Source organism: Cellulosimicrobium composti (genome assembly GCF_010287905.1).
Taxonomy (GTDB): Bacteria; Actinomycetota; Actinomycetes; order Actinomycetales; family Cellulomonadaceae; genus Cellulosimicrobium; species Cellulosimicrobium composti.
Map to the genome: position 1 here is coordinate 1 of NZ_JAAFAN010000012.1, position 56,099 is coordinate 56,099.

Annotated in this window: 53 protein-coding genes and 2 pseudogenes (1 of these 55 running past the window's edge); 29 read left to right on the plus strand and 26 right to left on the minus strand. The window is 75.9% G+C overall.

The window, feature by feature from the left end:
• The 5 genes and pseudogenes from GYH36_RS19570 to GYH36_RS05295 form a co-directional block, all read left to right on the plus strand.
• Positions 1-625, plus strand: a pseudogene (locus tag GYH36_RS19570) (hypothetical protein); the annotation flags it as partial.
• 116 nt (positions 626-741) lie between these two features.
• Entirely contained in the window at positions 742-1,383 is a 642-nt protein-coding gene (gene narJ, locus GYH36_RS05280) for a nitrate reductase molybdenum cofactor assembly chaperone (RefSeq protein ID WP_246209213.1), read from the plus strand.
• On the plus strand, positions 1,380-2,135 hold the full coding sequence (narI, locus tag GYH36_RS05285) for a respiratory nitrate reductase subunit gamma (RefSeq protein WP_197022585.1): 756 nt from the start codon (positions 1,380-1,382) through the stop codon (positions 2,133-2,135). Before narJ ends, narI begins: the two co-directional genes overlap by 4 nt.
• A 122-nt stretch (positions 2,136-2,257) precedes the next feature.
• Complete coding sequence (locus GYH36_RS05290; RefSeq protein WP_024842303.1) at positions 2,258-2,812, plus strand: DoxX family protein; 555 nt, start codon at positions 2,258-2,260, stop codon at positions 2,810-2,812.
• A 175-nt stretch (positions 2,813-2,987) separates the two neighbouring features.
• On the plus strand, positions 2,988-3,770 hold the full coding sequence (locus GYH36_RS05295) for a DUF899 family protein (protein WP_115943338.1): 783 nt from the start codon (positions 2,988-2,990) through the stop codon (positions 3,768-3,770).
• 8 nt (positions 3,771-3,778) lie between these two features.
• Here the strand turns inward: GYH36_RS05295 and GYH36_RS05300 are convergent, their stop codons facing one another.
• Positions 3,779-4,264: a GNAT family N-acetyltransferase gene (locus GYH36_RS05300; protein ID WP_312028514.1), complete on the minus strand. Its 486-nt coding sequence runs from the start codon at positions 4,262-4,264 to the stop codon at positions 3,779-3,781.
• A gap of 59 nt (positions 4,265-4,323) precedes the next feature.
• On the opposite strand from GYH36_RS05300, the gene GYH36_RS05305 reads away from it, so the two are divergent.
• The 3 genes from GYH36_RS05305 to GYH36_RS05315 are packed head-to-tail and all read left to right on the plus strand — an operon-like array spanning position 4,324 to position 7,757.
• Positions 4,324-4,728 carry a TOBE domain-containing protein gene (locus GYH36_RS05305; RefSeq protein WP_115943339.1) on the plus strand — a complete coding sequence of 135 codons (405 nt, stop codon included), beginning with the start codon at positions 4,324-4,326 and terminating at the stop codon, positions 4,726-4,728.
• The gene (modA, locus tag GYH36_RS05310; protein WP_312028515.1) at positions 4,725-5,537 is read left to right on the plus strand and encodes a molybdate ABC transporter substrate-binding protein; all 813 of its coding nucleotides are present in this window, start codon (positions 4,725-4,727) and stop codon (positions 5,535-5,537) included. Before GYH36_RS05305 ends, modA begins: the two co-directional genes overlap by 4 nt.
• A 51-nt stretch (positions 5,538-5,588) precedes the next feature.
• Positions 5,589-7,757: an ABC transporter permease gene (locus GYH36_RS05315; protein WP_162289309.1), complete on the plus strand. Its 2,169-nt coding sequence runs from the start codon at positions 5,589-5,591 to the stop codon at positions 7,755-7,757.
• A 66-nt stretch (positions 7,758-7,823) separates the two neighbouring features.
• On the opposite strand, the gene GYH36_RS05320 is transcribed toward GYH36_RS05315, so the two are convergent.
• Positions 7,824-8,525, minus strand: coding sequence for a FadR/GntR family transcriptional regulator (locus GYH36_RS05320; protein WP_162289310.1), 702 nt, complete (start codon positions 8,523-8,525; stop codon positions 7,824-7,826).
• A 167-nt stretch (positions 8,526-8,692) separates the two neighbouring features.
• On the opposite strand from GYH36_RS05320, the gene GYH36_RS05325 reads away from it, so the two are divergent.
• Positions 8,693-9,265 (plus strand): gluconokinase, encoded by a 573-nt coding sequence (locus GYH36_RS05325; RefSeq protein ID WP_155098232.1) that lies wholly within the window; start codon positions 8,693-8,695, stop codon positions 9,263-9,265.
• 47 nt (positions 9,266-9,312) lie between these two features.
• The gene (locus GYH36_RS05330; RefSeq protein WP_024842295.1) at positions 9,313-10,695 is read left to right on the plus strand and encodes a GntP family permease; all 1,383 of its coding nucleotides are present in this window, start codon (positions 9,313-9,315) and stop codon (positions 10,693-10,695) included.
• Positions 10,696-10,834: 139 nt separating this feature from the next.
• Here the strand turns inward: GYH36_RS05330 and GYH36_RS19255 are convergent, their stop codons facing one another.
• From GYH36_RS19255 to GYH36_RS05345, 3 genes are all read right to left on the minus strand, one after another.
• Complete coding sequence (locus tag GYH36_RS19255; protein WP_203231621.1) at positions 10,835-12,244, minus strand: hypothetical protein; 1,410 nt, start codon at positions 12,242-12,244, stop codon at positions 10,835-10,837.
• Between the two features lie 85 nt (positions 12,245-12,329).
• Entirely contained in the window at positions 12,330-13,478 is a 1,149-nt protein-coding gene (locus GYH36_RS05340) for a hypothetical protein (RefSeq protein ID WP_162289311.1), read from the minus strand.
• 104 nt (positions 13,479-13,582) lie between these two features.
• Complete coding sequence (locus tag GYH36_RS05345; RefSeq protein ID WP_115943344.1) at positions 13,583-14,701, minus strand: VIT1/CCC1 transporter family protein; 1,119 nt, start codon at positions 14,699-14,701, stop codon at positions 13,583-13,585.
• A 145-nt stretch (positions 14,702-14,846) separates the two neighbouring features.
• Here GYH36_RS05345 and GYH36_RS05350 point away from each other — a divergent pair, with 145 nt between their 5' ends.
• Positions 14,847-15,227 carry an FKBP-type peptidyl-prolyl cis-trans isomerase gene (locus tag GYH36_RS05350; protein ID WP_034605645.1) on the plus strand — a complete coding sequence of 127 codons (381 nt, stop codon included), beginning with the start codon at positions 14,847-14,849 and terminating at the stop codon, positions 15,225-15,227.
• 34 nt (positions 15,228-15,261) lie between these two features.
• On the opposite strand, the gene GYH36_RS05355 is transcribed toward GYH36_RS05350, so the two are convergent.
• The 3 genes and pseudogenes from GYH36_RS05355 to GYH36_RS20455 form a co-directional block, all read right to left on the minus strand.
• Entirely contained in the window at positions 15,262-15,969 is a 708-nt protein-coding gene (locus GYH36_RS05355; protein WP_115943345.1) for a DedA family protein, read from the minus strand.
• Between the two features lie 143 nt (positions 15,970-16,112).
• Positions 16,113-17,033, minus strand: coding sequence for a LamG domain-containing protein (locus tag GYH36_RS20450; RefSeq protein WP_162289351.1), 921 nt, complete (start codon positions 17,031-17,033; stop codon positions 16,113-16,115).
• Between the two features lie 119 nt (positions 17,034-17,152).
• A pseudogene (locus tag GYH36_RS20455) lies at positions 17,153-19,882 on the minus strand (glycoside hydrolase family 95 protein); the annotation flags it as partial.
• Between the two features lie 341 nt (positions 19,883-20,223).
• Between GYH36_RS20455 and GYH36_RS05370 the strand changes: the two are divergent.
• Positions 20,224-20,820 carry a ribonuclease H family protein gene (locus GYH36_RS05370; RefSeq protein WP_162289312.1) on the plus strand — a complete coding sequence of 199 codons (597 nt, stop codon included), beginning with the start codon at positions 20,224-20,226 and terminating at the stop codon, positions 20,818-20,820.
• Between the two features lie 47 nt (positions 20,821-20,867).
• On the plus strand, positions 20,868-21,884 hold the full coding sequence (locus GYH36_RS05375) for a DNA-3-methyladenine glycosylase family protein (RefSeq protein ID WP_024842287.1): 1,017 nt from the start codon (positions 20,868-20,870) through the stop codon (positions 21,882-21,884).
• A 79-nt stretch (positions 21,885-21,963) separates the two neighbouring features.
• Here GYH36_RS05375 and GYH36_RS05380 read toward each other — a convergent pair whose 3' ends face one another.
• The 3 genes from GYH36_RS05380 to GYH36_RS05390 all read right to left on the minus strand — a co-directional run bounded on the left by GYH36_RS05380 (position 21,964) and on the right by GYH36_RS05390 (position 23,674).
• Positions 21,964-22,143 carry a hypothetical protein gene (locus GYH36_RS05380; protein ID WP_024842286.1) on the minus strand — a complete coding sequence of 60 codons (180 nt, stop codon included), beginning with the start codon at positions 22,141-22,143 and terminating at the stop codon, positions 21,964-21,966.
• Positions 22,144-22,298: 155 nt separating this feature from the next.
• On the minus strand, positions 22,299-22,997 hold the full coding sequence (locus tag GYH36_RS05385) for a DsbA family oxidoreductase (protein ID WP_024842285.1): 699 nt from the start codon (positions 22,995-22,997) through the stop codon (positions 22,299-22,301).
• Positions 22,998-23,047: 50 nt separating this feature from the next.
• The gene (locus GYH36_RS05390) at positions 23,048-23,674 is read right to left on the minus strand and encodes a DinB family protein (protein ID WP_024842284.1); all 627 of its coding nucleotides are present in this window, start codon (positions 23,672-23,674) and stop codon (positions 23,048-23,050) included.
• A gap of 320 nt (positions 23,675-23,994) precedes the next feature.
• Here GYH36_RS05390 and GYH36_RS05395 point away from each other — a divergent pair, with 320 nt between their 5' ends.
• Both GYH36_RS05395 and GYH36_RS05400 read left to right on the plus strand, forming a co-directional pair.
• The gene (locus tag GYH36_RS05395; RefSeq protein WP_024842283.1) at positions 23,995-24,642 is read left to right on the plus strand and encodes a histidine phosphatase family protein; all 648 of its coding nucleotides are present in this window, start codon (positions 23,995-23,997) and stop codon (positions 24,640-24,642) included.
• Positions 24,643-24,694: 52 nt separating this feature from the next.
• The gene (locus tag GYH36_RS05400) at positions 24,695-25,252 is read left to right on the plus strand and encodes a PH domain-containing protein (RefSeq protein WP_162289313.1); all 558 of its coding nucleotides are present in this window, start codon (positions 24,695-24,697) and stop codon (positions 25,250-25,252) included.
• Positions 25,253-25,255: 3 nt separating this feature from the next.
• Here GYH36_RS05400 and GYH36_RS05405 read toward each other — a convergent pair whose 3' ends face one another.
• Both GYH36_RS05405 and GYH36_RS05410 read right to left on the minus strand, forming a co-directional pair.
• Positions 25,256-26,008, minus strand: a complete 753-nt coding sequence (locus GYH36_RS05405; RefSeq protein ID WP_024842281.1) for an MOSC domain-containing protein — start codon at positions 26,006-26,008, stop codon at positions 25,256-25,258.
• 350 nt (positions 26,009-26,358) lie between these two features.
• Positions 26,359-27,879 (minus strand): xylulokinase, encoded by a 1,521-nt coding sequence (locus GYH36_RS05410; RefSeq protein WP_162289314.1) that lies wholly within the window; start codon positions 27,877-27,879, stop codon positions 26,359-26,361.
• 84 nt (positions 27,880-27,963) lie between these two features.
• On the opposite strand from GYH36_RS05410, the gene GYH36_RS05415 reads away from it, so the two are divergent.
• Positions 27,964-28,581, plus strand: coding sequence for a class I SAM-dependent methyltransferase (locus GYH36_RS05415; RefSeq protein WP_024841480.1), 618 nt, complete (start codon positions 27,964-27,966; stop codon positions 28,579-28,581).
• Here GYH36_RS05415 and GYH36_RS05420 read toward each other — a convergent pair.
• Together GYH36_RS05420 and GYH36_RS05425 are read right to left on the minus strand one after the other, a co-directional pair.
• On the minus strand, positions 28,568-28,843 hold the full coding sequence (locus GYH36_RS05420) for a hypothetical protein (protein ID WP_024841479.1): 276 nt from the start codon (positions 28,841-28,843) through the stop codon (positions 28,568-28,570). The two genes, GYH36_RS05415 and GYH36_RS05420, sit on opposite strands and share 14 nt — an antisense overlap.
• Positions 28,840-29,910, minus strand: a complete 1,071-nt coding sequence (locus GYH36_RS05425) for a C2 family cysteine protease (RefSeq protein ID WP_162289315.1) — start codon at positions 29,908-29,910, stop codon at positions 28,840-28,842. The genes GYH36_RS05420 and GYH36_RS05425 overlap by 4 nt, the downstream gene beginning before the upstream one ends.
• A 137-nt stretch (positions 29,911-30,047) precedes the next feature.
• On the opposite strand from GYH36_RS05425, the gene GYH36_RS05430 reads away from it, so the two are divergent.
• The 6 genes from GYH36_RS05430 (at position 30,048) to GYH36_RS05455 (ending at position 35,696) form a co-directional block, all read left to right on the plus strand.
• On the plus strand, positions 30,048-30,596 hold the full coding sequence (locus tag GYH36_RS05430; protein ID WP_024841477.1) for a hypothetical protein: 549 nt from the start codon (positions 30,048-30,050) through the stop codon (positions 30,594-30,596).
• A gap of 3 nt (positions 30,597-30,599) precedes the next feature.
• A complete protein-coding gene (locus GYH36_RS05435; protein ID WP_115943350.1) occupies positions 30,600-30,887 on the plus strand; it encodes a hypothetical protein in 288 nt (95 codons plus the stop codon).
• 63 nt (positions 30,888-30,950) lie between these two features.
• Entirely contained in the window at positions 30,951-32,747 is a 1,797-nt protein-coding gene (locus GYH36_RS05440; RefSeq protein ID WP_162289316.1) for an AMP-binding protein, read from the plus strand.
• A 203-nt stretch (positions 32,748-32,950) separates the two neighbouring features.
• Positions 32,951-34,264, plus strand: coding sequence for an NAD(P)/FAD-dependent oxidoreductase (locus tag GYH36_RS05445; protein ID WP_312028516.1), 1,314 nt, complete (start codon positions 32,951-32,953; stop codon positions 34,262-34,264).
• A 90-nt stretch (positions 34,265-34,354) separates the two neighbouring features.
• Complete coding sequence (locus tag GYH36_RS05450; protein ID WP_162289317.1) at positions 34,355-34,936, plus strand: PASTA domain-containing protein; 582 nt, start codon at positions 34,355-34,357, stop codon at positions 34,934-34,936.
• Positions 34,937-35,012: 76 nt separating this feature from the next.
• The gene (locus tag GYH36_RS05455) at positions 35,013-35,696 is read left to right on the plus strand and encodes an SDR family oxidoreductase (protein WP_024841472.1); all 684 of its coding nucleotides are present in this window, start codon (positions 35,013-35,015) and stop codon (positions 35,694-35,696) included.
• A gap of 3 nt (positions 35,697-35,699) precedes the next feature.
• Here GYH36_RS05455 and GYH36_RS05460 read toward each other — a convergent pair whose 3' ends face one another.
• Together GYH36_RS05460 and GYH36_RS05465 are read right to left on the minus strand one after the other, a co-directional pair.
• Positions 35,700-36,944, minus strand: coding sequence for a hypothetical protein (locus GYH36_RS05460; protein WP_162289318.1), 1,245 nt, complete (start codon positions 36,942-36,944; stop codon positions 35,700-35,702).
• A gap of 215 nt (positions 36,945-37,159) precedes the next feature.
• Complete coding sequence (locus tag GYH36_RS05465) at positions 37,160-38,926, minus strand: M20/M25/M40 family metallo-hydrolase (RefSeq protein WP_115943353.1); 1,767 nt, start codon at positions 38,924-38,926, stop codon at positions 37,160-37,162.
• A 183-nt stretch (positions 38,927-39,109) separates the two neighbouring features.
• Here GYH36_RS05465 and GYH36_RS05470 point away from each other — a divergent pair, with 183 nt between their 5' ends.
• The 5 genes from GYH36_RS05470 (at position 39,110) to GYH36_RS05490 (ending at position 43,980) form a co-directional block, all read left to right on the plus strand.
• Positions 39,110-40,438, plus strand: coding sequence for an exonuclease domain-containing protein (locus tag GYH36_RS05470; protein WP_162289319.1), 1,329 nt, complete (start codon positions 39,110-39,112; stop codon positions 40,436-40,438).
• Positions 40,435-41,418 (plus strand): hypothetical protein, encoded by a 984-nt coding sequence (locus tag GYH36_RS05475; protein WP_162289320.1) that lies wholly within the window; start codon positions 40,435-40,437, stop codon positions 41,416-41,418. The genes GYH36_RS05470 and GYH36_RS05475 overlap by 4 nt, the downstream gene beginning before the upstream one ends.
• A gap of 117 nt (positions 41,419-41,535) precedes the next feature.
• On the plus strand, positions 41,536-42,072 hold the full coding sequence (locus tag GYH36_RS05480) for an Hsp20/alpha crystallin family protein (protein WP_162289321.1): 537 nt from the start codon (positions 41,536-41,538) through the stop codon (positions 42,070-42,072).
• Positions 42,073-42,259: 187 nt separating this feature from the next.
• Positions 42,260-42,844 carry a hypothetical protein gene (locus GYH36_RS05485; RefSeq protein ID WP_162289322.1) on the plus strand — a complete coding sequence of 195 codons (585 nt, stop codon included), beginning with the start codon at positions 42,260-42,262 and terminating at the stop codon, positions 42,842-42,844.
• On the plus strand, positions 42,841-43,980 hold the full coding sequence (locus GYH36_RS05490) for an OmpA family protein (RefSeq protein WP_162289323.1): 1,140 nt from the start codon (positions 42,841-42,843) through the stop codon (positions 43,978-43,980). Before GYH36_RS05485 ends, GYH36_RS05490 begins: the two co-directional genes overlap by 4 nt.
• Before the next feature lie 43 nt (positions 43,981-44,023).
• On the opposite strand, the gene GYH36_RS05495 is transcribed toward GYH36_RS05490, so the two are convergent.
• Complete coding sequence (locus tag GYH36_RS05495) at positions 44,024-44,518, minus strand: heme-degrading domain-containing protein (protein WP_162289324.1); 495 nt, start codon at positions 44,516-44,518, stop codon at positions 44,024-44,026.
• Positions 44,519-44,543: 25 nt separating this feature from the next.
• On the opposite strand from GYH36_RS05495, the gene GYH36_RS05500 reads away from it, so the two are divergent.
• Positions 44,544-45,917, plus strand: a complete 1,374-nt coding sequence (locus GYH36_RS05500; protein WP_312028517.1) for an ADP-ribosylglycohydrolase family protein — start codon at positions 44,544-44,546, stop codon at positions 45,915-45,917.
• A 40-nt stretch (positions 45,918-45,957) separates the two neighbouring features.
• Here GYH36_RS05500 and GYH36_RS05505 read toward each other — a convergent pair whose 3' ends face one another.
• From GYH36_RS05505 to GYH36_RS05540, 8 genes are all read right to left on the minus strand, one after another.
• The gene (locus tag GYH36_RS05505; RefSeq protein WP_162289325.1) at positions 45,958-48,105 is read right to left on the minus strand and encodes a purple acid phosphatase family protein; all 2,148 of its coding nucleotides are present in this window, start codon (positions 48,103-48,105) and stop codon (positions 45,958-45,960) included.
• Between the two features lie 232 nt (positions 48,106-48,337).
• Complete coding sequence (locus GYH36_RS05510) at positions 48,338-50,032, minus strand: collagen-binding domain-containing protein (RefSeq protein ID WP_162289326.1); 1,695 nt, start codon at positions 50,030-50,032, stop codon at positions 48,338-48,340.
• Between the two features lie 184 nt (positions 50,033-50,216).
• A complete protein-coding gene (locus GYH36_RS05515) occupies positions 50,217-50,552 on the minus strand; it encodes a nuclear transport factor 2 family protein (RefSeq protein WP_162289327.1) in 336 nt (111 codons plus the stop codon).
• An 18-nt stretch (positions 50,553-50,570) separates the two neighbouring features.
• The gene (locus GYH36_RS05520) at positions 50,571-51,398 is read right to left on the minus strand and encodes a PaaX family transcriptional regulator (RefSeq protein ID WP_162289328.1); all 828 of its coding nucleotides are present in this window, start codon (positions 51,396-51,398) and stop codon (positions 50,571-50,573) included.
• A complete protein-coding gene (locus GYH36_RS05525; RefSeq protein ID WP_162289329.1) occupies positions 51,395-52,672 on the minus strand; it encodes a kynureninase in 1,278 nt (425 codons plus the stop codon). Before GYH36_RS05525 ends, GYH36_RS05520 begins: the two co-directional genes overlap by 4 nt.
• Positions 52,669-53,781: an amidohydrolase family protein gene (locus GYH36_RS05530; RefSeq protein WP_162289330.1), complete on the minus strand. Its 1,113-nt coding sequence runs from the start codon at positions 53,779-53,781 to the stop codon at positions 52,669-52,671. Before GYH36_RS05530 ends, GYH36_RS05525 begins: the two co-directional genes overlap by 4 nt.
• Complete coding sequence (locus GYH36_RS05535) at positions 53,778-54,647, minus strand: tryptophan 2,3-dioxygenase (RefSeq protein ID WP_162289331.1); 870 nt, start codon at positions 54,645-54,647, stop codon at positions 53,778-53,780. Before GYH36_RS05535 ends, GYH36_RS05530 begins: the two co-directional genes overlap by 4 nt.
• Positions 54,648-54,755: 108 nt before the next feature.
• Positions 54,756-55,445, minus strand: coding sequence for a histidine phosphatase family protein (locus GYH36_RS05540; RefSeq protein WP_162289332.1), 690 nt, complete (start codon positions 55,443-55,445; stop codon positions 54,756-54,758).
• A 93-nt stretch (positions 55,446-55,538) separates the two neighbouring features.
• Here GYH36_RS05540 and GYH36_RS05545 point away from each other — a divergent pair, with 93 nt between their 5' ends.
• Positions 55,539-56,099 carry the 5' portion of a ribonuclease Z gene (locus GYH36_RS05545; RefSeq protein WP_162289333.1) on the plus strand. The gene runs 378 nt beyond the window's last position, so only the first 561 of its 939 coding nucleotides appear in the window; it begins with the start codon at positions 55,539-55,541; the stop codon falls past the right edge of the window.

Here is a 56,099-nt window from a genome sequence, read left to right on the forward strand (position 1 = left end):
CAACCTCGGCCACGACCCCCACGAACAGACCGCAGCCGCCGTCGGCATGACCGGCACCCAGATCCAGGACATGTACCGCCTCCTCGCCATCGCCAAGTACGAAGACCGGTACGTCATCCCCACCGCCCACACCGAGATCGCCCGCGAGCTCGACGAGCTGTCCTGCTCCCTCGACTACGACGGCGGCCCCGGCATGGGCGGCATGGGGCTCACCGGCGCGGGGCCGTTCGGCGAGACGTCCGGCACCCCGGTGCCCGTCGCGGTCGAGAACTTTCACGTGCTCCAGGCCCGGCAGACGGCGGACTCGCCGTACGGGCCCTCGACGCCGGGGCGCGTCAACCTCCTCAACTGGGACGGCAACGGCCGCCCGCCCGGGCTGTTCCCGCCGGGCGGCGACGCGTCGTCGGGCGACGCCGCGGGGGCCTCGGGCGGGGTCGGGCCGGGCTCCCCGGGCTCGCTGCCCGGCGGCCGGCAGGACGCGCGCCACGACACCATCCCCGGTCCCTCCGGGTCCGGTGGTCGCCCGGGCGACGGGCCGACGCCCGGAGGCCCGGCGGGCGGGTCGGCACGCGGCCCCGCGCCCGGGACGGGACCCGGCGTCGAGCCCGACGGGGGCACGCGATGAGGACGCGATCGCTTCTCCCGACCCCGTCACTGCGCCCCGGGGCGCGGCCGCGCGGACCGCTGCCCGACCACCTGGCTCCCGTGGCGGCGTCGGGCACCCAGCGCCGCACGACCCACATGGCCGCGTCCGTGCTGCTCGCCTACCCGGACGACGACGTGCTCGCCGCGATGCCCGCCGTCCGCGCGGCGACTCCCGGGCTGCCCGCGGCCGTCCGCGAGCGCCTCGACGCGTTCTGCGACCTGCTCGGCGCCGCGGACCTGGGCGACCTCCGGGCTCGCTACGTCGCGACGTTCGACCTCAAGCGCAAGTGCTCGATGTACCTGTCGTACTACGCGGCGGGCGACACGCGTCGGCGCGGGACGGCGCTCGTCGCGTTCGTCGAGGCGTACCGGGCCGCGGGCTGGGAGGTCACCGGGTCGGAGCTGCCGGACTACCTGCCGACGGTCCTCGAGTTCTCGGCGCGCGCGACGGGCGACGACGCGGCGATCGCGGCGGGCCTGCTCGCGGCGCACCGCGACGGGATCGAGGTGCTGCGGACGGCGCTCGAGAGCGTGGCGAGCCCGTGGACCGGGCTGGTCGAGGCCGTGTGCCTCACGCTGCCCCCGCTCGACGAGCGCACGCAGCAGCGGTACGTCGAGCTCGTCACGGCGGGACCGCCTGCCGAGCTCGTCGGGATGGAGCCGGTCGCGCTGGAGCCGTACGGGCCGGCGCCGGGCCCGGCGCTGGGTCGCGGGACGCCGCGGGAGGTGGCGCGATGAACGGGGTGAGCACGGGCGAGGTCCTGCTGTGGGTCGTGTTCCCGTACGTGACGTTCGCGGTGTTCGTCGTGGGGTCGGTCTGGCGGTACCGCTACGACAAGTTCGGCTGGACCACGCGGTCGAGCGAGCTCTACGAGAAGCGGCTGCTGCGCCTCGGGTCGCCGCTGTTCCACTTCGGGCTGCTGTTCGTGATCCTCGGGCACCTCCTGGGCCTCGTCATCCCCAGGTCGTGGACCGAGGCGGTGGGCATCAAGGAGGTCGCGTACCACTTCGTCGCCACCTACATGGGGTCGATCGCGGCCGTCGCGCTCGTCGCCGGGCTGCTCATCCTGGTCTACCGGCGGCGGACCACTGGTCCGGTGTTCCGTGCGACGACGCGCATGGACAAGACGATGTACGTCTTCCTCGCCGCGTCGATCCTGCTCGGCACGTGGGCCACGGTGCAGACGCAGCTCGTCGCGGGCGGCCACGGGTACGACTACCGGGAGACGATCTCGCCCTGGTTCCGGTCGCTGTGGTACCTGCAGCCGCAGCCCGCGCTCATGGAGGGCGTGCCCGCCGCGTTCCAGCTCCACATCGTCGCGGCGAACCTGCTGTTCGTCCTGTGGCCGTTCACGCGGCTCGTGCACGCGTTCTCCGCGCCCGTCCCGTACGTGTTCCGCCCGTACGTCGTGTACCGCTCGCGGGACGCCTCCGTCGCGGCGCGCACCCCGCGGCCGGGCTGGGACCCCTCCGAGCAGCCGCGGCGCTGACCTGCGACGACGCTCTCCGAGCGGGTGAAAACCGGGACCGGGCGTCCTCGGTACGGCCGCGGACCCCCTCCTTCCAGGGGCGGTCACAGGGACCGCGACCGTCACCGGAAGAGGTTCGAGAGATGTCCACCACCGTCCCCACGACCCCGGGTCGTGCTCGTGTCGTCCCCCCGTCGGCGGCCTCGGCCCGGCGCCGCTCCGCCGTCGTGCCCGCACGGCTGGCCGACCGCGTCGACGCCGCCGTCGCCGCGACCGTGCGGTTCCTCACGCGCTGGTCCGTCCCCGCGCTGCGCGTCGCCCTCGGGCTCGTGTTCCTCGGGTTCGGCGTCCTGAAGTTCGTCCCCGGCGCGAGCCCCGCGGAGTCGATCGCCGCCCGCACGGTCGAGACGCTGACCTTCGGCGTCGTCGGCGGGACGGCGGCGGTGATCTTCACCGCGGTCCTCGAGACGTTCATCGGCCTGACGCTCGTCACCGGGCGCCTGCTGCGCACGGGCCTCGTCGCCCTCGCGGTCGCGATGGCCGGGATCCTCTCGCCGATCGTCCTGTTCGCGGGCGAGCTGTTCGGCGACGGCATGACCCTCATGGGCCAGTACGTCCTCAAGGACCTCGTGCTCGTCACCGGCGCGGCCGTCGTCGCCGCCGTCGCCCTCGGGGCTCGGCTGAAGCTCGACGCATGACACCTCGGCGCTCGCACGCCTCACCTGACCCGACGAACGACCCGCGGACCCCGTGACCGGCACCGGTCACGGGGTCCGTCGTCGTCACGGGCGAGCGATGAGTCCCGACCGGTCCGCCGGTCCTCCCTCTCGACGCAGGTGTCGAGCGACGCCCCGCACCCCGACGGAGGACTTCATGACGACCACGCCCAGCACCCCGGCCCCGTCCCGGCCCGGCCGCCCGCCCGTCGTCGACCTCGCCACCTGGCAGGCCGCGCGCGACGAGCTCCTCGTGCAGGAGAAGGCGCACACGCGGCAGGGCGACGCGCTCGCCGCGGCGCGCCGCCGGCTCCCGATGGTCGAGATCGACGGCACCGTCGCCGTCGTCGGCCCCGACGGCCCGACCCCGTTCCTCGACCTGTTCCAGGGCCGCGACGAGCTCGTGGTGTACCAGCACATGTGGCACGACGGCGCCCCGCACCAGGGGCAGTGCGAGGGGTGCACGTGGACCGCGTGGCACCTGCGCGACGCCGTGTACCTCAACGCGCGCGGCGTCTCCTTCGCGATCCTCACCGTGGGCGCGTGGGACGAGGTGGAGCCGTACGTGGAGTTCATGGGCTACACCCAGCCCTGGTACTCGGTGCGCGGGCTCGACGCGCCGGTCGGCGGCGACATGGGATACCTCAGCGTGTTCCTGCGCGACGGCGACCGCGTGTTCCTCACCTACCGCACGACGGGTCGCGGCACCGAGCCCACCAACCCCGCGTTCGCCCTGCTCGACCGCACCCCCTACGGCCGTCGCGAGACGTGGGAGGACCAGCCCGACGGCTGGCCCGAGGCCCACCACCCCGGCTGGTTCTGGCGCACGGACGCCGACGGCGTCGCCGGCTGGAGCGAGACCTCGCGCCCCGCGCCGCAGTGGACCCGCCCCGGCGCGACCCCGGTCGAGACCCTCGGCCGCCACGACCACCACCACTGAGTCCCGCGTCAGAGCGCGAGGGTCAGGTACACGCTCAGCGGGTCGTGGGTGTAGTCGGCGAAGGGCGCGCACGGCACGAACCCGTGGCGCGCGTAGAGCCGGCGCGCGGGCGCGAAGTACTCCTCGGCGCCCGTCTCCAGGCTGACGCGCGCGAGCCCGCGGTCGCGCGCGACGTCGAGCAGGTGCCCGAGGACCGCAGCGCCGACCCCGCGGCCCCGGGCTGCCGCCGTCGTGCGCATGGACTTGAGCTCGCCCAGGGTCGCGTCGTGCTGCTTGAGGGCCCCGCACCCGAGCAGCGTCCCGTCGTCCGCGCGCGCGGTGACGAACGTGATGTCCGGCGCGTGCAGGCGCTCGACGTCGAGCGCGTGCACGCTCTCGGGCGGCGACGTGGCGTACATGTCGTCCAGGTGCTCCTGCAGCAGCGCCAGCACGTCGGCGGCCGTCGGGTCCTCGGCGCCGACGCGCACGGCCGCCCCTGTGGTCGTCTCGCTCACGGCCCGAGCGTGCCACACCACCCGGACCGTTCCGCAGATGCGGGTATATCGTTGATGTCATGCCGCATTTTCGGATCCGTGAGGCCGCGAGCCTCCTCGGGGTCAGCGACGACACCGTGCGCCGCTGGGTCGACGCGGGCGACCTCGCCGCGAGCGCCGACGACGCCGGGCGCAAGGTCGTCGACGGCGCGGAGCTCGCGCGCTTCGCCGTCGCCCAGGCGCACCCGACCCCCGACCCGTCCGGCGTCGCGCGCTCGGCGCGCAACCGGTTCGTCGGGATCGTCACCGACGTCGTGAGCGACACCGTCATGTCCCAGGTCGAGATGCTGTGCGGCGGCCAGCGGGTCGTGTCGCTCATGAGCACCGAGGCCGTGCGCGAGCTGCGCCTCGAGCCGGGGAGCCTCGCCGTGGCCGTCGTCAAGGCGACGACCGTCGTCGTCGAGACGCCGGGCGGCGCCGCGTGAGCACGGCCCGCGGGCTGTCGGCGGCGCTCGCCGCCGGGGTCGCGCTCGGGCTCGCGGCGTGCGGCGCCGGCGGGGCGGCGTCACCGGACGGCACGGGCGCGGCCGACGAGCGCACGCTCACCGTGCTCGCCGCGGCGTCGCTGCGCGACGTGTTCACGGACCTCGCCGCGGGCTTCGAGGCCGAGCACGACGGCGTGACTGTGACGCTGTCGTTCGCCGGGTCCTCCGACCTGGGTGACCAGGTCCTCGCGGGCGCACCCGCCGACATCCTCGCCTCGGCCGACGAGCGCACGATGACGCGGGTCGTCGAGGCGGGCGACGCGTCCGACCCCGTCCCGTTCGCGACGAACACGCTGACGGTCGTCACCCCGCCCGACAACCCGGCCGGCGTCGAGACGTTCGCCGACCTCGCGCGCGACGACGTCAGGGTCGTCGTGTGCGCGCCGCAGGTCCCGTGCGGCACCGCGACCGACCGCGTCGCCGAGGCCGCGGGCGTCACCCTCCACCGCGTGAGCGAGGAGGCCAGCGTCACCGACGTGCTCGCCAAGGTCACGTCCGGTGAGGCCGACGCGGGCCTCGTGTACGTCACCGACGCGACGCTCGCGGGCGCCGACGTCGCGGTGGTCGACGTGCCCGAGACCGACGCGGCGCTCAACGTCTACCCGGTCGCCGTCGTCGCGGCCGCCCGGGAGGCGGGTCCGGAGCAGGTCGCGCTCGCGCGGGCGTGGGTCGACCTCGTGACCGGCGAGTCCGGGCAGGCGGCGCTCGCCGCGGCGGGCTTCGGCGCACCGGACGGGGCGTCGCCGTGAAGCCGGTGACGCCATGAGGCCGGTGCGGCCGCGACGCCGGGGCGGGTCGTGATGCGCGGCCTCCCCCGCTGGGTCCTCGTCCCGGCGCTGCTCGGCGCGCTGTTCGTCGTCGTGCCCGTCGCGGCAACGGTCGCGCGCGTCGAGCTCGCACCGGGGCCGGACGGGTCCGGCGGGCTGTGGGCGCTCCTGACGTCCCCCGCCGCGCTCGACGCCCTCGGCCTGTCCGTGCGCACGGCGCTCGCCGCGACGGTCGCGTGCGTCGTCCTCGGCACCCCGATGGCGCTCGTCCTCGCCCGGACGACGTTCCCCGGCCAGCGCGTCGCGCGCGCCCTCGTGCTGCTGCCGCTCGTGCTGCCGCCCGTCGTGGGGGGCATCGCGCTGCTGCACACGTTCGGGCGGCGCGGGCTGATCGGCCGGCACCTCGAAATGCTGGGGGTCGAGATCGCGTTCACGACGACGGCCGTCGTGCTGGCGCAGACGTTCGTCGCGCTGCCGTTCCTCGTGCTCAGCCTGGAGGGCGCGCTGCGCAGCCAGGACACGCGCCTCGAGGACGTCGCCGCGACGCTCGGCGCGCGGCCCACGACCGTGCTGCGCCGCGTCACGCTGCCGCGCGTGCTGCCCGGCCTGCTCTCGGGCGCGGTGCTCGCGTTCGCGCGCGCCCTCGGCGAGTTCGGCGCGACGATCACGTTCGCGGGCGCGCTCCAGGGCGTCACGCAGACGCTGCCGCTCGAGATCTACCTCCAGCGCAGCGCGGACCCGGACACTGCGGTCGCGCTGTCGTTCCTGCTCGTCGTGGTCGCGGTGCTCATCACCGCCGCCGTCCACGGCCCGCGCCTCCTCGGCGGTCCGGGTGCGCGCTCGGCCCGTCCGCGGCGAGGTGGCCCGGACGCACCCGCCTCGCGCCCCCTGGCCGACGCCGTCCCGGGCGTCGGCGCGGACGCCCCGCCCGGGAGCGGGAGCGGCCCGGCGGCGCCCCGTGCGGCCGACCCGGAGCCGGACGCGACGCCCGCCGCGCTCGCCGTGCGGGCTGTCGTCCCCGAGCGCGGGCTCGACGTCGACCTCGCCGTCGCGCCGGGCCAGGTCGTCGCGGTGCTCGGCGAGAACGGCGCGGGGAAGTCGACGCTCGTCCAGGTCGTCGCCGGGCTCCTGGCGCCCGGCACGACGCGCGGGGCCCGGGTCGTGGTCGGGGACGACGACGTCACGCGCGCCGCGCCGAGACGTCGCCGCGTCGCGTGGCTGAGCCAGCGCCCCCTGCTCTTCGAGAACCTCACGGTCGAGGGCAACGTCGCGTTCGGGCTGCGCGCGCGGGGCGTGCCCCGCGCCCGGGCGCGGCGCGCGGCCCGGGCCGCGCTCGCCCGCGTCGGAGCCGCGGACCTCGCGTCCCGCCGCGCGACCGACCTCTCGGGCGGGCAGGCGCAGCGCGTCGCGATCGCGCGGGCGCTCGCGACCGACCCGCGCGTGCTCCTCCTCGACGAGCCGCTCGCCTCCCTCGACGTCGGCGTGGCGCAGCACGTGCGGTCGGTGCTGCACCACGCGCAGCGCGAGCGGCCCCGCACGACGCTCCTCGTGACGCACGACCTGCTCGACGTGCTCCTGCTCGCCGACCGCGTCGTCGTGCTGGCCGACGGCCGCGTCGTCGAGGACGGCCCCGTCGACGAGGTGCTGACGCGCCCCCGGTCCCGGTTCGCTGCCCGCCTCGCGGGCGTCAACCTGCTCGCCGGGAGCGTCGCGCACGTCGCCGCTCCCGAGCCCGCGCTCGTCCCCGCAGCCCCGGGCGCCCCGGGCGCGCCCGGCGACGGCGAGGGCGACGACGGCGCGCCGGACGACGAGCGCGAGGTGACGGTCGCCGTCGAGGGCGCCGCGGTCCGGGTGCGGGGCACGGCGGACGAGCCGCTCGGCGTCGGGGACCGGGCCGTCGCGGTGTTCGAGCCGCGCGCGGTCGCCGTGCACCGGACGACGCCCGAGGGCAGCCCGCGCAACGCGTACCCGGTCGTCGTGACGAGCGTCGAGCCGCACGGGCCGCTCCTGCGGGTCTGGGCGCGCGTGGCGCCCCCGGGCTCGGGCGACGGCCCTGCGGACCCGCCGACCGGCGTCGGGCACGCCGCGCCGCACCTCGCCGCGGACCTCACGCCGCGGTCCGTCGCCGCGCTGCGCCTCGCGCCGGGCGAGCGCGTGTGGTTCGTCGTCAAGGCCGCTGAGGTTCGCGTCTACCCGCGCTGACCGCGAGCCGGCGCCGGTCCGCTCCGTCGACTCCGGTCGAGCAGGTGGGGTCTCGGCCCTACGCCGCTAGGACGAGCGCTCGACCCCGCCGAGCGCGCTGCGCACCTCGCCGACGATCGCGGCCATCGCCGCCTCGGCGGCCTCGGCGTCGGCGTCGGCGACCGCGCGCGCGACGGCCTCGTGCTGGTCGAGCGCCTCCGGGACGGGCGACGCGGGCATGAGGCCCAGGTGGGTGCGGCCGCTGAGCACGGCCGCGACGACCCCGGCGAGCGCGCCGAACATCTCGTTCCCGCTCGCGCGCAGCAGGATCTCGTGGAACCGGACGTCGAGCCTGAGGAACTCCTTGAGGTCGCCCGCCTCGCCGAGCAGGCGCATGCGCGCGGCGGCGGCGACGAGCTCGGCGCGCTCGGCGTCCGTCGCGTGGCGGGCGGCGCCGGCGGCGGCGAGCGGCTCGACGGCGTGACGCAGCTCGGTCAGCGTGCGCAGCTGGGCGTCGCGGCCGGGGCCCTCGAGGCGCCACCGGATGACGCGCGGGTCGAGTACGTTCCAGTCCTCGATGCCGAGCACGACGATGCCTACGCGCCGCTTGGAGCGCACGAGGCCGAGGCCCTCGAGGAGCCGCATCACCTCCCGCGCGACGGTGCGCGAGACGCCGAACTCGGTCCCGATCGACTCCAGGGTCAGCGGGGTTCCGGCGGGGGCGTCTCCGCTGGTGATGCGACGACCGAGGGTGTCGAGCACGGTGGTGTGCAGGACCGTCGTCGCCATGCCTCGCAGCCTAGTGGCGGCGAATGGTGCTATCAATCACTTGCCAAAGGTGTCACCAATACCCCACAGTGGAGGCCAGCGGCGACCACGACGGTCGTCGCCCGGGAGCACCGCGGCAGCGTCGCGGTGCGCGGCCCGGAGGCCCCGCCCGACACGGAAGTCGACACATGGACACGGACGTCAGCACCACCGACCAGCCCGACGGCCCTGATCAGCGCACGCCCCAGCACCTCGTCGTCATGGGCGTCGCGGGCTCGGGCAAGACCACCGTCGCGACGCTCCTCGCACGCCACCTCGGCACCGAGTACGCCGAGGCCGACCAGTTCCACCCCCAGGCGAACATCGACAAGATGAGCGCCGGGACGCCGCTCACCGACGAGGACCGGTGGCCGTGGCTCGAGGCGATCCGCGACTGGTTGAGCGCCGAGGCCGACGCCGGACGGTCCGGCGTCGTCACGTGCTCCGCGCTCAAGCGGTCCTACCGCGACCTGCTGCGGACCGCGGACGGCAGCGTGTGCTTCGTCCACCTCGACGGCAGCCGCGAGCTGCTCGGCGAGCGCATGGAGCACCGCAGCGGGCACTTCATGCCCACGTCGCTCCTGCCGTCGCAGCTCGCCACGCTCGAGCCCCTGGCCGACGACGAGCCCGGGTTCACGCTCGACGTCGCCTCCACGCCCGAGCAGATCGTCGAGCAGATCCTCGCCCGCACGCACCTGAGCGTCGCACCCGGCGCGCGCTGAGCCGCGCACCTCCCCAGCACCCGACCACGACCGTCGACGGAGACACCATGCCCCCCGAGGACTGGACACAGACCCTGACCGCCGGACCGCTGCTCGCGATCGCCGCGGGCGCGATCGCGCTCCTGCTGTTCCTCATCATCAAGCTCAAGCTGCACGCGTTCCTCGCACTCGTCCTCGTGAGCCTGCTGACCGCCGTCGTGGCCGGCATCCCCACCGGATCGATCATCGAGGTGCTCACCGCGGGCTTCGGCTCGACCCTCGCGACCGTCGCCCTGCTCGTCGGCCTCGGCGCGATGCTCGGCCGGCTCGTCGAGACGAGCGGCGGCGCGCAGGTCATGGCCGACTTCCTCATCGGGAAGTTCGGCGAGAAGCGCGCACCGTTCGCGCTCGGCCTCGCGTCCCTGATCTTCGGGTTCCCGATCTTCTTCGACGCGGGCCTCGTCGTCATGCTGCCCATCGTCTTCTCCGTCGGGCGCAAGCTCGGCGGCTCGCTCCTCCTCTACGGCCTCCCCGTCGCGGGCGCGTTCTCCGTCATGCACATCTACGTGCCGCCGCACCCCGGCCCCGTCGCGGCGAGCGAGTTCCTCGGCGCGAACATCGGCATCGTCATCCTCCTCGGGCTCGTCGTCGCGATCCCCACGTGGTACGCCACGAGCTACCTGTTCGCCCGCTACGTCGGCCGTCGCATCGACCTGCCCATCCCCTCGATCCTCGGCGAGGCCGACGAGAAGCAGCTCGAGAACCCGCCGAAGTTCGGCACCGTCGTCACGATCCTGCTGCTCCCGCTCGTGCTCATCTTCGCCAACACCGGCCTTGACGCGCTACGCGCGGCCGGGAGCGTCGACGCCGAGAACCCCGCCGTCCAGGTGCTGCGGGCCGTCGGCGCGACGCCCGTCGCGCTCCTCATCACGGTGCTCGTCGCCGCGTGGGTCCTCGGGCGGCGACGCGGCGTCTCCGGCACGGCGCTCGAGAAGACGCTCGACTCGGCGCTCGGCCCGGTCTGCTCCGTCATCCTCATCACCGGCGCGGGCGGCATGTTCGGCGGCGTGCTGCGCGCGACCGGCATCGGCGACGCGCTCGCCGACGTGCTCGGCGACCTCGGCCTGCCCGTGATCGTGGCCGGCTTCCTCATCGCCGCGATCCTGCGCGTGGCGCAGGGCTCGGCCACCGTCGCGCTGACGACGGCCGCCGGGCTCATCGCCCCCGCCGTCGAGGCGGGCGGCTTCAACGCGGTCGAGCTCGCCGCGGTCGTCGTCTCCGTCGCCGCCGGGTCGGTCGTGCTCAGCCACGTCAACGACTCCGGGTTCTGGCTCGTGGGCCGGTTCTTCGACATGGACGTGAAGACGACGCTGCGCACGTGGACGGTCATGGAGACCGCGATCGGCGTCATGGGCTTCGCGATCGCGGCGCTCGTCTTCGCCGTCGCCTAGCGGCCGACCGCAGGCGGCGCCGCGCGCGAGCGCACGGCGCCGCCCGGCGCGGTCGCCCCGGGTGCTCCCTGGCCAGGTCCGGCGCGACCGCGCTGAGGACCGCCCGGGCGCGCGGCCCGGGCGGTCCCGTCGAGGGACGTCAGGCCCGGTCGGTGAAGACCGGGGTGTAGGCGTCCGGGTCGGCGACCCACGAGCGGCGACGGAAGCGCTGGAGCGTCAGGCCGAGCAGCGTGAGCAGCCCCGCCATGACCAGCAGCCCCAGGTCACCGCCCGCGCCCGTCGTCGCGAGCGCCGCAGGTCCCGACGCCACGACCGAGCCGCCGACCGCGGCAGCCGCGCCGCCCGTCCCGACGCCCGCCGGGTAGGAGACACGGACCACGGTGCCGTCCGCGCCGTCGCCCGACCCCGGGCCGTCAGGTCCCGTCGGGCCGGTCGGGTCCGTCGGGTCCGTCGGGTCCGTCGGGTCCGTCGGGCCGGTCGGGTCCGTCGGGTCCGTGGGGTCCGTCGGGTCCGTGGGGTCCGTCGGGTCCGTCGGCAGGACGGCGGCCGTCGGGCACGCCGCGGACGCGTCGCCCAGGATCCCGACGCCCACGCCGCACACGGTCACGGGAACCGTCACCGGCGCGTCGAGCGCGACGTCGGGCAGCGCGCCGAGCACGCCGCCCTCCCCCACCACGCGGTCGACGAGACCGCCGTCGAGGAGACCGCTGTCGCCGCCCAGCAGGTCGTCGACCAGGCCGTCCTCGCCGAGCAGGTCGTCGAGAACGCCGGTACCACCGGCCGGGGCGGCGCCGTCCCCGGCGCCCTCGCCCGCGCCGGCACCGTCGCCGGCCGCCGTGCCGCCGACCGCCGCGTCGCCCAGCACGCCCACCGCCACACCGGACACGTCCACGGGAACGGTCACCGGCACGTCGACGTCCACGCCCGCCGGCTCCGCCGGAGCAGGCTCCGGAGCGGGAGCGGGAGCGGGCTCCGGGACCGGGGCGGGCGCCGGCGCCGGGCTCACCGTCGCGTCGCCCAGCACGCCCACCGCCACGCCGGACACGTCCACGGGCACCGTCACCGGCACGTCGACGTCCACGCCCGCCGGGTCCGCCGGAGCGGGCTCCGGAGCGGGAGCTGGCTCGGGGACCGGCGCCGCTGCGGGCGTCACCGCCGCGTCGCCCAGCACGCCCACCGCGACACCGGACACGTCCACGGGAATCGTCACAGGGGCGTCGAGGTCGACGTCGGACGGACCGGCGGGCGCCGGTTCCGGCTCGGGGGCGGGCGCGGGGGCGGGCTCCGGCGCCAGCGCCGGCTCCACGGTCGCGTCCCCGAGCACTCCGACCGCGACGTCGGACACGGTGACGGGGACGTCCACGGGGACGTCCACCGAGACGTCGGGAAGGACGTCGGTCACCTGGCTCAGCGGAGCCTCGACCGACACGTCCAGCCCGAGATCGCCGAGGACGTCGCCCTCGGCTGCGTGGGCCGCTCCGGCCCCGACGACCACGAGGCCGCCTGTGACGAGCGCTGTGCGCAGCGCTCGCCGAACGAAGGTGTGCATCATCGTTCTCTCTCCTGCTCAGAAGGTGGTGGCGCACGACGGCGCCGGGTCACGTCTGCCGCGCGGCGCGCGGCGGCGGACCACCTCAGGCAGGGGGAACGGGGACCTCGAAGAACGTCGAGGGGTGCGTCGAGCGCGCGTCGTCGACGACGGCGGTCCACGACGCGAGAGCGGGCGCGTCGGCGCCCAGCCCGACGGCGGCGACGTCGCCGCCCGAGCCGGCGCGGTGCACGCTCCCGGACGGCGCGGGGGTCGCTCCCGGGGCGCCGTCCGCGGGGACGCCGGCGGGCGACGCCGGCCCGCCCGCGGGGGCGGCAGCAGCGATCGGCGCGACGGCGGTTCCCACCGGGGCGGGGTCGTGCGCCGCCCACGCGGTGGAGAGCTCGTGGGGGCCGGCGGGCGAGGAGGGATCCGGTCCTGGTTGGGAAGGCACCGCGGCAGGCGCGTGCTCGGTCACGAGCGGCGGCGCGGCGGGCGAGGTGTGCCCGGACGCCCCGGGCCCCGAGGCGTCGGTCCCGGGCACGTCGGGCAGCACGGGCGCGAGCGGGTCGACGGGCGCGAGCGGGCCGGTGACCGGGCCGAGCACGGGGTCGGTGACCGGGGCGAGGAGGTCGAGCACGGGGGCCACGGCCTCCAGCACCGGCGTCACCGGGTCGAGCGCAGGCGACACGGCCCCGAGCACGGGGTCGACCACGGGCGCCACCGCCCCGACGACGGGCGCCGCCACCGGCACGACGGCGTCGAGCACCGGCGTGGTCACGGGCGCGACGGCGTCGACCGCGGGCCGGACGGCGGGCGCCACCGGGGCGACGACCTTCTCGACCACCGGCGCGACGGGAGCGACGACCTCCTCGACCACCGGCGCGACGGGAGCGGCGACCTCCTCGACCACGGGCGCGACGGGAGCGACGACGTCCTCGACCACCGGGGCGACCGGTACGGCTGCCCGTTCGACGACCGGGGCGACGGGCTCGACCACGGGAGCGACGACGTCGTGCACGACGGGGGCGACGACGTCGTCCACGGCCGGGTCGACGACGGTCCGCACCGTCGACGTCACGGGAGCCAGCGCCGTGCCGAGGCCGAGCGGGTCGTCCGCCGCGGACGCACCGCCCGCGGTCGCGACGGCGATCGTGAGCCCTGCGCCGAGCCCTCCGGCGGCCGCGAGGGCGCGCACGAGCCAGCGACGGGCGGCTGGTGCGCGCCTGCCCTGCGCGTCGTGCGTCTCGTCCATCGGGCGTCCCGGGGGGTCGTCGGTGCAGCGAGGCGACGGGCCGTCCGCCCGTCCGCGGCCACGGTAGGCACGGCGTGTGACGCTCACCACCCGAGCCGGGGGTTTCACCCGACCGTTGCCCCGAACACCAGCCCGAGGACGTAGGTGGCCGCGGCGGCGCCGAAGCCGATCGCGATCTGGCGCAGCGCGCGCGTGAGGGGCGACGTCCCGGAGAGCAGCCCGACCGTCGCGCCGGTCGCGAGGAGCGCGACGCCCACGAGGGCCGCGGCCACCGCGACGGCGACGAACCCCGTGAGGCCGAACAGGTACGGCAGCACCGGGACGAGCGCGCCCGACGCGAAGAACAGGAACGACGACACCGCCGCGCCGACCGCGGTCCCGTGCGTCTCGTGCTCGTCCGCGCTCGGCGGCGGCGCGATGACCGTGTGCTGCGTGTACGTCGCGAGGACGTCCGCGGCGTGCTCCTCCGCCTCGGCGGGGGCCATGCCCCGCGCGCGGTAGACGAGCGCGAGCTCGTTGGCGTCGACGTCGAGGTCGGGCAGGGCGGCGGACGCCTGCGGGCTCGGGGTCGACGCGTCGAGCAGCTCGCGCTGCGAGCGCACCGACACGTACTCGCCCGCGCCCATGGACAGCGCGCCCGCGAGGAGCCCCGCGAGGCCCGAGAGCAGCACCGTGCTGTTCGACGCCCCGGACGCGCCGATGCCGAGGATCAGCGCGAGGTTGGACACGAGGCCGTCGTTCGCGCCGAACACCGCGGCCCGGAACGTGCCGGAGAGGCGGTTGCGCCCGCGCGTCGCGAGACCGCGCACGACCTCCTCGTGGATGCGCTCGTCGGCCGCCATCGTGGGCGTCGCGTCCGCGTCGGTGTCGTACGTGGAGCGCGCCTCAGCGCGCTGGGCGAGCGCGAGCACGAACACGCCGCCGAAGCGCCGCGCGAGCCAGCCGAGGGTGCGGGTGCGCCAGTCGCCGCGCAGGGGCCGGCCGGCGTCGTCGCCGAGCAGGTCGAGCCAGTGCTGCTCGTGGCGGCCCTCCGCGTCGGCGAGCGCGAGGAGGATGTCGCGCTCCTCTCCGGTGCGGCGGCTCGCGAGGTCGCGGTAGACGGCGGCCTCCGCGCGCTCGTCCGCGAGGAAGCGGCGCCACCGGCGCACCTCCTGCGGGGTGGGCGTGCGCCCGGGGGACGGTGCCGAGGGCACGCCGGTGGGAGGCTCAGGCGGGGTGGGCATGGCTCCATCATGGCGATTTTCCGCGCCGCGCGGTTTCGCGGGACCGAAGTCGGGTCGTCGCCCGGCCGCGACCTCGGTTGCGCGCACCCGGCGTCCGAGGCCCGGGCGTGCGAGCGTGGGCGGGCGCTCGTGGTTGGATCGACGCATGACCACTGGAGAGAACGAGCTGTCCCGCCCCGAGGTCGACGCGCCCGAGGGCCCCGCCCCCACCGAGCTCGTCGTCGAGGACGTCACCGTCGGCGACGGCCCCGAGGCCACGCCCGGCGCGACCGTGAACGTGCACTACCTCGGCGTCGAGTACGAGACGGGCGAGGAGTTCGACGCCTCGTGGAACCGCGGGCAGTCGATCAACTTCCCGCTGCGCAGCCTCATCGCGGGCTGGCAGCAGGGCATCCCCGGCATGAAGGTCGGCGGGCGCCGCAAGCTCGTCGTGCCGCCGGACCTGGCGTACGGCCCGGCGGGCGCCGGCCACCGCCTCTCGGGCAAGACGCTGATCTTCGTCATCGACCTGCTCGGCGTCTCCTGACGCCACCCCGCGCGGTGGCGGTCCGCTCGGGCCGCTACCGCGCGGCGTCGGGGCACGCGGCGAGCGCGGCCTCGGTCCCACGGACCGCCGGAGCCGGGACCACGACGGCCGCCGCCGCGCGCTCGCGACGCGCGGCGCGCAGGCGGACGACGGCGTCGACGAGGACGCCCAGGAGGATGCCGCCGACGACCCCGACGACGACCGCGAGCAGCGGGCTGTCGCCCACCCACGCCGCGGCCAGGGTGCCGATGAGCACCGAGTAGGTCGCCCACGCGACGGACGCCACGGCCGACAGCGCCATGAACCGGCGCCTCGAGAAGCCCACCGCGCCCGCGGTGACGTTGACCGCCGTGCGCCCGACGGGCACGAACCGCGCCCCGAGCACCACGGACGCGCCGCGACGGTCGAGCGAGCGCGTCGCCCACGCGACGGCGCGGCGCCCGCGCGGGCCGCGCAGCGCCGGCAGGGCCCGGGTGCCGAGCGCCCGGCCCAGGGCGTAGGCGAGCTGGTCGCCGCACCACGCGCCGAGCGCCGCGACGAGCAGGACGAGCCCCCACGCGACGCCGCCGCCGGACTGCGCACCCACCGCGAGCATGACGATGACGGTCTCGCCCGGGATCGGCGGGAAGAACCCGTCCCCGGCGGTGGTCGCGAAGAGCACCGGGAGCGCCCACACCGAGTCGACGAGCGCGAGCAGCCACGCCTCGACCTGTCCCCACGCCTCCACGACCCACGCGACCATGCGCACCAGCCTCGACGGTCCGGGGCCCCCGCACTATGGGGTATCCCCCCGGTTCTTCCCTGAGGCGACCCCGAGCGGGCGCGCGGGCCCCGGACGTCGGACGGTCCGGGGCCCGCGGCGTCACCGCTGCGGCGGTCGGCGGGTCAGCACGTGCGTGCCTCGAAGGCGACGTCGTGCACGGAGGCCGGTCCGCCGTCGGGCACCGTGGCCGTGACGGTCGCCGAGCCGGCGTCCACGGACGCCGCCCGGACCGCGAACGACTGGTACGCCGCCGCCCCGGGAGCCACGCCCGCGGCCGTGCGGGAGCCGTACGGGGTCTCGAGCGTCACGTCGAGCGCCACGTCGTCCGCGTTGGTCGCACGGACCGCGACGTACGCACGACCGGCGAGGCAGCGCGCCTGCGCCGCGACCGTCACGTCGGGGCCCGGCTCGTCGGCGTCGAACGCGAGCGCCTGCCACGTCGCGACCTCGTCCGCGGTGAGGGCCCGGCCGAAGACCGCGACCCGGTCCACCGCGCCGCGCTGCACCTCGCCGCCGCCCTGGTTCGCGCCGACGTGGAACGGGCGCGTCCGGCACCCCGCGATCGCGTCGAACCCGGCGATCGTCCCGCCGGACCGCGCGTCACCGTCCACGAACACCGTGATGGCACCGTCCTCGCCGATCGTCACGACGAGGTCGAACCACCGGCCCGTCGGCACCTGGACCGGGGTCGTGGTGCCGACGCCCGCCGTGATGACGCGGACCGCGTTCGACGGCGTGAGGTCGATCAGGATGCCGTCGGCGTCCTGCCCCACGGGCTGGGCGTCGAACAGGCGCCGGTACGACGACACCCCGGCGTCGATGCGGAACTCGCCCGCGAACGACGCCTGGTAGAGGTGGCCCAGGGCGAACGGCTCGCTCGCGACGTACGTCGTCGGGCCGAGCGACTGCGCCGAGCCGGTGGGGCCCTCCGCCACGACCGGGGCCGGGCCCACGACGCGCGGCGTGCGGCCGTGGCCGGACGCGTCCGTGAGCGGGTCCTCGCCGAGGTCCCACGCGAGGAGCGTGCCGTCGGCCGGCGGCACCGCGCAGGGTGCGGGTGGCCTGACGGCGATCGCCGCGCGACCCTCGACCGTCCCCTCGCCCGCGGTGAGGCGCGCGACGACGGCGGACGTCCCCGAGTCGTTCCCCGCGCCGACGGTCACGCGGAACCAGACGTCGCGCGACGCGCCCGCCGGGACCGGGTCGAGGTCGACCGCGGCCGGCTCCGCGACCCACTCCGGCTGACCGTCCGGGACCTCCGGCAGGACGAGCTCGAGCTCACCGCCCTCGATCGCGGCGTCGCCCACGGCGGAGACCGTCGCGACGACGTCCACGACGTCACCCGTCGTGGCGCTCGCGGGCGCCGTGACGCCCACCGTCGCGAGCGCCGCCGCGGTGTACGCGTCGCCCGCCGTCGCGGCGAACGTGACCTCGGCGCCGTCGCGCACGTGCTCGACGGCGTTCCCGTCACCGTCCACGAGCGTGTACGCGCCCGACGCGAAGAGCGGGCTGCGCACCGTGAGGTCGCCGTCGCGCGACGGGCGCAGCGTGATCTCGCGGGCCGCTCCCCCGGTCCACGCGGCGTCGACCTCGGTGCCGCCGCGCGCCACGAGGCCGGTGGACGACCCTTCGGCCCACGCCGACGGCAGCGCGGGCAGCACGTCGACCACGCCGTCGTGGCTCTGCAGCAGCATCTCGGCGACGCCGGACGTGCCGCCGAAGTTGCCGTCGATCTGGAACGGCGGGTGGTTGTCCCACAGGTTGTCGAGCGTGCTGCCCGTGAGCTGCTCGCGCAGGAGCTTGTGCGCGCGGTCGCCGTCGAGCAGGCGCGCCCAGAAGTTCACCTTCCACGCCTTGCTCCAGCCCGTGCCGCCGTCGCCCCGGCCGTCGAGCGAGACGCGCGCCGCGGCCGCGAGCTCCGGCGTCGCGGTCGGTGAGACCGCGCCGCCCGGGAAGAGCGCCCACAGGTGGCTCACGTGCCGGTGGGTGTTGTTCGGCTGGTCGAGGTCCTCCTTCCACTCCTGGAGCTGGCCCCACGAGCCGACGCGCAGGCCCGGGTCGAGGTCGGCGCGCGTCGCGGCGAGCTCGTCGAGGAACGCGGCGTCCGTCTCCCCGAGCGCCGCGGCCGCCGCGGCGGTGTTCGCGAGGTGCTGCGTGACGATCTGCTGCGAGATCGACGCTCCGGCCGTGAAGTCGCCCTGCTCGGGCGAGTAGCTGGGCGTCACGACGAGCGAGCCGTCGCGCGGGTCCACGACGAGGAAGTCGAACCAGAACTCCGCGACCGAGCGCAGCATCGGGTAGGCGCGCTCGGCGAGGAACTGCTCGTCGCCCGTGAACAGGTAGTGCTCCCAGTAGTGCTGCGCGAGCCACGCCGCGGCGTCGGGCTGCCAGAAGGACTGCGGGTACTGGTGCAGGCCCGTGAAGCCGTACGGGTTGGTCTCGTTGCCGACGACCCACCCGTCCGCGCCGTACATCGTGCTCGCCGTGACCTCGCCGGGCGCGACCATCGAGTCCACGTAGTCGAACAGGGGGCCGTCGTCTCGGAGAGGTTCGTCGTCTCGGCCGGCCAGTAGTTCATCTGCAGGTTGATGTTCACGTGGTAGTCCGCGTCCCACGGCGGGTTGTTCACGCGGTTCCACACGCCCTGCAGGTTCGCGGGCAGCGATCCGTCGCGCGACGACGAGACGAGCAGGTAGCGCCCGAACTGGAAGTACAGCGCCTCCAGCGCGCGCTGGCTCTCCGGCGTGGTGCCCGCCCGGTAGGCCGCGAGGAGCTCGTCGGTCGGGACGTCGGGCAGCTCCGCGCCGAGGTCGAGGCGCACGCGCTCGTAGAGCTCGTGGTAGTCCGCGAGGTGCGCATCGCGCAGGGCGTCCACGCCCTTGCCCGCGGCGGCGTCGACGCGGGGCGTCACGACGTCGAGCGGCGCGACGCCGCTGCGGTACGTCGGGTACTCGCCCGCGTAGTCCGTCGCGGCGGAGAGGACGATCGTCGCGGAGTCGGCGCCCGTGACCGTGACGCGGCCGTTCGCGCCGTCGGTCCGCGTCCCGCCGTCGGTGAGCACCTGCGCCTGCGACGCGAACCGCAGGCCGTTGTCGCTCAGGGTCCCCGAGGTCGTGATGCGGCCGTCCGCCGCGGACTGCGCCACGTTCGACCGGCCCGACGGCAGGTCGAGCCGCGCCTCGAAGCCGACGGACCCGGGCTCGTCGGCGGTGAGGTGCACGACGACGACGTCGTCGGCCGCGCTCGCGAAGTACTCGCGCGTGTACGCGGTCCCGTCGAGCGTGTAGGTCGTCGTGACCACGGCGTCGCCGATGTCGAGCGCGCGGCGGTAGTCGGTCGCCGCGCCCTCCTGGCCGGTCATCTCCAGGACGAGGTCGCCGTACGTCTGGTACGAGCCGAAGCCCGTCTTCGGCTGGCCGAGCACCGCGGCGACCTCCTCGGGGCTGACGCTCCCCTCGGCGTCGATCCGGTCGCGGACCTGCTGGATCGCGCCGGGGCGCGGGCTCGTCCAGTTCCCGAAGTCGTAGCCCGGCGATCCGGGCCCGCCGGTCCACAGGGTCTTCTCGTTGAGCTGGACCTGCTCGCGCGCGACGCCGCCGAAGACGGTGGCGCCCATCGCGCCGTTGCCGATCGGCAGCGCGCGCTGCTCCCACTCCTGCTGGAGGTTCGCCGCCGCCGTGTTCAGCGGCTCGTCGAACCAGATGGTGTCGGGGTCGCCGGGGATCGTCGCGCCGGGCGCGGCGGCGGCGCCCAGCACGCCCGACGCCGGGGCGCTCGCCCCGGTCGCGGGTGCCGCGAGGAGCGCGAGCGGCACGGCGAGCGCGCCAGCGGTGATCTGGGCGACGACGCGGCGTGGGCCGGTTCGACGCGCGGTGGTGCGTTCTGGGGACATCAGTGGCCTCCTGGGCGGGACGTCGGTGTTCCGCGATCGGTGGGCGACGACGCTCGGCCTACGCCGCGTACCCGGGATTCATCCGATGTGTGCTCGACCACGGTGGCCGACTTCTGGGATAACGTCAACCCGGTGCGCCAAAACACGACACACTTCATCGGATCACTGGACGGAGGTCGTCCGCCCGTGTCCGCGGACCGGCGTGCCCTCGCCCCGCGCGACGGGCCAGGCGTCGGGACGCGTGCACCACGACGCCCACGCTCGGGGGACAATGTGCCCCGACGCATCCGCTTCCCCGCGCCGCAGCCCGCGGGCGGGGACGTCCGTGATCGAGGAGCGCTGTGATCACTGTCAGCACCGACGGCTCGTGCCTGAGCAACCCGGGCGGCGCCATCGGGTGGGCGTGGATCAACCACGACGGCACGTTCGACTCCGGCGGCGCCGCGAGCGGGACCAACCAGGTCGCCGAGCTCACCGCGCTGCTCCAGGCGGTCCGCGCGCACCCCGGCGCGGAACCGCTCCTCATCGAGTCCGACTCGCAGTACGCGATCAAGTGCGCGTCCGAGTGGGTCGTCGCGTGGAAGCGCAAGGGGTGGCGCACCGCCGGCGGGCAGCCCGTGAAGAACCTCGAGCTCGTCCAGGCGATCGACCGCGTCATCACCGAGCGCGCCGGGCCCGTGCGCTTCCGGTGGGTCCGCGGCCACGTCGGCGACCCGTTCAACGAGCGTGCCGACCAGCTCGCGGGGCTCGCCGCGCAGGACTGGGCCGCGGGCCGCGGCGACCTCGACGGCACGCTCGTGCCCGAGCTCGGGGACCCCACCCGGCGCGCGGGGCGCGTGCCCGCGGGGGCCTCGACGACCGCCGTCGGGACGCAGCCCGCGCACGCCAAGCAGGCCGCGCCCGAGCCCGCGTGGGACATGGACACCCTGTTCGACTGAGACCCGGGCGTGTCGGGGACGTGGGCGACGGGTGCGACGATGGACGGGTGACCGTCCTGCCGAGCACGGGCCCCGGGCCCGCCGAGCACGCGGTCGGCGACCCTCCGGGCCCCGCCCCGGCCGCCTGCCACGCGGCGGGCGCTCCGCTCACGCGGCGCGTGCGGTCGGCGCGGCCGCTCGACCTGCACCTCACGCTCGACCGGCTCGGCCGCGGTCCCTACGACCCGACGTTCCGCCGCACCGCCTCCGGCGACCTGTGGCGCACCACGCGCATGCCGAGCGGCCCCGCGGCGTGCCGCCTCGTCCAGGCCGGGCCGCGCGACGTCGTCGCGCACGCCTGGGGCCCCGGGGCCGACGAGGCGCTCGACGCCCTGCCCGACCTGCTCGGCGAGCGCGACGACGACGCCGGCTTCGTGCCGCCCCCGCAGCTGCGGGACGTCCACCGGCGCGCGACCGGCCTGCGCGTGCCACGCACGGGCCGCGTCCTGGAGGCCCTCGTGCCCGCGATCCTCGAGCAGCGCGTCCAGGCGGTCGCGGCGTGGCGCTCGTGGGCGTGGCTCCTGCGCCGCCACGGCGAGCGCGCGCCCGGGCCCGCGGGCGAGGCGGGGATGCTCGTCGTGCCCGACGCCGCAGGCTGGGCGGGCGTGCCGACGTGGGACTGGCACCGGGCGAACGTCGACCCGGGACGCGCGCGGACCGTGGTCGCCGCGGCACGGGTGGCCCGGCGCCTCGAGGAGTGCGGGGCGGTCCTCGACGCCGCGGGCGCGGAGGCCGCGCACGCGCGGCTGCGCGTCGTGCCCGGCGTCGGGGTGTGGACCGCGGCGGAGGTCGCGCAGCGCGCGCTGGGCGACGCCGACGCCGTCTCCGTGGGCGACTTCCACCTCGCCAAGGCCGTCGGCTGGGCGCTCGTCGGCGAGCGCGTGGACGACGAGCGCATGCTCGAGCTGCTGGCGCCCTACGCGCCGCACCGCTACCGCGTGGTGCGACTGCTGGAGGTCTCGGGCCGGGCGCGCGCCCCGCGCCGCGGCCCCCGCCTCTCGATCCAGGACCACCGCCGCAACTGACGGCACCGTCCCGGGAGCAGACGCGCAGGAGCCGCCGGACCGGGCGGTCCGACGGCTCCTGCGTTCGTCCGGCGAGCGGTCACTCGGGCAGGGCGCACGCCCCGTCCGCGCAGACCGCGGCGTCGTCCGCGCCCATGAGCGTGAGCGACGGTGCGGGCTCGCGGTGCGGGGCCGCCGCGTCGGCCGCGCTCACGGTCATGAGCGTGGTGCGACGCGGGTTCGCGATGGAGTGGTAGAGGTTCGTCGTGGTGTCCGTCATCTGAGGCCTCCTCGTGGGATTCACGGGCGCCGGTGCACGTGTGGAGCCGGCGTCGGTGCGGGCTTGCGACCAGTCTGGGTGATACCGAGTCGCAGGTCCACCGCACCGTGTGTGAGATGCGTCGCTCCGGCGCACCTCGGGTCGAGCGCGAGCGATCAGGCCGCGTCACGCTCCGTCGCGGCCTGCCGCAGGACCTGCACGAACACGGCCGGGTCCTGCGCCCCCGAGACCCCGTACCGCCCGTCGACGACGAAGAACGGCACCCCGTTGATCCCGTACGCACGCGCCTGGTCGATGTCGGCCTGCACGTCGTCGGCGTACCGGCCGTCCTCGAGCGCCGCGAGGACCTCGGCACGGTCGAGCCCGACCTCCGCCGCGAGGTCGGCGAGCTCCTCGACGCGGCCCACGTGGCGGCCCTCCTCGAAGTACGCCTTGAGAAGCCGCTCCTTCATCTCGAGCTGCTTGCCGTGCGCCTTCGCGTGGTGCAGGAGCTCGTGCGCCGTGAGCGTCTTGGTGTGCTGCAGGGCGTCGAAGTCGTACGACAGCCCCTCCGCCGCGGCGAGCTGCGTCATCTGGGCGAGCATCTGCTCGACCTGCGCGCGCGGCATGCCCTTGTGGCCCGCGAGGAAGTCCACCTCGGTGCCGTCGAAGTCGACCGGGGTGTCGGGCGCGAGCTCGAACGAGTGGTACTCGATCTCGACCTGCGGGCCGTCACCGGACTCCGCGAGGCGGCCGAGCGCCGTCTCGAGACGTCGCTTGCCGACGTAGCACCAGGGGCACGCGACGTCGGACCAGATGTCGATCTTCACGGTGGGGGCCGCCGCATCCGTCGCGGCAGGGCTGTTCGTGGTCATGTGACCGTTCAACCATCTGGTGGACCGCACGATTCCCCGCAGGGCCCGGCTCACCGCGTGACGTGCGCCGCACGGTGGAGGTCCTGCAGGACCATGATCTCCGCGCCGTGGTGGACGAGCTCACGGTTCAGGTGCGCCACGAGGTGCACGAACGGCGCCTGCGCGTCGATCTCCGTGGCCTGGCTGAGCCCCACGGCGAACGCCGCCTCCTCGGGCAGCGCGTCCACCCCCGCCCGCCAGCGGTCCACCTCGTGCCGCAGCCCCGCGACCGCGGCGCCGACCTCGCCCGAGAAGACCACCGCGTCGCGACGGCGCTCGTGCGGGCCGAACGTCCACTCCCACCGCTCGAAGAACACCTCCGTGAGGTGCGCGACGAGCCAGGCGATCGTGCGCGGCTGCGGCGAGTCCGGACCCTCGGGCCACTCCATGACCCACTCGCCCACGCCCAGCGTGCGCGGCGCGCGCTCGGTCCCCCGCCGTACGACCCGCAGCGCGTCCGGGCCGGGCTCCCACTCGAGCTCCGCCTGGGTCAGCGTCGCCAGCCGGTCCGAGACCTCCAGCCACGAGAAGCCGAGCTGTCCGCGCACGACGGCGAGCGCCGTCGGCACCGTGAGGATCGACCAGTCGAAGTCGGGGCTCCCGTACGCGATCGTGCCGTCCTCCGCCACGTGCACCATCTCGGCCTCCCTGCCCGCGGCGTCGTCGCCGCCGTGCTCGTCGGTTCGTGCTCGTCGGGTGTTCCCGCCGACGCTAGCCCCCGCCACCCACGGCCGTGCGAGACGATGGAGGGCCCATCCCCTCTCCCCGGGAGACCTCGTGCGCGTCCGCCCCCGTACCGTCCTGCTCGTCGCGACCGGCGTCGCCGTCGTGCTGCTCGGAGCGCTCGTCGCGTTCCTCGTCGTCAACGGCGCCGACGGCATGGTGGGCTGACGCCCCGGCGCGCGCACGCCGCGCCGCCGGGTCATCCTGCTGGAGGACCCCGGAGGAAGGCGACCCCGTGAGCGCGAACGACACCGCACCCGACCCGCAGCTCGTCCTCGTGCGCCACGGCGAGACCGAGTGGAGCGCGAGCGGGCGCCACACCGGACGCTCCGACATCCCGCTGACGGTCGCGGGCGAGCAGCAGGCCGTGGCCGCCGGCGTGTGGCTCCAGCGGTGGGCCGACCGCCGAGGGCGGCGCCCCGCCGTCGTGCTCTCGAGCCCGCGCCAGCGCGCCCGCCGCACCGCCGACCTCGCCGGCTTCCCCGACGCGGCGACCGACGACGACCTCGCCGAGTGGGACTACGGGCCGGTCGACGGCCAGACCGCGGTGGCCGTGAGCGAGCAGATCGGGCGCGACTGGCTCATCTTCCGCGACGGCGTCAACGTCCTCGCCGCGGCGAACGGGCACCGGGGCGAAGAGCTCGCCGACGTCGCCGAGCGCGCCGGGCGCGTGGTCGGGCGCGTCGAGCCGACCCTCCAGGGCGGCGAGGACGTCGTGCTGTTCGCCCACGGCCACCTGCTGCGCGTGCTCACGACCGTGTGGCTCGGCGTCGACCCCGGCCTGGGGGCACGGCTCGAGCTCGGCACCGCCGCGATCTGCCTGCTCGGCTACGGGCACGGGCTGCGCACGATCGAGGGCTGGAACCTCTCCGCGCAGGGCTGACCGGCCCGGACGCCCCTGCCCCGGCAGGGCGCGAGGTGGCACGATGACGCTCATGGGACTGAGCGAGAAGCACCTCACCGAGGGCGAGCACGTCGTCATGGAGCTCAAGGAGCACGCGAAGGCGCTGTTCTGGCCGTTCGTGCTCCTGGTCGTGCTCGTCGCCGCCGTCGTGGTGACGCTCGTGCTCGTCCCGAACGACGTCGCCCGCTGGGCCGTCGCGGGCGTCGCGCTCGTCGCCGCGATCATCTGGGTGTTCGTGCCGTGGCTGCGCTGGCGCACCACCGAGTACACCGTCACCACCAAGCGGATCGCGATGCGCTCCGGGATCATCACGCGCACCGGCCGCGACATCCCGCTCTACCGGATCAACGACGTCAACTACGAGAAGGGCCCCATCGACCGGATCTTCGGGTGCGGGACGCTCGTGATCTCCGACGCGACCGACAAGCCCGGCCTCGACCTCCACGACGTGCCCGACGTCGAGAACGTGCAGGTCCGCCTGCACGACCTCCTGTTCTCCGCCGACGACGGCTCCGACGACGGCGAGTGGCCGCCCAACGAGCCGCCCCGCGGGCGCCGCGCACCCCGCATCCCGCGCGCGGAGCGGTGACGCTCAGTCCTCGACGCGCCGCCCCGCCGCGATCTCCGCACGCGCCCGCATCTCGTCGCTCAGCGTGACGTCACCCTCCAGGTGCGCCGCCAGGAGCCGACGCGCGAGCGACGCCGCGTGCTCGGGGTCCGCGCCGCGCCCGGTCCACGCGCCGAACCACGCGGCGAGCGTCACCCCGTGCTCCGGCCGGTAGCAGACCGTCACCGCGTCGCCCGCCTGCAGCTCGCCGCCCCGCACGACCCGCAGGTACGCGCCCGTGCGGTTCGCGACCGTGAACCGCTTGACCCAGCGCTCCTCCCCGAGGCGACGCGCGAACGTCGAGCACGGCGTGCGCGGCTGCGTCACCTCCAGCAGCGCCGACCCGACGGACCAGCGCTCGCCCACGACCGCGTCGCTCACCGGGATGCCCCGCACCCGCAGGTTCTCCCCGAACAGACCCGGCGGGATCTCGCGCTCCAGCTGACCGACCCACCAGTCCGTGTCGTCCTGCCCGTACGCGTACACGGCCTGCTCCGGCCCGCCGTGGTTCGCGCGGTCCGCCTGGAGGTCCGCGTACAGGCCGAGCCGACGCACCTTCACCGGCCCCGACACCGGGCGCTTGTCGATCGCCGTGACGCCGGCGGGGCCCGCGTCGGGCAGGAGCGCGTGCACGCGGCACACCGCCAGCACCTCGCCGGTCGGGGCGCTCGAGGCGAGGTCGGTCACGGGCTCGGTGCCGGCGGAGGGGGACGCGACGGTGGGGGCGGCAGGCGACATCCCTCGATTCTCGCAGCGCGCGGGGTTCGAGCACAGGGGAAACGCGTTCGCGGGTCGCTCCGAGGGGCGCGCGCGTGGGTCGCGTCGGCGGGGCGCTCCGAGGAGGAGGGCGCGGGTCTTCCATCCGGCCGCTCGTTCCTCGCGGCCTCCCGCCAGACCCGCCACGACCCACGCCCTCCTCCTCTGCGCGCCCCGCTCGTGGTGACGTCACCTGCCGTAGGAGCCCGGTGTCGCGCTCCCCCAGCCCCGCCGCTCCCGCTCGTCACCTGACGCAGGCGACGTGCGGCCTCGTCGTCGTGCTCCCCCGGTGCGGGGGTCGGTCCGGGCGGGCGGAGTCCGGGTCGGGCGCGTCAGGCGAGGGCCGCGGCGGTGGCGCGCCAGGCGGCAAGGTGCTCGACGACGTCGGGCCGGGCCGGGGTCGGGAGGTCCGGGGCGGCGGTGGTCGTCGCGGGCTCGACCGGGTCGCCCGTGCCGCGCGCCGCGAGGAGCGCCGCGCCGACCGCCGTCGCGCTGCGGAGCCCGACGCGCCGCACGGGACGGCCGAGCGCGTCGGCGAGCAGCTCGCGCACCAGCGGCTCGCGCGTCCCGCCGCCGGTGACGACGACCTCCGCGTCCCGGTCCGGCGACCTCGTGCCCGCCGACGCGGGGCCGACCGGTCCGGTCGACGGGTCGGTGCCCGGCGCGTCGAGGAGGTCGACGGCCGCGGCGACGGCGAACACCATGCCCTCGACGGCGGCGCGCACGAGCTCGGCGCGGCCGGTGGACTCCCCCAGGCCCGTCCACGCGCCGCGCGCGCCCGGGCCGGCGACGCCGCCGCGCTCGCCCGTGAGGAACGGCAGGAACGTGACGCCGCCAGCACCCGCGGGAGCGCTGCGCGCGAGTGCGACGGCGTCCTCCCACGACAGGCCGAGCACGCGCAGCGCCCAGTCGAGCGCGAGCCCGGCGTTCTGCACCGCGGCGAGGCGGTACCAACCCGCGTCCTCCCCCGCGCCGGTGTCGGCGAACGTGTGGACCACGGCGTCGGCGACGGGCGCCGGACGGTCGAGCGCGGCCATCGCCTGCGCCCCTGTCCCGAGGTTCACGTGCAGGCCCGGCGCCCCGACGGCGAGGCGCGCGACCGGGGTGTCGCCGCCGCCCACGACCACGGGCACCGCGGTGCCGCTCGCGGGGAACCACCGCGCGAGGCGTGACGTCGTGCCCGCGACCGCGTCGGACGGCGCGACCCCGGGCAGGAGCCGGCCCGGGAGGTCGAGGTGCGCGACGACGTCGTCCGCCCACGCGTCGCGGGTCACGTCCCACAGAAGCGTGCCCGCGGCGTCCGAGCGGTCCGTCGTGCCTGCGGGCAGCGCGGCGTCGTCGACGAGCCACGCCCGCACCACGTCCTTCGGCAGGAGCACGTGCGCCGCGCGGTCGCACAGCGCGGGGTCGTGCGCCGCGAACCAGTCGAGTACCGGGCCGGTCATCCCCGGCACGAGCGGGTTCGCGAGCCGCGCCCGCACCGGCTCGGGCAGGGCACGCCACCGGTCGAGCCGGTCGGCCGCACGGGCGTCCGTCCACAGCACCGCGGGCGCGAGCGGCCGCCCCGCGGCGTCGGCGAGCACCGCCGCGTGCATCTGCCCCGCGACCCCCACCGAACGCACCACGACGCCGTCCCCCGCCCGTGCAGCGAGGTCGTCGAGCGCCCGCGCGAGCGCGCCGGTCCACGTCGCCGGGTCCGTCTGCGACCACCCCGGGCGCGGGTGCGCGACGTCGTACGACGCCTCGGACTCCGCGACGACCGTGCCGTCGCGCGCGAGCAGCACGAGCTTGAGACCGCTCGTGCCGAGGTCGACGCCGAGGTGGACCGTGGGAGGGCCGGCCGGGGTGCGCACGGTCCGACTCTTCCACCCCGGCGCACACCGCGCTCCCGTCCGGGGCTCGCCGGACCCCGTCCGCGGCGAGGTAGCGTCGACCGCATGAGCGCCACCCGACCCTCGCGCTGGGAGCTGCGGACCGCCGCCGACCCGTCGCACTCCACCTGGTACGTCGAGCGCTTCCGCACGATGGCGGCGCAGGGCGCCGATCTCGCGGGCGAGGCGCGCTTCGTCGACGCGATGCTGCCGCGGGGGTCGCGCGTGCTCGACGCGGGCTGCGGCCCGGGCCGCGTCGGCGCGGAGCTGCACGCGCGCGGTCACGTGGTCGTCGGGGTCGACGTCGACCCGGTGCTCGTCGAAGCGGCGCGCACCGACCACCCGGGGCCCGACTGGCGCGTGGGCGACCTCGCCGAGCTCGACCTGCCCGCCGAGGGCGTCACCGAGCCGTTCGACGCGATCGTGTGCGCAGGGCAGGTCATGACCTTCCTCGCGGAGGGCACCGAGGTCGAGGTCCTGCGGCGCTTCCGCGCGCACCTCGCGCCGGACGGGCGCGCCGTCGTCGGCTTCGGCACCGGCCGCGGCTACGCGCCGGAGCGGTTCCTCGCCGACGCCGCGGAGGCGGGCCTGCGCCTCGACGTCGCCCTCTCGACGTGGGACCTGCGCCCGTGGTCGGACGACGCCGACTTCCTCGTCGCCGTCCTGTCCGTCACGCCGGGGTGAACGTGAACGTCACCGCCCCGCTCGACGTGCCCGGCTCGCCCTCGACGTCGTCCACGTGGAGCATGCCCGCACCGTGCAGGTCGATGACGTCGCCGAGGTCGGCGCGCAGCACGTCCTCGCCGCGCGGCGACCGGACCGCGAGCTGGGCGAGCGCGCGCCCCGCGCCGACCCCGACGCGCATCACCCCGACGCGCACGTCGGCGAACTCGGCCTGAGCCCCCTGCGGGACGCGCGCCCGGCGCACGTCGTCCTGGTCCGTCATGGTCGACCTCCCGAGTAGACCGAGTCGAAGTTGTCCTTGTACTCCTGCTCGGTGAGCCACAGGTCGCCGACCTTGTGCTCACCGTCCAGCATGCCGCCGCCAGGGCCCCACGGGTTGACGATGTGGATCTTCAGCTCGCCGTCCACCTCCTTGACCTCCGTCACGACGTACGCGTGGTTGGGGACGATGCGGCTGTCGTCGACCTCGTCCTCCCACCACCAGAACGCGTCGTCGTCCTCGGTGCCGACGGCGACGGGCCCGTCCTTCAGCCGGTCCTGGATGTCCGAGAGGCTCAGCTCCCCCGAGCGCTCGGCCGGGCGGCCCGTGATCGCCTCGAACGCGACGTCGGAGTGCCCGCCGTCGATGTCCTCGTAGTCGCCCCCGAAGTACTCGGCGGCCGCCTTCTCGTAGATCGACACCCAGTTCGGCTCGCCGTTCTGACCGCCCACGCCGTTCTCGGGGGCCGTCGGCTCGACGACGATCTCGACCGGCTTCCCGTCGGAGTACATCGTCACGGTGTAGGTGCCGTCGTCGTTGAGCCGGATGTGCTCGCGCAGGAACTCGGGGTCCGTCGTGGCGACGGCCCCGAGGCCGGCGAGGAACCAGCAGTCGCCGACCTGCCCCTGGTTGATGTCGTCGATCGAGAAGTCCTCGTTCTCGAGGTCGATCGGCGGGACGTCCTCGTAGTCGCCGAGGTCGTCGGTGAGGTCGGGGTCGCCCGGGCGGTCGCCGTCGCCCGGCGTCCCGCGGTCCCCACCGCCCGGCGTCCCGCGGTCCCCGCCGCCCGGCCCGCCGGCGCCGTCGGTGCTCGCGCTCTCCTGCTGGTCCGCCTGGCGCACGACGGCGGTCGCCGCCTCGCCGAGCACCGCGCCGACCGCGGCGACCGCCGGGCCGTGCGAGGTCGACCACGTGCCGCGCAGCTCGTCGCCGTCGGGTCCCTCCCACGGGCTCGACGTCACGAGGGCGTCGAGCTCGCCCCGCAGCGCCGTCAGCCTGTCCGCGGCCTCGGCCAGCCGCTGACCCAGACGCCGCAGCTCCGCGACGTCCGCCCCGTACATCCCGCTCATCGTCTCCCCCTCGCCGGCAGGTCGCCGAGAACGTACGCCCGCCCGCGGGCCGCGGTCGATGGGGCGGGCTCCCCATCCGCCGCGCGGGCCGCGCTGGTAGCGTCCCCCGCGGACGACGCGCCGACCGAGGGGGGACCATGACGGAGCGCACCAGCGGACGCGAACGGGGCCTTCGGCCCGCCCGTCGGCTCGCCGCCGCAGCCCTCACGCTCGGGGCCCTCGCGCCGCTCGCCGCGTGCGGCTCGTCCGGCCCGCAGGAGGCGCCGCCCGCGGCCGGCGACGTGCCCGCCTACGAGGTCGCGCGCCAGGACGTCCTCGCCGCGGTCCAGCAGGTCGTCGGGGCCGACGGCTGGGCGCAGGACGACGACGCGTCCGCGACCGCGCAGGACGACGGCCGCTGCGTCGTCTTCCTGCCCGACGCGTCCACGACCCGTGCGGGCGGCGAGGGCTACGACCTGCTGGCGGACGTCCCCGACGCGCTCGCGCCGGTGCTCGACGAGCACGGGTTCGGCAAGCCCTCCGGCGTCGAGGAGGCCGAGCACGGCGGGACGGCGTCCGTCACCGCCGTGGACGCCGCGGGGTGGGAGGTGCGCGTCACGGCCGACGGCGACGTGGTGCGCCTCGACATGTCCGGCCCCGTGGACCTCGACCCGTGCGCCGCGTCGGCGCTGCCCGAGCTCGCCTGAGCCGTGCCGTCGTACCGCGTGACGCTCGCCGTCGGCCTGCTGCGCCCGGGCGCCGACCCGGAGGCCGTGCTCCCCGCGGCGGCCGCCGCGGCGCGCGCCCTGACCACGGTCGAGGCGTACGACGTCGGCGTCGTGCGCGGCGAGGCCCGCGTCACCGTCCGCTTCCTCGCCGACACCGACGCGGACGCCCACCGTGTCGCCGACGCGGTCGAGGCGGGCGTGCGGAAGCACGCCGCGACCTCGGGCGGGCGCCTCACGCGGCGCTGGGGAGCGCGCTGGCACCCGGCCTGACCTGACCGACGTCGTGCACCGCCTCGCCATGAAACCTACGCAACCGTAGGTTACGGTGGCGTAGTGAACACTCTGGCGTCGAGGCCGTGGACCGACCGCTACAGCCCGGGCGTCCCGACGGACGTCACGGTGCCCGACGAGCCGGTCACCGCCGCCCTGTACCGCGCTGCCGAGCGCTGGCCCGACCGCGTCGCGGTCGACTTCTTCGGCGCGACCACCACGTACGCACGCCTCGTGGCGCAGGTCGAGCGCGCCGCGAGCGCCCTGCACGACCTCGGCGTGCGCCGGGGCGACCGCGTCGCCCTCGTGCTGCCCAACTGCACGTCGCACGTCGTCGCGTTCTACGCGGTGGAGCGCCTCGGTGCGGTCGTCGTCGAGCACAACCCCACGTACACGACCGGCGAGCTCGCGCACCAGCTGGCCGACTCGGGGGCGAGCGTCGCGGTCGTGTGGACCAAGGCCGTCCCCGCCGTCCTCGGGGCGCGCGCCGAGGCGACCGGGCTGCGGGCCGTCGTCGCGCTCGACGTCGCGCGCGACCTGCCGCGCGGCAGCCGGCTCGCGCTGCGCCTGCCCGTGGCGCGCGCCCGGGCCCAGCGCGACGCGCTGCGCGGCCCCGTGCCCGCGGGCGTCCCCGACTGGCACGACCTCGTGCGCCGCGCACGGGCGCTGCCGCCGTCGCTGCCCCACCCCGCGGCCGACGACGTCGCGCTCCTGCAGTACACGGGCGGCACCACGGGCACGCCCAAGGGCGCGGTCCTCACGCACCGCAACCTCGTCGCGAACGTCGTGCAGGGGCAGGCGTGGGCGTCCTTCGCGGAGGGCGCCGAGACCGTCTACGGCGTGCTGCCGTTCTTCCACGCGTTCGGCCTGACGTTCTGCCTCACGCTGCCCGCGCGCATCGGCGCGACGCTCGTCGCGTTCCCGAAGTTCGACCCGAAGGCGTTCGTCGCCGCCCAGGCGCGCCGCCCCGCGACGTTCCTGCCCGGCGTCGCGCCCATCTTCGACCGCATCGTCGGCGCCGCGGCCGACGCCCCGGGCGCGGGCGGCGACCTCACGTCGATCCGGCTCGCGTTCGCGGGCGCCATGCCGATCACGGCAGAGACGGCGCAGCGCTGGGAGGACACGACGGGCGGCCTGCTCATCGAGGGCTACGGCATGACCGAGACGTCGCCCGTCTCGCTCGGCAACCCCGTCTCGGACGACCGCCGCCCCGGGACGCTCGGGCTCCCGTTCCCCAGCACCGAGATCCGCGTGGTCGACGCCGACGCGCTCGACGCGGGCGAGCTCCGCGACGCCGAGCCCGAGCCGTCCGACGACCCGTCCGCGCCGCGCACGGTGCGCGGCGAGCTGCTCGTGCGCGGGCCGCAGGTGTTCCGGGGGTACTGGAACCGGCCGGAGGAGACGGCCCAGCAGCTCCTCGACGGCGGGTGGCTGCGCACGGGCGACGTCGTGCGCGTCCCCCTCGACGGCCCCGACGCGGGCCTGGTCACGCTCGTGGACCGCATCAAGGAGATGATCGTCACCGGCGGGTTCAAGGTGTACCCGTCGCAGGTCGAGGACCACCTGCGCGACATGCCCGGCGTCCGGGACGTCGCCGTCGTGGGCGTGCCGGGCTCCGGCTCGGACGAGCACGTCGCCGCGGTCGTCGTGCTCGACGACGCCGACGGCGCAGGCTCCCCACCGCGCGTCGACCTCGCCGCGGTCCGCGAGTGGGGCGAGCAGCGTCTCGCGCGCTACGCGCTGCCCCGCACGCTCGCCGTCGTGCCGGAGCTGCCGCGCTCGCAGATCGGCAAGGTCCTGCGCCGCGTCGTCCGTGAGGACCTCCTGGGTCGCGACGACGTCGAGCGCCACGGCGCCTGACCACCTCCGCCCCCAGGCCGAACATGCGGTCAGGGAGCATCCGTCGACCTGGATGCGCCCCGACCGCATGCTCGACGCGCCACAAGCGCCTGTTCGGCGGGCGGTCGCGGTTCGCCGTAACCTGGCTGACGTCGTCGGCGACGCCCGCGACGCAGGCGGGCGGGCACCGGCGCTCTCCCACCCCGTCGCCCTGAGGAGGCCCCGTGCCCGAGCCCGTGACCGCTGCGCCAGGACCGGCAGCCACCAGCCCCGTCCCGCACGTCGTGGTGGTCGGTGCCGGGTTCGCCGGGCTCGCCGTCGTCAAGGGCCTCGCGAAGGCGCGCGTGCGGGTGACGCTCGTCGACCGCCGTGTCTACAACACGTTCCAGCCGCTGCTCTACCAGGTCGCGACAGGCGGCCTGAACCCCGGCGACGTCACGTACTTCCTGCGCGGGCTGCGGCTCAAGCAGAAGAACGTGCGGGTCGTGCACGAGCACCTCGTGGGCATCGACCACGAGAACCGGCGCATCCGCCTGCTCAACGACGAGTGGGTCGACTACGACTACCTCGTCGTCGCGAACGGGGTGACGGCGAACTTCTTCGGCACGCCCGGCGCCAAGGAGAACTCGTTCCCCATGTACTCGCGGTCGCAGGCGATGAAGATCCGCGACACGCTCTTCATCCGCCTCGAGAAGGCCGCCGCGAGCCCGCGCACGGACGACGGCCTGCGCGTCGTGGTCGTGGGCGGCGGCGCGACGGGCGTCGAGGTCGCCGGGGCGCTCGCGGAGCTGCGCACCGCCGGGCTGCGGCCCGCCTACCCGGAGATCCACGGCGACGCGTTCGAGGTGAAGATCGTCCAGCGCGGCAACGAGGTCCTCAAGTCGTTCGACCCGCGGCTGCGCACGTACGCGGCCGACGAGCTGCGCCGGCGCGGCGTGGACCTGCACCTGGGCGCCGGGGTCGCCGAGGTGCTGCCGGACGCCGTCGTGCTCACCGACGGCACGCGCATCCGCTCCGACCTCACCGTGTGGTCGGCGGGCGTCCACCCGCACGAGGAGGTCGACGACTGGGGCCTGCCGCGCGGCGAGGGCGGGCGCGTCGTCGTCGGTGACGACCTCCAGGTCGAGGGTCTGCCCGGCGTCTTCGCCGCGGGCGACATCGCGATCTCCCCCGCCGGGCTCCCCCAGCTCGCGCAGCCCGCGATCCAGTCCGGGGAGCAGGTCGCGAGGAACGTCGTCGCGCTCGTCGCGGGCCGCCCGACGCAGCCCCTGCGGTACTTCGACAAGGGCACGATGGCCGTGATCGGGCGGCGCGCCGCGGTCGCGGAGGTCGTCGGGAAGATCCGCCTCACGCGCGGCGTCGCGTGGCTCGCGTGGCTGTTCGTCCACATCATGGGGCTCATCGGACCGCGCAACCGCATGACCACGCTCGCCGGCCTCGTCACGCGGTACGGGTTCCCGTTCCACCGGCGCCCCATCCCCATCGTGGGTGACGTCCCCACCGTGCGACCGCCGAAGCGCACGCCCCGGTCCCGCTGAGATCACCCGCCGCCCGGCAGCGCCTCGCAGGGTCGTCCCGTACCCTCGAAGGGATCAAGCGGTTCGCAGGGGCAATCGGGGGCACGAGTGGTGGCAGGACGAACGGGTGCGTCGTCGACGACGACGGGCACCACGAAGGACGAGGCCGCGCGCGGCGCACGGCACGACGACGCGCGACCCCGCGCCCTGGCCGTGCCGCGTCGCGCCCGCGTCGCGGTGCTCGCCGTGGTGGCCGCGGCCGCCCTCGCGGGGTGCCGCGCCGAGGCGCTGCCCGGTGGCCCCGGGACCCCGGACGCATCCCCCACGACCGCACCGACCGACGGCCCGACCGCCGGTCCGACGGCCGACCCGACCGCGCAGCCGCCCGCCGAGCCCGGCGCGCCGCTCCCGCCCGGCGGCTCCGACGGCGTCGAGGTCTCCGTCGAGATCGAGCACGCGTTCTCCATGCCGAACCTCGTCGAGGCCAAGCTCAAGCAGGCGCGCGCCGACCTGGAGCAGCGCGGCGCCGTGACGGTCGTCGTGGTGGACGCGCGCAACCCGGGGGCGGGCGCGCTCCCGGGCGCGTCGAACGGCTGGACCGTGTGCGCCCAGGAGCCCGTGGGCGGTGACCTCGTCCGGGCCTCGGAGACGGTCCGGCTCGGGGCGGCGCCCAACGCCCGGCAGTGCCCCTGACCCTTCCGGGTGGCGGCACAGGCCGCGACGGCGCACGGTGGGAACCTCACCGCGCCCGCAGACAGGAGCACGCCGCATGAAGATCGCCCTCGTCGGAGCCCACGGGAAGGTGGGGCGCCTGCTCGTCCCGATCCTCGTCGGCCACGGCGCGTCCGTGTCCGGGATCGTCCGCGCCGACGAGCAGCTCCCCCTCGTCCGCCGCCTCGGGGGCGAGCCCCTCCTCCTCGACGTCGAGCACGCCGAGACCGAGGAGATCGCCGCCGCGCTCGACGGCTTCGACGCCGTCGTGTGGTCCGCCGGTGCCGGGGGCGGCGACCGCGACCGCACGTACGCCGTGGACCGCGACGCCGCCGGACGGTCGATGGACGCCGCCGCCGCGGCCGGCGTCGGCCGGTACGTCATGGTGTCGTGGATCGGGTCGGTGCCGGACCACGGCGTCGACCCCGACTCAAGCTTCTTCGCCTACGCGGACGCGAAGCTCGCGGCCGACGACCACCTCCGGGGCACCGGCCTCGACTGGACCGTCCTCGGCCCGGGCACGCTCACCGACGACGACCCGACGGGCGCGATCCGCGTCGTGGGCGACGGGCCCGACGGCCTCGACGGCGCGGAGGACGTGCCGAGCGGCGCGGCGTCCCGGGTCTCGCGCGCGGACGTCGCGATGGTCGTCGCCCAGACGCTGCGCACGCCCGCGACGGTCGGCCGCTTCATCCGGTTCACGGGCGGCGACACCCCGATCCTCGAGGCGCTCGAGCGCTGACGCTCACCTCCGGCGGACGCGGCGGTCCACGCGCTCGCGCAGGTCGAGCGCGGTGCGCCGCCACGTCGCGGCGCGCGCGACGACCGACCCGACGCTCGTGTCCTCGGCGCGCACGTGCACCACGTCGACCCCGCGCTCCTCGGCCGTGCGTACCACGACGTCCGTGGCGCCGCGCAGCGCGAGCTGCAGGAGTACCGACGTCGCGCTCGCCTGCGCCTCGCCGGTGCCGAACCGCCGACGGTAGACGACGTGCGTGACGACCCGGTCGAACATCGGGTCCTTCCTACCAGTCCCGCCGTCGTCGGCGCCGAGCAGGGCATGGGCGTCGGCGAGGACGTCGGTGCCGTCGTCGTCCGGCGGCATCACGGCGAGGTAGAGGGACAGCAGGAGCTCGCTGATCCGGCGCAGCACCCACGCCCGGCCCGGAACCGGAGGCAGCGCGACGACGAGCTCGGCGAGGTTCGCCTCGAGGGCCTCCGCCGACAGGCACGTCCACGCGGGCGCGGTGCGGACCTCGACCACGCGCTCCCAGTCCACGTCCTTGCCGTCGAGGCCCACGCGCCGGGGGCCGATCGTCAGGGCACCGAACCGGTCGAGGAGCGCGAGCGGCGCGGTCGCGAACCGCGGCACGAACGGCACGAGGCGCACGACGCCCTGCACCGAGACGTCCCACTCGCGCTCGAGCGGGTACGACGGCCGCGGGTACGCGTCGATCGCGCGCCGGACCCACTCCGTGACGAGATCGTCCGGGTCGTCGCCGCTCTCCTCGTCCCCGGCGCGCTCTCCGTCGCCGTCCGACGCACGGTCCTCGGCGAGCGCGCCGCCCTCGGGCTCGGCCCCGTCGGGCGCGTCGTCGACGTCCTCGTCCGCGAGCGCCTCGACGAGAGCGTCCTCCAGCGCCGCGTCGAGACCGGCGTCCACACCGGCGGCGTCCACACCCGAGACGTCCACCCCGGGGACGTCCACGCCCGGGGCGTCCGGCGCGGGGGCGGTGTCCTCCTCCCCGGACGAGGGGGACGCGGCGTCGGGCGCAGCGGCGTCGCGGCGTGACCAGCGGCCGGGCAGGGACACCGAGGGGCGCGGGAGGGTCGGGCGCGGGACGGACGGGAGCGAGGGGACGCGCGGCAGGCGGCGCTCCCCGAGCAGCCGCGCGAGCGCGCCGCGCCCGTCGCCCGTCGTCAGCCCGGGGACGTCCGGGCCGTCGCCCGGCTCGTCGTCGGTCGTCGTGAGGAACGGTTCCTTCGCCACGGCACCCCTTCGCGTCGCGGCACCCGGCGCGGTGCCGCGGGTCAGCGTAGACCGGCGACCCGCCCGTGGGCAGGGCGTGGCACGACGCGGGCACGGCGTGGGCACCGCGGGGCACGGCGCGGGCACGGCGTGGGCACGACGCGGGCACGACGCGGGCACGGCGCGGGGCCGCCCTCGGGTGGAGGACGGCCCCGGCCGGTGGTGCTGCGGTCGGGTCAGCCGCAGTCGATCGCCTCGTACGCGGCGTCGTACGTCTGGGAGTGGTTCTCCCCGCCGCCGGCGAGCCGTGCGACGACGCTCACCGTGCCGGCGTCGAGCGACGCCGTCCGCGTGTTGAACGACTGGTACGCGTTGGCGTCGGGCGCGACCTGCCCGAACGCCCGCTGGCCGAACGGCGTGACGAGCCGCAGCGACACGGCCTCGTCCTCGCCGTTGGTGGCGCGGACCGCGACGTACGCCGTCCCGGCGAGGCACCGGGACTCCGCCACGATCCCGTCGACGCGCGGGTTGCCCACGCCGTTGATCGCGAACGTGTCGACCGACAGCGACGCGACCGCGTGGCCGATGGCGCGCGACATGATGTCGAGCGCGGTGGCGTCGACGTTGTCGATCGTGTCGGCCGGCGAGTGGTAGTTCGGGTCGTAGAAGATGCCCTCGGTGCCGCCGAACAGCGCGACCTCCTCGGCCGTCTTCGACCCGTCCGCCCCGGTGAACAGGCCGGACGCCGGGATGCCGTTCTCGATGAACGCCTGATAGTCGGAGCGGCCCGAGAACTCGGTGTCGACCCAGGCCTGGTCGATGCCGTCGAAGTAGTCGGTGAAGACGGCCTCGGTCTCGGCCGAGCCCGGCGGGACCTCGACGGGCGCCGGGTACGTCGACTCGTTCGCGTCGTACACGCCGATGATGTAGTTCGGCGAGCCGACCATGTCGAAGTTGAGGTAGGTCGCGATGTCGTCGAGCGCCGCGGGGTCGTTCTCGACGAGGTCGGCCACGTAGTGCGTCGAGCCGCGCAGCCCGACCTCCTCCGCGCCCCACCACGCGAACCGGACCGCGTTCTGGACGTCCTGGCCGCCGTCGGTCGCGGCGGCGAGCTGGACCGCGACCTCGAGGATCGCGGCGGAGCCGGAGCCGTTGTCGTTGATGCCGGGCCCGTCCTCGACGCCGTCGAGGTGCGCGCCGACCATGACGACGTTGTGGTCGCGCCCGCCCGGCGTCTGGGCGATCACGTTGAACGTCTCGAACTCCTCGACGTGCGTCTGCAGGTCGTAGGTCGCCACGGCGTCCGCGCCGCCGGCGATCGCGTCGAGGATCGCCTGGCCGGCGGCCTGCGTGATGCCGACCGTCGGCACCCACTCGTCGCTCTCGGCGCCGAGCGTCGGGTTGAGCGCGCCGTCGGCGTTGTTGTACAGGATGACGGCGGCCGCGCCGGCCTGGGCGGCGTACAGCGCCTTGTCCGCGAACGGGCACGTGCCGCGGCTGATGAGCGCGACGGCGCCCTCGACCGCGACGCCGTCCCACGTGTCGGCGGTGCAGCCCTGGACGAGGTCGTCGGCGGGCTGCACGATCGGGCCCGTGACGCCGTCGTCCGGGGTGTCGGGCGCGTACTCGGCCGGGTAGACGTCCGACGTCACCTCGACGCCGGCGGCGGTGAGGGACAGCTCGTCGACGACGAGGTCGTCGAACGTGAAGTACTGGCGTTCGGGCTCGTAGCCCGCGGCCCGCAGGGTGTCCTCGACGTAGACGGCGCTCGCCTCGTAGCCCGGGGTCTGCATGGCACGGTTGCCGCCGTTGGCGTCCGCGATGTCCTGGAAGTCCTGGAGCCGGTCCATGACCGCGTCGCCGGTGACGAGGTCCTCGAGAGGCGGCGGCTCGGCGGCGGCGCGGAGGCCGCCGGCGGGGGCGGCCCCCACGGGTGCTGCGGTCAGTGCGGCGAGCACGAGGCTCGCGGCTGCTGCGGACGGGACGATCGTTCGTGGTCTCACGCATCCTCCTCGACAGTGGCCCCCGCCGACCGGCCCCGGTCGTGTCGGGGTCCGGCCGAGTCGCACACGAGACGCGACGCTGCGGAGGCTCGTGTGCACGCGAGCGTAGGCCCACGGCGCGGCACGCGAAACCCCCGGGGCCGTTCGGTGACCGACGTGGGCGGCGTCGGGCAGACTGTGCGCGTGCCCGGATTCGCCGTCGTCGACCTCGAGACCACCGGGTTCTCCCCGCGGCTCGGCGACCGCGTGGCCGAGGTCGCGGTCGTGCTCGTCGACGACGCGGGCCGGGTCGAGGACGAGTGGTGCACCCTGGTCAACCCGGAGCGCGACCTGGGCCCGCAGCACGTGCACGGCATCGCGGCGGCCGACGTCGCGCTCGCGCCCACGTTCGACCGCGTCGCGCCCGCGCTCCTGCACCTGCTCGCCGGGCGCGTGCTCGTGGCGCACAACGCGGCGTTCGACACGCGGTTCCTGCGCGCCGAGATCGGGCGGGCGGGGATCGCCGCGGCGATCGACCCCGTCGCGTGCCTGTGCACGCAGCAGCTCGCGGGCCGCTACCTCACGGGCTCGCGCGCGCTCGCCGCGTGCTGCGCGGCCGTCGGCGTCGTGCACGACGGCGTCCACTCGGCCCTGGGCGACGCGCGCGCCACCGCGGGGCTGCTCGGGTACTACCTCGACGTCGCGGCCGACGACGAGTGCTGGGGCGTCGCGCGCGCCGCCGCGGACGGCGTGCGCTGGGCGCTGCCGCCCGTGCCGTCGGACGTGGAGCCGGTGCTGCGCGGCGCGAGCCGCGCGCGCGGGCACTGGCTCGCCGCGCTCGACGAGGCACCGACCCACCCCGCCGGGGCGGGGGCGACCGCGGGCTCGGACGCGGCGGAGACGTACCTGCGCCTGCTCGACGCGGCGCTGCTCGATCGCTACGTCTCGCACACCGAGCGTGCGGCGCTGCTCGCCGAGGCCCGACGCGCCGGGCTCGACCGCGCGGCCGTCGAGGCCCTGCACCGCGACTACCTCGCCGTCCTGGCCCGGGCCGAGCTCGACGCGCTCGGCGGGACGACCGCCGCGGGCGCGCGCGACGACGGCGCCACGCTGCGCGACGACCCGGCCCTGCACGAGGTGGCGGGGCAGCTCGGGCTCGACGCCGACGACGTCGCCGGCGCGGTCGAGGCCGCGCTGGGCGACCGCCTCGCGGACGACGTGCGGGTCGGGCCACGGCCCGCGTTCACGCTCGCCCCGGGCGACGAGGTCGTCCTCACCGGCTCGATGACGCGCACGCGCGAGGCGTGGGAGGCCGACGCGCGGGCCGCGGGCCTGTCCCCGTGGCCCCACGTCACGCGCCGCACCCGGCTCCTCGTCGCGGCGGACCCCGACTCGCTCTCGACGAAGGCCCGCACCGCCCGCCGGTACGGCATCCCCGTCGTCACCGAGGCGGCGTTCGCCGGGCTGCTCGCCGCCGGGACGGGCGGGACCGGGCGCACGACCGACGCCGGGGTGCGACGCTGGGCGTCATGAGCGCGCGCGGCAGCCGGGGCTCCGGCACGGACGAGGCGGTCGACGTCGACGCGCTCGTCGACGAGCTCTTCGCGCTGCCGCTCGAGCGGTTCGTCGTCGCGCGCACGGCCGCGTCGAAGCGGATCAAGGCGTCGGGCGACGCGGTGGGTGCCGAGCGGGTCGGGCGCCTCGCGAAGCCGACGGTCGCGGCGTGGGTCGTCAACCAGGTCGCGCGCGAGCGGGCCGAGGACGTGGAGGCGCTCGTGCGCCTCGGCGACGAGCTGCGCGACGCGACGGAGGACCGCGACCGCACACGGATCCGCACGCTGGACCGGCTGCGGCGCGAGCGGGTCGAGCGGGTCGTGGGCGAGCTGCGCGACGCCGGCGAGGTCGCGGGACGCTCGGTGTCCGCGGCGGCGCTCGACCGGGTCGCCGAGACGCTCACCGCCGCCGTCATGGACGCCGACGCGGGCGCGCTCGTGCGTGCGGGTCGCCTCTCGCAGGCGCTGCAGCACGTCGGGTTCGGCATCGTCGACGAGGGCGGCGAGCCGGCCGACGTCGTCGAGCTGCGGGCACGCACCGGTGCGGCGGACGCCGCGGCGACGAGCGAGCCCAAGGGCGGCGGTCGCCGCGGGAAGAGGTCCTCCGGCGGGGACTCGGCGGACGACGACGCGGTCGAGGAGGCCGTCGCGGCGGCGGAGCGCGAGGTCGAGGAGAGCGCGGCGGAGGTCGACCGCCTGGAGGCCGAGCGCGACGACGCCGACGCGCGCGTGCGCGAGGCGGGCGACGCGGTCGGGCAGGTGGAGGACGAGCTGGGGCGCGTCGAGGACGAGCTCGCCCGGCTCGCCGACGAGCGCGACACGCTGCGCGCACGGCTGGCCGAGGCCCGCGACGCCGAGAGCGCGGCGCGCGAGGCGCTGGACGCCGTCGACGAGCGCCTCGACGCGGCCGAGGAGCGCGCCGCGGCGGCGCGCAAGGCCCGCCGCGCGGCGCGGCGCTGACCCGTCGAGGCGGGCGGGTTTCGTCGTCCGCGAACCCGGGACTGAGCGGGGTCCGCTCAGGGTTGGACCGGTCAGGACGCCGCGGGCAGCCGCGGCACGACAGACCTGGAGGACACCATGATCAGCACCTACACCGTGGCTCCGTTCCGCCCGCTGCCCACCGAGCGGGTCGTGCGCCAGCTGTGGACGCGTCCCGCCGGCGCTCCCGTCGCGCTGACCGGCTTCGCCCCCGCGGCCGACGTCTACCGCGACGGCGAGGACCTCGTCGCCCGCTTCGACCTGCCGGGCGTCGACCCCGAGCGCGACGTGACCGTCGAGCTCGAGGGGCGCCGCCTGGTCGTGCGCGGTGAGCGTCGCGACCAGCGGATCACCGAGGCACCCGCGGCCGAGGCCGTGAGCGACGGCGAGGCCGTGACCGACGGCGAGGCCGAGGGCGAGCAGCCCGAGGCTCGCGAGGAGCAGGCGGCCGCCCCCGCCGGGCGGCGCGTCCGCGAGGTGCGGTTCGGCGAGTTCCGCCGGACCGTCACGCTCCCGACGGCCGCGGACGCCGACGCCGTCCGCGCGTCGTACGACGCGGGCGTGCTCACCGTGACCGTCGCCGGCGTGTTCGCCGGGCGCACCCCGCGGCGCATCGAGGTCACGCGCGCGGCCTGACGCCGCACCGCCGGCGCGACGCGCGACGTCGCGCCGGCCCACAGGCCCGGTCGGTCACGCCCCTGCCCGACCGGACGACGGGGCCGGCACCTCACGGTGCCGGCCCCGTTCGTGCGTCCGCGCATGGGGACCGCTCCCCACCCGCGCGGCGGTCCGCGCGGCGGCCGGTCGGATAGCCTCTCGTGCTATGACGAGCCTCCGGCGTCCGCGCTCGCCCCTCTTCCCGTCCCGCCGCTCCCCCCTCGCGGGGCGCGCCCTCGTCGTCGCGCTCGGGGCCGCGTCGGCGCTCGCCCTCTCCGGCTGCACGGGCGACGCCGAGGAGGGCCCGACGCCCGTCGCCGTCGGGGCGACCGAGTACCAGCCGATCCTCGAGACGCGCCAGCCCGTGCCCGGCTCCGCGGAGGACGAGGTGACGATCGGCCTCGTCTCCCTCACCGCCGACGGCTCGACGGTCGAGCTCCGCGTGCTCCTCACGCCCCACTTCGCGGGCGACGACCCGACGGAGTCGTACTCCGTCTACGACATGTTCGGCCGGGACCACGACCCGCGGATCGTCGACGTCGGCACGCTCACCGAGTACAAGATCGTGTCCAGCTCGGGCACGACGCTCTCGACGGACCCCCACGAGGCCGAGACCGTCAACGGCCGGCCCGTGCTCTACCAGGCGTGGTTCCCGCGACCCGAGGGCGACCCCGCGACGGTCGACGTGCGCCTCAACGACTCGTGGCCCGCGCTCGAGGACGTGCCCGTGACGTGGGAGTCCGAGGAATGAGGCGCGCCCGCCGCACGCGCGTTCTCGCTGCGGGCCTCGGCGCCGTCGTCGCCGCGTCGCTGCTCTCCGCCACCGCCGCCACCGCGGACGAGGAGGCTCCGGAGGGGTTCGTGCCCGGCGTCGACCCGCTGACGCTCGACGACCTCGGCGGCCAGCCGAGCCGCGAGGACCTCGACCGCGCGACGACGCGCCTCGACCCGGGCGTCGCGACGACGTTCGAGCTCGCCGGCGCGGTGACGTCGCTCGAGTACGTCGAGGTCGAGGAGGACGAGGTCGTCGTCACGCTCGAGACCGACGTGCTGTTCGACGTGAGCTCCGCCGACCTGTCGCAGGCGGCGGTCGAGCGCGTGCAGGAGATCGCCGAGGAGCTGCCCGACGGCGTCACCGCGACCGTCGCGGGCCACACGGACTCCGTGGGCGAGGAGGCCGACAACCTCGACCTCTCCCAGCGCCGCGCCCAGGCCGTCGCCGACGCCGCGGCCGCCGTGCGCCCCGACGTCACGTTCGACGCACAGGGCTACGGCGAGTCGCAGCTCAAGGTCGCCGAGTCCGGCGACGACGTCGCCGAGGACCGCGCCCAGAACCGCCGCGTCGAGCTCCGCTACTCCGGCACGACGCCGGGCGAGCGCAGCATCGAGGTCGAGGAGCACGACGTCGATCCCGTCACCGCCGAGTTCGTGCCGGGCGACCGGCCGCGCGTCGAGCCGGTCGAGGACGTCGAGCCCGCCGTCGAGAAGACCGTCCTCGTGCCGAACGCCGACGGCCGCGAGGAGGAGGTCCGGGTCGGGGTCGAGCCGATCGTCGTGCGCGGCTCCGTCATGCGCCTGCGCGTCCAGCTCACGCCGCTCGGTCCCGTGGACGGCGAGGAGGACCGCATCCGGGTCTACGACATGACGGGCCGCGGCGAGCTGCACCCGTCCGCCGTCGACCCGTACACCCTCGTGTCGTACTCCCCCGTGCGCGGCAGCGGCGCGGCGAAGCTCCACACCGACCCGGTCTCCGCGCAGACGAGCGTCGGCGGAACCGTGCGCTACGAGGTGTACCTGCCGCGCCCCGTCGAGCCCGTGGCGTCCCTCTACGTCAACGTCGCGCCCACGTGGCCGACCTTCGAGGACGTCCCGGTCGTCGGGGACTGACGGCACGCGTCGCCGCCGGCGGGTCGCCCCACGGGCCGACGCGTCAGGACGCGGTCGCCTCGCCGCGGAACGACCGCAGGGCCTCGGTGACGAGTGCGTGGTCGTCGCCCTGCGCGAGGCCGGAGACGGTGACGACGCCGACGATCCCGACGCCGTCGACCCGGACGGGGAACGCGCCGCCGTGCGCGGCGTACTCCTGCAGCGGGAGCTGGTGCTTGTCGTTGAACGTCGTGCCCTGCGCGCGGGCGCGCAGGCCCACGAGGTACGACGACGCCCCGAAGCGCTCGACGACGCGCACCTTGCGCCGGACCCACGAGTCGTTGTCCGCCGTCGTGCCCTCGCGCGCGGCATGGAACACCTGCTGCGGGCCCTTGCGGACGTCGATCGTCACGGGCAGGTCGCGCTCGTCGGCGAGCTCGACGAGCAGGCAGCCGAGCCGCCACGCGTCGTCGTGCGTGAAGGTGCGCAGCACGAGGTCGCGCTCGTCCTCCTCGACGGAGGCGATGAGGGCGGCGAGGTCGTCGGGCGTCGTGGTCATGGCGCCATCGTGGCACGATCGCCGCGTGACGACGTCTCCCCGGCGGGCCCCCGCGCCGCCCGACCCGCTCGACCACCACCTGCTCGACCGCGCGTCGGGCGTGCTGCTCGCCCAGGCCGCGGGCGACGCACTCGGCGTCCCGTACGAGTTCGCGCAGCCGCCCGGTCCCGGGCGGCGGGACGAGATCGCGGTGATGCGCGGGGGCGGGTTGGGCCCGTACGAGCCGGGCGAGTGGAGCGACGACACGCAGATGTCGGTGTGCGTCGCGCGCGTCACCGCCGCGCACGACGTCCTGTCCGACGTCCCCGACGCGTTCGGCGCGACCCCGCTCGACGCCGTGGGCGCGGGCTTCGAGGCGTGGCGCACGGGTGGCGCGTCGGACGTCGGGACGCAGACGGCGGCCGTCCTGCGCGACGCCGCCGGCCGGCGCGGACCGGCGGCGACCCGCCTGCGCGAGGCGTCGGCGGCCCTGCACGCGGCGACCGGGCGCACGGCCGGGAACGGCGCGCTCATGCGCACGGGCGTCGTCGGTCTCGTCGCGCTCGACGACCGGGTCGCGACGGCGCGCGCGGCCCGGTCGGTCGCGAGCCTCACGCACACCGACCCGCTCGCCGCCGAGTCGTGCGTGCTGTGGTCGGAGGCGGTGCGCGTCGCGGTCGTCGCGCAGCGGCTCGACGTCCGCGCGGGGCTCGACCTGCTGGAACCCGAGGCGGCGGCTCGCTGGTCGGGGTGGATCGCGGACGCGGAGGCGCCGCAGCCCGCGGCCGATCTGGGGCAGAACGGCTTCACCGTGACCGCGTTCCAGGCGGCGTGGCGCGCGATCGCGACGACCTCGGCGCCCGAGGGGTCGAGGTCCGCCGGCCGCGACCACCTCGTCGCCGCACTGCAGGCGGCCGTGGCCGTGGGCGGCGACACCGACACCGTCGCGGCGATCGCCGGTGCGCTGCTCGGCGCGCGGTACGGGGCGCGCGCCGTGCCGCCGGAGTGGTCCGCCGCCGTCCACGGCTGGCCCGGGATCGCGCGGCGCGAGCTCACCGCGCTCGCGCGCCGCACCGCCCAGGGCGGGCTCGTCCGCGCGGGCGGGCTCGTCCTGCCCGACGGCGACCCGCGGCCCGCGCAGCACTGCCCCGTGTGCGGGACGCTCCTGCGCGAGAACCCGCGCTACCCGCGGCACGTGTGCACGTGGTGCGCGCTCGACGTCACCGACGCGGACGGGCGCGCGGTCTCGCTCTCGAACGCGAGCCTCCTCGGCGGGTACACCGCCCACCACGCCGACGACGGATCGCCCGCCTCGCCCGACGTCCTCGCCGGGCGCGTGTGGATCGGCGGCGTCGAGCACCGGGCCCAGGAGGCCCGCTTCGGCGGGGTCGTCGTCCAGCCGCTCGACGACCCCGCCTGAGCCCGCAGCGTCCTCAGACCGCGAGCCCGGAGGCGCAGCCTCAGCCGCAGGCGACCGCCGGGTAGGCGACGTCCCGCACGGTGGAGGCCCCGCCGTCGGGCACGGTGCCCGTCACGGAGACCGACCCGGCGTCGACCGCGGCCGACCGCGTCGAGAACGACTGGTAGGCGGCCTTGCCCGGCGCGACCGCCGCGACCGTCCGCGTGCCGAACGGCGTCGCGAGCACGACGTCGGCCGGGACGTCGCCGGTGTTCGTCGCGCGGACCGCGACGTACGCGGTGCCGGCGAGGCAGCGCGTGCTCGTCTCGACATCGAGCGCGGGGCCTGCGGCGGCCTCGCGCTGCAGCGTCACCCGGTCGACGACGCGCTGCGACCCGGTCGTGTAGGTGGTCACGGTGAGCGACGTGGGCGTGACGTCGAGGTCCGAGTAGCTCGCCTCGCGCGACTGCTCCCAGCGCGCCGTCCACGGCTTGTCGCCGTCGAAGCCGTAGAACTTCGAGCCCGACGACGAGTTGCCCGTGAGGTAGAGGACCTGGTCCTCGTCCGGGGTGAGCACGTCGCCCTCCGCCGGCGCCTCGGCCGGGACGACGGGCGTCGTGCCCTCCATGAGGTACGAGCGCGTGTAGATGTGGTCGTGGCCCGCGAGGACGAGGTCGACGCCGAGGTCGCTGAAGACGGGCGAGAGCGCCTCGCGCAGGCGGACCACGTCGGCGTCGCGCGAGTGGAACGCCTGGCTGTAGAGCGAGTGGTGGAACGTCACCACGACCCAGTCGTACGCGTCGCCGTGCGTGTCGATCACGTCGCGCAGGAACGCCTCGTGACCCGCGATCTGCGTCGCGGACGAGTCGTTCGAGTCGATCGCGACGACGAGCACGTTGTTGTACGCGTACCAGTAGTCGCGGCGCTGCTCGGCGGAGACGTTCGGCATCGCGAAGTGCTGGTCGTAGAGCGCCGACCCGGTGTCGTGGTTGCCGTCCTGGACGGCGAAGCGCAGCTCGCGCATCTGACGCGGCGCGAGGAAGCCGGCGTACTGCGCGGCGCTCCCCGCCGTGTCCACCTGGTCGCCCGCGGAGATGAGGAACGCCGTGTCGGGGTGGCGCGCGGTCATGGTGTCGAGGGTCGCGGCCCACTGCGCGGCGTCCCGCGCGACGTCGCGGCTCGCGCCGATCTGCGCGTCGCCGACGAACAGCGCGGAGAACTCGTCCCCGAACGTGCCCGTGGTGAACGTCGACGACTCGGACCAGCCGGTCGCCGCGCTGCCCACGCGGTACACGTACTCGGCGTCCTCCTCGAGCCCGGTGATCGTGGCGTGGTGGTACGTCGCGCCGTCCGCGGCCGCGCCGCTCCGGGACGACGACGTCGCGGCCGTCCGCCAGTCGACCTCGCCGTCCTCGTCGGCGCGGGCCCACTGCACCTCTCCCGCACCCGGCAGCGTCGAGAACCAGGCGACGTTCGCCTGCGTCTCGTCCGCGCCGACGTTGAGCGCGACGTCGCGCACCTCGCCGTGCGTCGGGACGAGCGAGCGCACGTCGAGGTAGATGTCCGAGCTGGTCGGCGCGTCCTGGTAGAGCGCGACGGAGATCGTGTTCTCGCCCGGCGCGAACGCGTCGGAGGGGATGACGAACGTGCCCGTCACCGGGTCCGTGCGGCCGTTGCCGTGGTACTGGAGGTTCTCCGTGATCTCGCGGGAGTCGTCGCCCAGGCGCACAACCTCCTCGCCGTTCACGTAGACGATCGCGGCGTCGTCGTAGACGATCTCGCCCTCGAACGCGGGGACGCCGTCGAGGTCCGCCGCGGTGAGCTCCACGTCGGTGCGGAAGAAGAACGTGGGGACGTCCGTCGTCGTGCCCTCGATGTACTGGCTGAGGAGCGTGGTGATCGGGAACGCGGCGCCGATCCCCGTCGCCGCGCCGCGCTTCGCGCCGAACGCGCCCGTCGCGGACTTCCACGCGGAGTCGTCGAACGCGGTGGTCGTCCACGCGCGCTGGTCCGCGGCGGATCCAGCCGGGTTCGTGTTGTCGTCGAGGTAGCGCCAGGTCGTGCCGGACGTCGAGAGCAGGGACTCGTCGGCGGCGGCCGTCGAGGTCGCGGTCGCGGCGACGAGCACCGTGCCGACGAGCGAGACGGCGAGCGCCGACGCCGCCACGCGCGTCAGCGCGCCGGGCAGTCGGGAGGCGTGCGGGTTCATGGGTTCCTTCGCAGGTCAGGGGTCCGCGCGCGACGACCGTCGGACCACCGTGGCGGCGTCGGACCCGTGGTGGGAAGCGCTGTCACCGTACGGAGCCGGGGTGGCGCGCGCCCGTCCGCCCGGTGAACTCCCGACGGCGGGCAGGTGGCCGTCCCGGACACGCCCCGGGAACGCGACGACGCCGCGCCCCCGAGGTCGGGGACGCGGCGTCGGACGCGCGGGAGGAACGGGGTCAGGCGTCCTGGCGGCGCCGCAGGACGAGGACCGTGACACCGAGCGCGACCAGCACGAGGGCCGCGAGCGCGACGCCCCCGGCCTGGACGCCCGTCGTGGCCAGGCCGCCGGTTCCGCCGTCGGCGGGGGACGTCGGCTGGTCGGGCACGCCGGGCGTGGTCGGCGTGGTCGGCGTCGTCGGGGTCGTGGGCTCGGTCGGGGTGGGGGTCACCGGCGTGGGCGTCGGCTCGACCGGCGCGTCCGCCGTGTTGGTCAGCACCACGGCGACGTCGGTCGTGCCGATCTCGACGCGCACGGTCCCGTCGTCTCCCGGCTCGACGGCGGCACCGTCCACCTGCCACGTCGGCTCGCCCCACTCGACCCCGTCCACGGCGGGGAAGCCCGGCTCGGACAGCACGACCTCCGTGCCGAGCGGGAGGTCCTCGACGGTCGCGGAGCCGTCGACGGGTACGGTCAGCTCGCCCGTCGTCCCGGCGGCCTCGTACGCGACGGTGAACGTCGTCCCGTCGGGCACGGTGGAGGCCTCGTCCCCCGCGACGCGCTTGGTGACGGTGAGGCTGCCCGTCTCCACGACGGGCTCGGTGGCGCACGGGATGGAGCCGGCGAAGAGGTAGGCGTGCGCCTCGCCGCCGAGCAGCGTGAGGTTCCGCGCGACGACCTGGCCGTCGAGCGGGGCCGCCTCGAGCGTGAGGTCCGCGGTCGGGGCGTAGACCGACCCGTCGAGGCGCGTCCCGCCGGTGCCGAGGGTGACCGCGCCGTCGAGCTGCGAGAGGTCCCACAGGACGTGGCGGGCCGCCGCGCCCTCGGCGCCGAACACCGAGCCGCGCAGCTCGGTCGTCCCGGCGGGGACGGAGACGATCAGCGGGGCGTCGGCCGAGGGAAGCACCCCGTCCGCGAACTGCACGGTGTACGCGTCCGCGATGTCGGCGTAGTCCACGACGTTCGGCCGTCCCGGCTCGAGCGCCGAGAGGACGACGCGGTCGCCGACGTCCTCGGCCACCGTGAGCACGTGGGCCACGCCGCTCGGCACGAGGTCCGCGAGGCACTGGCGCACCTCGGCCGGCTCTGCGGCACCCGTCTCGACGTACGCGGCGACCGAGTCGCGCTCGGTCGCCACGGTCGCGGCGCCGTCGGGCCACTTCTGGTTGGTCGCGTCGATCGACGGGGCCTCGTCGACAGCGGTGCGGTACCGCACCCAGTCGCCGCGCTGGTACGTGTCGAACGCGGGGTCGGCACCGACGACCTTGAGGTAGCCCTCGAGCTCGGCGCCGCTGCCCGCCGGGACCCCGGCGTTGGTGATCTCCACGAGGCCGGACGTCGGCGCGTACGACCCGACGAGCAGACGGGTCGGGTCGCCGTCGACGGTCGGGATCGTGTAGTCCGCGGTCCCGGCCACATGGTGGACGATCGGGTACATGCCGCCCTCGGCCCGGACGGTCAGCTCGCCGCCGACGGCGACGGACCCCTCCGTCTCGTGGTTGTCGAGGCGGGCGTCCTCGCGGGCGTAGACGCTGAAGCCGCCGGCCAGGTCGAACGGGTTGACCGCGTCGGCGGCCGCGGCGCTCGTCGCGGGGACGACGAGGCCGGCACCGGCGAGGAGGCCGGCGGCGAGGATCGCGGCGGCCGGGCGTCGGCCGGCGCGGCGGGGGGTCGAGGGGATCTGCTGTTCAGGTGTCACGGTCGAGCGGGTCATCACTACCTGGGTCTCGGTGTCGCGGGCGACGGGGTCGGACGACCCGTCCCGACCACCGTAGGCAGACCTGGACAGTCGTCCAGGTCTGGGTGCCGGGTGAAGTCACCCCGGTGTGATCAACCCCACCAGCACAGCCGACGCCAGGATCCGCATGTGTCGGTCATGTCCGGAACGCTGGCACGGCTCAGGAGATGACGAGACGCGCGATCAGTCCGTCTCGCAGGAGGATCGTGAACGTCGCGGGACCGTTGTACCCCTCGCCGGACACCGTGAGGTCGAGCAGGACCTCGTCCGGGGTCGCGCCGTCGCGCAGCCTCGTCACGTCGAAGCGCGACCGTCTGCCGATGTTGTCCGTGCGGTCCCAGCTCGCGAGCTCGTCGTGCCCGCGGAACTGCCGGCCCCAGTCGTCGAGGAAGCCGTCGTCCGCGAACGCGGTGAGGAAGCGCGCGGAGTCGCCGGCGTTGGTCGCGTCGACGAGCGTGCGCACGGCGGGCGGGAGGTCGGGCGTCGTGTCGGTCATGACCTCACTGTGCCGCGATCAGCGCCCCACGACGACCCGGACGTGCTCCCGGGCCGCCGCCGCGTGCGCGGCACGGAGCGCGTCGAACAGGGCGACGCTCGCCCGGCCGGGCCACCCTGCGGGCAGCGCCGCCGCCGGCAGACCCGGGTCGGCGTACGGGACGGGACGCCAGTCGTCGACCGCCCGGACCCAGCGCGCGAACGCGTCGCGCGGCGTCGTCTCTCCCGTCGTCACGGCGCCGTCGTGCCGCGCGAGGAACGCCCGGTGCAGCGCCGCGACCCGGTCGAGGTCCCACCAGCGAGCCGCGGCGTCGGCGAACGACCCGGAGACGCGCGGCGGCCCGGCCGCGAACACCGTCGCGGCGTCGCGCACCCCGAGCACGACGAGGATCTGCTCGACCTCGTCGACGAGATGCCCCGGGGCGATCCACAGGCCGTCGGCGACCGTGCCCGCACCGATCCACGCGAGGTGGCGCCGGAGCTGGTGGCGCGCGTCGCGTCGCGCCTCCGGGAGCGAGTACGACACCAGGCACCACGGGTCGTCGTCGCCCTGCTGCCGGTACGTGAAGATGCGCCGGTCGCCGCGCTCCAGCATCGGCACCGCGTCGGGCGCGAGCCGGTACGCGGCACGGCCGTCGTCGAGCGTCGCGGGGGCGAGCAGCCCCTTGGCCTTGACGCGCGAGACCGCGCTGCGCGCCCCCGCGGGCGGCACGCCGAGCGCGCCGAGCAGCGCGACGAGGTCGGCCACCGCGACCGCCCCGCCGAGGTCGCGCAGGTACAGCCCGACGACGGTGCGCAGCAGGGACGTCGCGCTCCCCGGCCGCGCGTCGAGGTCGTCGAGGATCACGCCGCGCCGCCCGCGCGGCCGAGCACCTCCACGAGCGCGTCGCGCACCGCCTCGACGCCGACGCGCACCTCGTCGAAGGTCGTCGACAGCGGGGACAGGCCGAGGCGCAGGCCGTCCGGGCGGCGGAAGTCGGGGATGACGCCGCGCTCCCACAGCAGCGGGAGCGTCGCCTCGAACGCGGCGTGGTCCACGGTCACGTGGCTCCCCCGCCGCTCGGGGTCGCGCGGCGACGCGTACCGGGCGCCGAGCGGGAGCAGGAGGTCGTCCACGAGGGCGGTCGCGTGCTCGGTGAGCGCGACCGACTTGGCCCGCACCGCCGCGATCCCCGCCTCGTCCACGAGGTCGAGCATGTCCTGCATCGCGAGCATCCCGACGATCGCGGGCGTCCCGGACAGGAAGCGCCGCACCCCGTCGTGGGGCGCATACGCCGGGCCCATCTCGAACGGCGCCGCGCTGCCCATCCAGCCCTGGATCGGCTGGGTCAGCACGTCCTGGAGGTCGGCGCGCACGTACCCGAACGCGGGCGCGCCCGGGCCGCCGTTCAGGTACTTGTACGTGCAGCCCGCCGCGAGGTCCACGCCCCACGCGTCGAGCTCGACCGGCAGCGCCCCGACCGAGTGGCACAGGTCCCACAGGACGAGCGCGCCGGCGTCGTGCGCGAGCGCCGTGATCGCGGCGGCGTCGCTCACGTACCCCGACCGGTACGCGACGTGGCTGAGCAGCACGAGCGCCGTGCGGTCCGAGAGCACGGCGGCGACCTGCCCGGGCGTCACGCCCGCGTCGTGCTCGGGCGTGATCCACCGCAGCGTTGCTCCGTGCTCGCGCGCGACGCCCTCCAGCACGTAGCGGTCCGTCGGGAAGTTCCCGGCGTCGAGCACGATCTCGTCGCGGCCCGCGACCTGCGGCGCCGAGAGCGCGGCGCGCACGAGCTTGTAGAGGATCACGGTCGTCGAGTCGCCGACGAACGTCTGGCCCGGCGCCGCGCCGAGCGTCACCGCGCCGATCCGGTCGCCCAGCGTCAGCGGGAGGCCGTACCACTCCTCGTCCCAGCCGCGGATGAGCCGCGCGCCCCACACGTCCGTCGCGAACCGGGCGAGCCGCTCGGCCGCCGCGCGCGTCGGTCGGCCGAGCGAGTTCCCGTCGAGGTAGGCGGTGACCTCGTCGGAGTCGACGAACGCGTCACGGAACCGCGCGAGCGGGTCGGCGGCGTCGAGCGCGGCGGAGCGCGCGGCGTGGTCGGCGGGGAGCACGGTGCTCGGGGTCGGGTCGGTCATGGCCGGTCCTCCGGGGTGGCGGGCGCGCGCTGCGCGCGGGCGGGGTCGTCGACGACGACGGCGCGCGCGAGCCACGCGCACACCGCGTCGAGGTCGTCGGGGTCGGGCGGGTCGCCGGGGATCCACGTCGCGAGCGACGCGCGCCGGGGGCGTTCGACGTGATCGTCGAGGTCGTCGACGCCGTCGGCGGCGCGCGGGTGCGCCGCCTCGCGCGTGAGCGCGCCGAGCAGGGCGGGGGCGTCGAGACCGGCGGCCGCGAGCGCCCGCAGCTCGCGCTCGTCGACGCCGTGCGGGATCGGTCCGTTGCCGAGGTCGGTCCCGTAGACGACGGTCCCGCCGAGCGCGACGAACCGCCGCACGTTGTCGATCGCGACGTCCTGCTCGGCGGTCGGGCTGCCCCAGCCGTGGATGTCGAGCGTGCTCACCCAGGTCGTGCGGCTCCGCCCGGCCGTCCGACCCCCCGCCCCGCCGAGCACGGGGTTGCTGTCGTCATCCGGCTCATTCCGGCAGTTACCCCGTTCTCGACCGCGAGCAGGGTCGTGCTCGACGGCGCGGGGTCGGGCCATCGCGGCGAGCAGGTCGTCGGGCAGCCGCTCGGAGAACGGGGCGTGCGCGAGCCGGTCGACGCCCGCCTCGACCGCGCGCGCCGCCATGCCCCTGCCCTCCACGTGCGCGACGACGTCCCGGCCCCGCGCGTGGGCGTGGCCGACGAGCGCGGTGAGCGTGACGTCGTCGAGCACCGGGCCGGCGTCGGCGTGGAGCGTGACCTTGAGGAACGAGGCGCCCGCGGCGACCTGGCGGTCGACGGCGGCGACGGCGTCGTCGGGGGTCGCGACCTCGGCCACCGACCCCGGCGGCGCCCACGAGCGGTCGGACGGGTAGCCGCCGGGCGCGGTGAGGAAGGCCCCGGCGAACGCGACCTCGGGGAAGTCGGGGCGGCCGGGCCACGTGCGCGCGACGTCGGGCACCCACCCGAGGTCGTGCACGACGGCGATCCCGCCGCGCCGCACCGCGACGGGGTCGGCGAGGCCGAGGTGCACGTGCGCGTCGGCGAACGGCGGGAGCCACGTGCCGCCGTCGCCCGCGTGACCGAGAGGCTGGCCGCTCACGACCGCCCGATCTCCGTGCGGACGGCGAACAGCTCGGGGAAGAACGTGAGGTCGAGGGCCTTCTGGAGGAACCCGACGCCGCTCGACCCGCCCGTCCCGCGCTTGGTGCCGATGATGCGCAGCACGGTCTTCATGTGGCGGAACCGCCAGAGCTGGAAGTTGTCCTCCAGGTCGACGAGCTCCTCGCACGTCTCGTACGCCGACCAGTGCGCCTCCGGGTCGTCGTAGATGCGCCGGAAGACCTCGACGAGGTCGTCGTCGAGCGTGTGGGCCACGGTGACGTCGCGGTCCAGGACGCGCTGCGGCACGTCGTGGCCGTGCCGCGCGAGGTGACGCAGGAACTCGTCGTAGACGCTCCGCTCGGCGAGCAGGCGGGCGAGCTCGGCGCGGGCGTCAGGCTCGGCGTCGAACACCGCGAGCATGCGCGCGTTCTTGTTCCCCAGCAGGAACTCGACCGCGCGGTACTGCCACGACTGGAAGCCCGACGCGTGCCCGAGGAACCCGCGGAACTGCGCGTACTCGCTCGGCGTGAGCGTCGCGAGCACCGACCACTGCTCGGTGAGCGTGCGCTGCACGTGCTTGACGCGCGCGATGCGCTTGAGCGCGGCGCCGAGCTCGTCGGCGGCCAGCAGGTCGCGCGCGGACAGGAGCTCGTGCAGCACCAGCTTGAGCCACAGCTCGGTGGTCTGGTGCTGGACGATGAACAGCATCTCGTCGTGGTGCGCCGGGTCGCTCACCGGCTCCTGCGCGGCGAGCAGCGTGTCGAGGTGCAGGTACGACCCGTACGTCATCTGCTCGCGCAGGTCGGTGACGATGTCGGACTCGAGCGCGCGCTCGTTGGGCGCGGGCGGCGGTGCGTCGGCCATGCCGCCGAGCGTATGTCACGATCGTGACGACCGCCAGGGCCGTGCGATACCGCGGAGCACGATGACGCAATGATCGAATCATTGCGTCATCCCGACCGGGCGGTAGGGTCAGTCGTCCGTCGCGGCGCGCCGCTCCTCCTCCACGACGGACTCCCCCGTCGGGTCCTCGGCGACGAGGTCGTCGAGCGCGGCCCCGCCGAGCGGGCCGTCGCTCAGGCCCACGAGCCGCCACCCCGAGTCCGGGTCACCCTCGACCTCGACGAGCCCCGTGTTGGCGAGCGGCGTCCACGCGAGCAGGTCGATGTCGACGCCGTCGACGCGCGCGCACGCCCACGCGCGGATCGCCGCGCCGTGCGACACGGCGACGGCCGTCTCCCACCCGGCCTCCGCGACGGCCGCGAGCGCCGCGTCGTAGCGGTCGAGGAACTCGGTGCCGTCGGGGCCGCCGGGGATGCGCCGGCCGGGCTCGCCGCGCCCCCACGCGAACACCGTCTCCAGGTAGCGCATGTGGTCGTCGTGGTGGGCGGACATCTCCAGGTCGCCCGCGTCGACCTCGCGCAGTCCGTCGAGCTCGAGCAGGTCGTGCCCGTGCCGCTCGGCGAGCGGGGCGGCCGTGCGGTGCGTGCGCACGAGAGTCGAGACCGCGACGCCGTCGACGACGCGGTCCGCGAGCGCGCCCGGGATCGCCGCGGCCTGGCGGGCGCCGAGCGCGGTGAGCCCCGGCCCCGGGAAGGCGGTGTCGAGCAGGCCCGCGACGTTCGACGGGGTCTGTCCGTGGCGGACGAGCAGCAGGCGCATGGTTCTCCGGGGTCTCGGGGGCGGCTCCTGCCACCCTACGAGCCCGTCCCGCGGCACACCCGCGCGCGCCGCGCGCCGTGGCAGGCTGGCTCCATGTCTCGCCGCGAGCTCGTGGTGCTGGGCACGGCCAGCATGGTCCCGACCCGCACGCGCAACCACAACGGCTACGTGCTGCTCTGGGACGACGAGGCGATCCTCTTCGACCCGGGCGAGGGCACGCAGCGCCAGATGACGTTCGCGGGCGTCTCCGCGACCGACCTCACGCGCATCGCGGTCACGCACCTGCACGGTGACCACAGCCTCGGCCTCGCGGGCGTCTCCCAGCGCATCAGCGGCGACGGGGTGCGGCACACGATCGGGGTGACGTACCCGGCGTCGGGCCAGCGGTGGGTCGACCACCTGCTCGACGCGAGCGCGCACTACCGCCGCGGGCACCTCGCACTCCAGCCGCTCACCACGGACGGCGTGGTCCCGCCCGTCCCGGGTCGCCCCGAGCCGGGCTTCACGCTGCGCGCCGAGCGCCTCGACCACACGATCGAGGCGATGGGCTACCGCCTCGACGAGCCCGACGGCCGGTCGCTCGACCCCGTGCTCCTCGCGCGCCACGGCCTCGCGGGGCCGCCGGTCGGCGAGCTGCAGCGCACCGGGACGGTC

Coding starts and splice junctions, on each gene's coding strand:
- narJ (WP_246209213.1), top strand. CDS start 742: ATGGCCGCGTCCGTGCTGCTCGCCTACCCGGACGACGACGTGCTCGCC.
- narI (WP_197022585.1), top strand. CDS start 1,380: ATGAACGGGGTGAGCACGGGCGAGGTCCTGCTGTGGGTCGTGTTCCCG.
- GYH36_RS05290 (WP_024842303.1), top strand. CDS start 2,258: ATGTCCACCACCGTCCCCACGACCCCGGGTCGTGCTCGTGTCGTCCCC.
- GYH36_RS05295 (WP_115943338.1), top strand. CDS start 2,988: ATGACGACCACGCCCAGCACCCCGGCCCCGTCCCGGCCCGGCCGCCCG.
- GYH36_RS05305 (WP_115943339.1), top strand. CDS start 4,324: ATGCCGCATTTTCGGATCCGTGAGGCCGCGAGCCTCCTCGGGGTCAGC.
- GYH36_RS05315 (WP_162289309.1), top strand. CDS start 5,589: ATGCGCGGCCTCCCCCGCTGGGTCCTCGTCCCGGCGCTGCTCGGCGCG.
- GYH36_RS05320 (WP_162289310.1), bottom strand. CDS start 8,525: ATGGCGACGACGGTCCTGCACACCACCGTGCTCGACACCCTCGGTCGT.
- GYH36_RS05325 (WP_155098232.1), top strand. CDS start 8,693: ATGGACACGGACGTCAGCACCACCGACCAGCCCGACGGCCCTGATCAG.
- GYH36_RS05330 (WP_024842295.1), top strand. CDS start 9,313: ATGCCCCCCGAGGACTGGACACAGACCCTGACCGCCGGACCGCTGCTC.
- GYH36_RS19255 (WP_203231621.1), bottom strand. CDS start 12,244: ATGCACACCTTCGTTCGGCGAGCGCTGCGCACAGCGCTCGTCACAGGC.
- GYH36_RS05340 (WP_162289311.1), bottom strand. CDS start 13,478: ATGGACGAGACGCACGACGCGCAGGGCAGGCGCGCACCAGCCGCCCGT.
- GYH36_RS05345 (WP_115943344.1), bottom strand. CDS start 14,701: ATGCCCACCCCGCCTGAGCCTCCCACCGGCGTGCCCTCGGCACCGTCC.
- GYH36_RS05350 (WP_034605645.1), top strand. CDS start 14,847: ATGACCACTGGAGAGAACGAGCTGTCCCGCCCCGAGGTCGACGCGCCC.
- GYH36_RS05355 (WP_115943345.1), bottom strand. CDS start 15,969: ATGGTCGCGTGGGTCGTGGAGGCGTGGGGACAGGTCGAGGCGTGGCTG.
- GYH36_RS05380 (WP_024842286.1), bottom strand. CDS start 22,143: ATGACGGACACCACGACGAACCTCTACCACTCCATCGCGAACCCGCGT.
- GYH36_RS05385 (WP_024842285.1), bottom strand. CDS start 22,997: ATGACCACGAACAGCCCTGCCGCGACGGATGCGGCGGCCCCCACCGTG.
- GYH36_RS05390 (WP_024842284.1), bottom strand. CDS start 23,674: ATGGTGCACGTGGCGGAGGACGGCACGATCGCGTACGGGAGCCCCGAC.
- GYH36_RS05400 (WP_162289313.1), top strand. CDS start 24,695: ATGGGACTGAGCGAGAAGCACCTCACCGAGGGCGAGCACGTCGTCATG.
- GYH36_RS05405 (WP_024842281.1), bottom strand. CDS start 26,008: ATGTCGCCTGCCGCCCCCACCGTCGCGTCCCCCTCCGCCGGCACCGAG.
- GYH36_RS05415 (WP_024841480.1), top strand. CDS start 27,964: ATGAGCGCCACCCGACCCTCGCGCTGGGAGCTGCGGACCGCCGCCGAC.
- GYH36_RS05420 (WP_024841479.1), bottom strand. CDS start 28,843: ATGACGGACCAGGACGACGTGCGCCGGGCGCGCGTCCCGCAGGGGGCT.
- GYH36_RS05425 (WP_162289315.1), bottom strand. CDS start 29,910: ATGAGCGGGATGTACGGGGCGGACGTCGCGGAGCTGCGGCGTCTGGGT.
- GYH36_RS05430 (WP_024841477.1), top strand. CDS start 30,048: ATGACGGAGCGCACCAGCGGACGCGAACGGGGCCTTCGGCCCGCCCGT.
- GYH36_RS05455 (WP_024841472.1), top strand. CDS start 35,013: ATGAAGATCGCCCTCGTCGGAGCCCACGGGAAGGTGGGGCGCCTGCTC.
- GYH36_RS05475 (WP_162289320.1), top strand. CDS start 40,435: ATGAGCGCGCGCGGCAGCCGGGGCTCCGGCACGGACGAGGCGGTCGAC.
- GYH36_RS05480 (WP_162289321.1), top strand. CDS start 41,536: ATGATCAGCACCTACACCGTGGCTCCGTTCCGCCCGCTGCCCACCGAG.
- GYH36_RS05485 (WP_162289322.1), top strand. CDS start 42,260: ATGACGAGCCTCCGGCGTCCGCGCTCGCCCCTCTTCCCGTCCCGCCGC.
- GYH36_RS05490 (WP_162289323.1), top strand. CDS start 42,841: ATGAGGCGCGCCCGCCGCACGCGCGTTCTCGCTGCGGGCCTCGGCGCC.
- GYH36_RS05495 (WP_162289324.1), bottom strand. CDS start 44,518: ATGACCACGACGCCCGACGACCTCGCCGCCCTCATCGCCTCCGTCGAG.
- GYH36_RS05505 (WP_162289325.1), bottom strand. CDS start 48,105: ATGAACCCGCACGCCTCCCGACTGCCCGGCGCGCTGACGCGCGTGGCG.
- GYH36_RS05510 (WP_162289326.1), bottom strand. CDS start 50,032: ATGACCCGCTCGACCGTGACACCTGAACAGCAGATCCCCTCGACCCCC.
- GYH36_RS05515 (WP_162289327.1), bottom strand. CDS start 50,552: ATGACCGACACGACGCCCGACCTCCCGCCCGCCGTGCGCACGCTCGTC.
- GYH36_RS05525 (WP_162289329.1), bottom strand. CDS start 52,672: ATGACCGACCCGACCCCGAGCACCGTGCTCCCCGCCGACCACGCCGCG.
- GYH36_RS05535 (WP_162289331.1), bottom strand. CDS start 54,647: ATGGCCGACGCACCGCCGCCCGCGCCCAACGAGCGCGCGCTCGAGTCC.
- GYH36_RS05540 (WP_162289332.1), bottom strand. CDS start 55,445: ATGCGCCTGCTGCTCGTCCGCCACGGACAGACCCCGTCGAACGTCGCG.